Annotated in this window: 52 protein-coding genes and 2 pseudogenes; 27 read left to right on the top strand and 27 right to left on the bottom strand. The window is 59.5% G+C overall.

Annotated features, from left to right (window positions below; all coding sequences use genetic code 11):
• The first annotated feature begins 660 nt into the window (after positions 1-660).
• Positions 661-2772, top strand: coding sequence for a hypothetical protein (locus tag EOD29_RS28190; RefSeq protein ID WP_245475461.1), 2112 nt, complete (start codon positions 661-663; stop codon positions 2770-2772).
• 542 nt (positions 2773-3314) lie between these two features.
• Here the strand turns inward: EOD29_RS28190 and EOD29_RS28185 are convergent.
• The 12 genes from EOD29_RS28185 to EOD29_RS28130 form a co-directional block, all read right to left on the bottom strand.
• Positions 3315-4118, bottom strand: coding sequence for a hypothetical protein (locus tag EOD29_RS28185; RefSeq protein ID WP_024505378.1), 804 nt, complete (start codon positions 4116-4118; stop codon positions 3315-3317).
• A gap of 355 nt (positions 4119-4473) precedes the next feature.
• Positions 4474-5511: an EscU/YscU/HrcU family type III secretion system export apparatus switch protein gene (locus tag EOD29_RS28180; protein WP_024505377.1), complete on the bottom strand. Its 1038-nt coding sequence runs from the start codon at positions 5509-5511 to the stop codon at positions 4474-4476.
• Positions 5508-6326, bottom strand: coding sequence for a type III secretion system export apparatus subunit SctT (sctT, locus tag EOD29_RS28175; protein WP_024505376.1), 819 nt, complete (start codon positions 6324-6326; stop codon positions 5508-5510). The genes EOD29_RS28180 and sctT overlap by 4 nt, the downstream gene beginning before the upstream one ends.
• An 8-nt stretch (positions 6327-6334) precedes the next feature.
• Positions 6335-6610, bottom strand: a complete 276-nt coding sequence (locus EOD29_RS28170; protein WP_024505375.1) for an EscS/YscS/HrcS family type III secretion system export apparatus protein — start codon at positions 6608-6610, stop codon at positions 6335-6337.
• A 2-nt stretch (positions 6611-6612) separates the two neighbouring features.
• Complete coding sequence (gene sctR / locus EOD29_RS28165) at positions 6613-7278, bottom strand: type III secretion system export apparatus subunit SctR (RefSeq protein WP_029354851.1); 666 nt, start codon at positions 7276-7278, stop codon at positions 6613-6615.
• Positions 7271-8299, bottom strand: a complete 1029-nt coding sequence (sctQ, locus tag EOD29_RS28160; RefSeq protein ID WP_127248570.1) for a type III secretion system cytoplasmic ring protein SctQ — start codon at positions 8297-8299, stop codon at positions 7271-7273. Before sctQ ends, sctR begins: the two co-directional genes overlap by 8 nt.
• Before the next feature lie 89 nt (positions 8300-8388).
• The gene (locus tag EOD29_RS28155) at positions 8389-8901 is read right to left on the bottom strand and encodes a hypothetical protein (protein WP_032899688.1); all 513 of its coding nucleotides are present in this window, start codon (positions 8899-8901) and stop codon (positions 8389-8391) included.
• A complete protein-coding gene (sctN, locus tag EOD29_RS28150) occupies positions 8877-10235 on the bottom strand; it encodes a type III secretion system ATPase SctN (RefSeq protein ID WP_024505372.1) in 1359 nt (452 codons plus the stop codon). The genes EOD29_RS28155 and sctN overlap by 25 nt, the downstream gene beginning before the upstream one ends.
• Entirely contained in the window at positions 10232-10855 is a 624-nt protein-coding gene (gene sctL / locus EOD29_RS28145; protein ID WP_024505371.1) for a type III secretion system stator protein SctL, read from the bottom strand. The genes sctN and sctL overlap by 4 nt, the downstream gene beginning before the upstream one ends.
• Positions 10852-11490: a nodulation protein NolU gene (locus EOD29_RS28140; protein WP_348630461.1), complete on the bottom strand. Its 639-nt coding sequence runs from the start codon at positions 11488-11490 to the stop codon at positions 10852-10854. Before EOD29_RS28140 ends, sctL begins: the two co-directional genes overlap by 4 nt.
• Complete coding sequence (sctJ, locus tag EOD29_RS28135; protein ID WP_127248569.1) at positions 11483-12346, bottom strand: type III secretion inner membrane ring lipoprotein SctJ; 864 nt, start codon at positions 12344-12346, stop codon at positions 11483-11485. The genes EOD29_RS28140 and sctJ overlap by 8 nt, the downstream gene beginning before the upstream one ends.
• Before the next feature lie 9 nt (positions 12347-12355).
• Positions 12356-12865 (bottom strand): nodulation protein NolB, encoded by a 510-nt coding sequence (locus tag EOD29_RS28130; RefSeq protein WP_024505368.1) that lies wholly within the window; start codon positions 12863-12865, stop codon positions 12356-12358.
• Between the two features lie 187 nt (positions 12866-13052).
• On the opposite strand from EOD29_RS28130, the gene EOD29_RS28125 reads away from it, so the two are divergent.
• The 14 genes and pseudogenes from EOD29_RS28125 to EOD29_RS37395 all read left to right on the top strand — a co-directional run bounded on the left by EOD29_RS28125 (position 13053) and on the right by EOD29_RS37395 (position 28613).
• Positions 13053-13751 (top strand): secretin N-terminal domain-containing protein, encoded by a 699-nt coding sequence (locus EOD29_RS28125; protein WP_024505367.1) that lies wholly within the window; start codon positions 13053-13055, stop codon positions 13749-13751.
• A 301-nt stretch (positions 13752-14052) separates the two neighbouring features.
• Positions 14053-15987, top strand: a complete 1935-nt coding sequence (locus EOD29_RS28120; RefSeq protein ID WP_024505366.1) for an HrpF/NolX family T3SS translocon protein — start codon at positions 14053-14055, stop codon at positions 15985-15987.
• A gap of 1057 nt (positions 15988-17044) precedes the next feature.
• Positions 17045-17389 (top strand): helix-turn-helix domain-containing protein, encoded by a 345-nt coding sequence (locus tag EOD29_RS38050; RefSeq protein ID WP_084831489.1) that lies wholly within the window; start codon positions 17045-17047, stop codon positions 17387-17389.
• A gap of 37 nt (positions 17390-17426) precedes the next feature.
• On the top strand, positions 17427-18764 hold the full coding sequence (glyA, locus tag EOD29_RS28105; protein ID WP_127248568.1) for a serine hydroxymethyltransferase: 1338 nt from the start codon (positions 17427-17429) through the stop codon (positions 18762-18764).
• A gap of 57 nt (positions 18765-18821) precedes the next feature.
• Positions 18822-19997, top strand: coding sequence for a methionine adenosyltransferase (gene metK, locus EOD29_RS28100; protein WP_063169265.1), 1176 nt, complete (start codon positions 18822-18824; stop codon positions 19995-19997).
• Positions 19998-20097: 100 nt separating this feature from the next.
• Positions 20098-21111, top strand: coding sequence for an adenosine kinase (locus EOD29_RS28095; RefSeq protein ID WP_126063919.1), 1014 nt, complete (start codon positions 20098-20100; stop codon positions 21109-21111).
• Between the two features lie 65 nt (positions 21112-21176).
• Positions 21177-22211 carry an L-threonine 3-dehydrogenase gene (tdh, locus tag EOD29_RS28090; RefSeq protein ID WP_063169264.1) on the top strand — a complete coding sequence of 345 codons (1035 nt, stop codon included), beginning with the start codon at positions 21177-21179 and terminating at the stop codon, positions 22209-22211.
• A 714-nt stretch (positions 22212-22925) separates the two neighbouring features.
• Positions 22926-23094, top strand: a pseudogene (locus EOD29_RS37410) (transposase); the annotation flags it as partial.
• Positions 23095-23223: 129 nt separating this feature from the next.
• On the top strand, positions 23224-23463 hold the full coding sequence (locus EOD29_RS37405; RefSeq protein WP_127248567.1) for a hypothetical protein: 240 nt from the start codon (positions 23224-23226) through the stop codon (positions 23461-23463).
• A gap of 443 nt (positions 23464-23906) precedes the next feature.
• Complete coding sequence (locus EOD29_RS28075) at positions 23907-24593, top strand: response regulator transcription factor (RefSeq protein ID WP_024505585.1); 687 nt, start codon at positions 23907-23909, stop codon at positions 24591-24593.
• A 71-nt stretch (positions 24594-24664) separates the two neighbouring features.
• Positions 24665-26086, top strand: a complete 1422-nt coding sequence (locus tag EOD29_RS28070; RefSeq protein ID WP_050580548.1) for a type II and III secretion system protein family protein — start codon at positions 24665-24667, stop codon at positions 26084-26086.
• Between the two features lie 12 nt (positions 26087-26098).
• A complete protein-coding gene (locus tag EOD29_RS28065) occupies positions 26099-26659 on the top strand; it encodes a CpaD family pilus assembly lipoprotein (RefSeq protein WP_127248566.1) in 561 nt (186 codons plus the stop codon).
• An 82-nt stretch (positions 26660-26741) separates the two neighbouring features.
• A complete protein-coding gene (locus EOD29_RS37400; RefSeq protein WP_245475460.1) occupies positions 26742-27953 on the top strand; it encodes an acyltransferase in 1212 nt (403 codons plus the stop codon).
• 3 nt (positions 27954-27956) lie between these two features.
• On the top strand, positions 27957-28613 hold the full coding sequence (locus EOD29_RS37395) for an SGNH hydrolase domain-containing protein (protein ID WP_245475459.1): 657 nt from the start codon (positions 27957-27959) through the stop codon (positions 28611-28613).
• 481 nt (positions 28614-29094) lie between these two features.
• Here the strand turns inward: EOD29_RS37395 and EOD29_RS28055 are convergent, their stop codons facing one another.
• Entirely contained in the window at positions 29095-30234 is a 1140-nt protein-coding gene (locus EOD29_RS28055; RefSeq protein WP_127248565.1) for a porin, read from the bottom strand.
• 681 nt (positions 30235-30915) lie between these two features.
• On the opposite strand from EOD29_RS28055, the gene EOD29_RS28050 reads away from it, so the two are divergent.
• Together EOD29_RS28050 and hemN are read left to right on the top strand one after the other, a co-directional pair.
• Entirely contained in the window at positions 30916-31272 is a 357-nt protein-coding gene (locus tag EOD29_RS28050) for a hypothetical protein (RefSeq protein WP_024505577.1), read from the top strand.
• A 467-nt stretch (positions 31273-31739) separates the two neighbouring features.
• A pseudogene (gene hemN, locus EOD29_RS28045) lies at positions 31740-33066 on the top strand (oxygen-independent coproporphyrinogen III oxidase).
• 234 nt (positions 33067-33300) lie between these two features.
• Here the strand turns inward: hemN and EOD29_RS28040 are convergent.
• The 10 genes from EOD29_RS28040 to EOD29_RS27995 form a co-directional block, all read right to left on the bottom strand.
• Complete coding sequence (locus EOD29_RS28040; RefSeq protein ID WP_024505576.1) at positions 33301-34944, bottom strand: MFS transporter; 1644 nt, start codon at positions 34942-34944, stop codon at positions 33301-33303.
• 173 nt (positions 34945-35117) lie between these two features.
• Positions 35118-36101: a beta-ketoacyl-ACP synthase III gene (locus EOD29_RS28035; protein WP_024505575.1), complete on the bottom strand. Its 984-nt coding sequence runs from the start codon at positions 36099-36101 to the stop codon at positions 35118-35120.
• On the bottom strand, positions 36098-37363 hold the full coding sequence (locus tag EOD29_RS28030; RefSeq protein ID WP_127248564.1) for an adenosylmethionine--8-amino-7-oxononanoate transaminase: 1266 nt from the start codon (positions 37361-37363) through the stop codon (positions 36098-36100). The genes EOD29_RS28035 and EOD29_RS28030 overlap by 4 nt, the downstream gene beginning before the upstream one ends.
• Entirely contained in the window at positions 37363-37998 is a 636-nt protein-coding gene (gene bioD / locus EOD29_RS28025; protein ID WP_063169254.1) for a dethiobiotin synthase, read from the bottom strand. Before bioD ends, EOD29_RS28030 begins: the two co-directional genes overlap by 1 nt.
• Entirely contained in the window at positions 37995-39134 is a 1140-nt protein-coding gene (locus tag EOD29_RS28020; RefSeq protein ID WP_024505572.1) for an 8-amino-7-oxononanoate synthase, read from the bottom strand. Before EOD29_RS28020 ends, bioD begins: the two co-directional genes overlap by 4 nt.
• A complete protein-coding gene (gene bioB, locus EOD29_RS28015) occupies positions 39131-40099 on the bottom strand; it encodes a biotin synthase BioB (RefSeq protein ID WP_224570943.1) in 969 nt (322 codons plus the stop codon). The genes EOD29_RS28020 and bioB overlap by 4 nt, the downstream gene beginning before the upstream one ends.
• 174 nt (positions 40100-40273) lie before the next feature.
• Positions 40274-41155: a carboxylating nicotinate-nucleotide diphosphorylase gene (gene nadC, locus EOD29_RS28010; protein ID WP_063169252.1), complete on the bottom strand. Its 882-nt coding sequence runs from the start codon at positions 41153-41155 to the stop codon at positions 40274-40276.
• 1 nt (position 41156) lies between these two features.
• Positions 41157-42698 (bottom strand): L-aspartate oxidase, encoded by a 1542-nt coding sequence (locus EOD29_RS28005; protein WP_063169251.1) that lies wholly within the window; start codon positions 42696-42698, stop codon positions 41157-41159.
• Positions 42695-43669: a quinolinate synthase NadA gene (gene nadA / locus EOD29_RS28000; RefSeq protein ID WP_063169250.1), complete on the bottom strand. Its 975-nt coding sequence runs from the start codon at positions 43667-43669 to the stop codon at positions 42695-42697. Before nadA ends, EOD29_RS28005 begins: the two co-directional genes overlap by 4 nt.
• Before the next feature lie 62 nt (positions 43670-43731).
• Positions 43732-44694: a membrane protein gene (locus EOD29_RS27995; protein ID WP_024505567.1), complete on the bottom strand. Its 963-nt coding sequence runs from the start codon at positions 44692-44694 to the stop codon at positions 43732-43734.
• A 171-nt stretch (positions 44695-44865) separates the two neighbouring features.
• On the opposite strand from EOD29_RS27995, the gene panB reads away from it, so the two are divergent.
• The 4 genes from panB to EOD29_RS27975 all read left to right on the top strand — a co-directional run bounded on the left by panB (position 44866) and on the right by EOD29_RS27975 (position 48150).
• A complete protein-coding gene (gene panB, locus EOD29_RS27990; RefSeq protein ID WP_063169249.1) occupies positions 44866-45702 on the top strand; it encodes a 3-methyl-2-oxobutanoate hydroxymethyltransferase in 837 nt (278 codons plus the stop codon).
• A complete protein-coding gene (gene panC / locus EOD29_RS27985; protein ID WP_063169248.1) occupies positions 45699-46607 on the top strand; it encodes a pantoate--beta-alanine ligase in 909 nt (302 codons plus the stop codon). Before panB ends, panC begins: the two co-directional genes overlap by 4 nt.
• A 98-nt stretch (positions 46608-46705) precedes the next feature.
• Entirely contained in the window at positions 46706-47425 is a 720-nt protein-coding gene (locus EOD29_RS27980; protein ID WP_063169247.1) for a LuxR family transcriptional regulator, read from the top strand.
• A 92-nt stretch (positions 47426-47517) separates the two neighbouring features.
• Entirely contained in the window at positions 47518-48150 is a 633-nt protein-coding gene (locus EOD29_RS27975) for an acyl-homoserine-lactone synthase (protein WP_063169246.1), read from the top strand.
• Between the two features lie 365 nt (positions 48151-48515).
• On the opposite strand, the gene EOD29_RS37390 is transcribed toward EOD29_RS27975, so the two are convergent.
• Positions 48516-48764, bottom strand: a complete 249-nt coding sequence (locus EOD29_RS37390; protein ID WP_063169245.1) for a DUF6074 family protein — start codon at positions 48762-48764, stop codon at positions 48516-48518.
• Positions 48765-49363: 599 nt separating this feature from the next.
• On the opposite strand from EOD29_RS37390, the gene EOD29_RS27965 reads away from it, so the two are divergent.
• From EOD29_RS27965 to EOD29_RS27960, 3 genes are all read left to right on the top strand, one after another.
• The gene (locus EOD29_RS27965; protein ID WP_224570941.1) at positions 49364-49834 is read left to right on the top strand and encodes a hypothetical protein; all 471 of its coding nucleotides are present in this window, start codon (positions 49364-49366) and stop codon (positions 49832-49834) included.
• A complete protein-coding gene (locus tag EOD29_RS37960) occupies positions 49827-49961 on the top strand; it encodes a hypothetical protein (RefSeq protein ID WP_256754986.1) in 135 nt (44 codons plus the stop codon). The genes EOD29_RS27965 and EOD29_RS37960 overlap by 8 nt, the downstream gene beginning before the upstream one ends.
• Before the next feature lie 174 nt (positions 49962-50135).
• Positions 50136-50381: a hypothetical protein gene (locus EOD29_RS27960; protein ID WP_063169243.1), complete on the top strand. Its 246-nt coding sequence runs from the start codon at positions 50136-50138 to the stop codon at positions 50379-50381.
• 189 nt (positions 50382-50570) lie between these two features.
• Here the strand turns inward: EOD29_RS27960 and EOD29_RS27955 are convergent, their stop codons facing one another.
• On the bottom strand, positions 50571-50960 hold the full coding sequence (locus EOD29_RS27955; protein ID WP_024505560.1) for a hypothetical protein: 390 nt from the start codon (positions 50958-50960) through the stop codon (positions 50571-50573).
• 706 nt (positions 50961-51666) lie between these two features.
• Between EOD29_RS27955 and EOD29_RS27950 the strand changes: the two genes are divergently transcribed.
• Both EOD29_RS27950 and EOD29_RS37385 read left to right on the top strand, forming a co-directional pair.
• Positions 51667-52881 carry a cation:dicarboxylase symporter family transporter gene (locus EOD29_RS27950; protein WP_210326676.1) on the top strand — a complete coding sequence of 405 codons (1215 nt, stop codon included), beginning with the start codon at positions 51667-51669 and terminating at the stop codon, positions 52879-52881.
• 150 nt (positions 52882-53031) lie between these two features.
• Positions 53032-53337, top strand: a complete 306-nt coding sequence (locus tag EOD29_RS37385; protein WP_126057771.1) for a thioredoxin domain-containing protein — start codon at positions 53032-53034, stop codon at positions 53335-53337.
• Between the two features lie 974 nt (positions 53338-54311).
• On the opposite strand, the gene EOD29_RS27940 is transcribed toward EOD29_RS37385, so the two are convergent.
• Positions 54312-55484 carry an IS110 family transposase gene (locus EOD29_RS27940; protein ID WP_164763857.1) on the bottom strand — a complete coding sequence of 391 codons (1173 nt, stop codon included), beginning with the start codon at positions 55482-55484 and terminating at the stop codon, positions 54312-54314.
• A gap of 356 nt (positions 55485-55840) precedes the next feature.
• Here EOD29_RS27940 and EOD29_RS27935 point away from each other — a divergent pair, with 356 nt between their 5' ends.
• Complete coding sequence (locus tag EOD29_RS27935) at positions 55841-56842, top strand: zincin-like metallopeptidase domain-containing protein (RefSeq protein WP_063169241.1); 1002 nt, start codon at positions 55841-55843, stop codon at positions 56840-56842.
• 157 nt (positions 56843-56999) lie between these two features.
• Here EOD29_RS27935 and EOD29_RS27930 read toward each other — a convergent pair.
• The coding region (locus EOD29_RS27930; RefSeq protein WP_281059234.1) for a TCP-1/cpn60 chaperonin family protein at positions 57000-57671 on the bottom strand (672 nt) is incomplete at its 5' end.

Genomic DNA, 57671 nt, shown 5'->3' with positions numbered 1-57671 from the left:
GTCGGTGGCGAACGAGAGGAGTGACGCATCAATAAAATCGTCAGGCACGTGTCTAGGAAGGGGAGCTGGCCGAGTTGGTCTGATTTCATTCGCTGTTCCTGGAAATCGGCGGACTGAAGCGCTGATAATCTCAGGACATCGATGGCAACGTTGCGAAAGTCCTGTGAGCTCGGGCCAATCTTGGCCTGCTACTGAGAAGCACTTTGGCGGGAACATTACGCCGTCGCGGGTCTGGCTGACCGTGACGTTAACCGAAAGATGCCGCTGGTCTCGTCAGCCGCCAGCACAATAGCAGCACATTCTCGCCTACTACGGAGACGCAATATGAAGGGCATTGGCCGACCACGGAAATCGCAGGCTGAAACTGGAGCCAGCCGCGCGGGGCGGGCGAGCAGTTCCCTTTCGCAATCAAGTCTTGCTGCGGGAGAAGGTGGACAGTCATTCGATTCCGTTGTGGAGCAGATGCGCTCTGGGGACGCCGATAGGAGGCCCTCCTCCCTTCCAGTTGCGCGCGGTCCAGGCGATGCCCGCGAAAGTCTGCCAGGCGCCTCGATTGGCGAAGATCAAATCCTGAACACACCGCCACGTGGAGCCGCTGCGCCACCACGCGGAACCGTAGCGCCACGTGGCGCAGCCGCAAGGCGGCGCGGTTCTCCCTCCATGTCTGAGGGCGAAGCCATGGCGCCGGTCGGTAGCCAACTATCAACCGCGCAGGTGGAAGGCACCAGCTCATCGTCAAATGAAGATATCAGTCCGACACAGCTCAGAATGAACAGTCTTGTTCAACAACTGACTGATTGCGAGGCTGCGGCCAGGAAAACCGACGTCCCCGAGGAGGCGGTGGAGCTGATCAGTCGGGTCGTCGGTGCAGCCTCAGCAATTCTGGAGTACCGCGCTAGCCTGCCTGCGGCTGAGGCGCAGACAATTATGCCAGACGACAAGGTGCGTAGATGTTGCCAGATCGTGTGCGACGCCGCGAATGAAGTAGACCAACTTGGCCTGTCGACGATCACGAAATTGGACGAAAAGACCAAGATAGCGGCAGGTATGGTCGATAGACTCTACTCCTACTCCCAGGCGGACCGGCAGGAGCTGTTGATTTTAAATGTGGAGAACCACCATACGGCGGCAATTAAGTGGTGGGAAAAAAAGGCATGGCGCTCCGAACGACAGCGATCCGCCTGCGCTGCCACCGCTAGCCTATCCAGTGGTACGCCCGTGATGCGGGAAGCCGAGCGGTGCGCACTGCGGCTGCGTGCCGGCTCGGTACTGAGTGTCAGGATCTGGCTGGTCCGTGAGCGGATCGGTCTTGCGCGGGCCAAGATTGAACTGCGGGCGAGCAGGTTCGAGCCAGATTTGAAGGAACTCCTCGTCGGTCGAAATGGAGTGGTGCAGCTGATGGCAAGCGCCGCTCAAGAAGCTCTTCGCGCCCTCTCTTTGGCGAAGGGCATAATGGATGGCAAAACACTCAACGCTCATGATTGCGCGGTTGTAGAAAAAATCATGGAGCGGCTTTCGGATTTTGGATTGGCGTTGCACGAGGTGCATACCAAGCTAAGCCATACCTACCCAGATGCCGGCCTCCCATTGAAACTGTTCGAACGGATCGTGGACGATGCATGGATCACTGCGCACGATGCCATGCACTTGTTGAACCTGCAGTCTCCGCCGTCAGCCATCATGGCGCCACAGGCCCAGGCGGGCGCTGCGATGCCGGCCAGGGCAGGCGCTGCGATACCGGCTGACACTGCTGGTACGGCTGCAGTGTCAGAAGGCACTACAGCGCGAAGGAAAGGGAAGTCAAAGCATAAGTCGGCAGCTCGCGCCGGGACTTCTGCCGCCGGGCAGCCATCAACACCAGTCGCTGCGAACGCCGGCACAGTGCCAGCAGCCAAGGTTCTCGCGCGCTCGGATCAAGTTGCGAGTACACAGGTGAGAGCGCAAGAGGTGGCTGCGAGTTCGTCGGGGGCAGGCTCGACAATCGGGGGCGCCGCGTTGTCAATGGAGGTATTGACGGAGCGGCTCAAACGATTGGACGAACTTTTGCAGTTCGATCTGGCCGGTCAGCAAAGCGTCGTCTCCCAAGTGCGCCAGATGAAGCCTGAGGAGGCCGGTAAGGTCGTGGACGATGTGGCCCAGTACCTGCGAGCCCAGGCCATTGAGATGCAAACCTGTCTCGCCGGGTTGCAGGGGCGTAATGTACGCCTGCTACTCACCTCCACCCAGCTACCCAAAGTGCACGAACGCACAGACCAGCTCAAAGGGTTGCTGAACATGGTGCTGGGACAGGCCAACGCATTGAATGAAGGAAAAGCCGGCATTACGACTGATTGCATGAAGACCTACGCATTTCCGGCGCAAAAATACCTGGAACATTTGTGCAATGCCGACGAATTGATGCCGCCGGAAGCACCGGTCGCGCTGCGTGGCGAGCCAGGAAAGCTGTTTGAGATGAAGCTGCAGCCCAAGATGCTGGTCAATGGTGCGATGCCGAGCCCGATGTGGGTGCACATCCACACGAGTCGCCCCGTCATGGCCAGAAACTTGGAAGGGCTGGCTGATTCCGAATTCACCGCTTGCCACGTTAAATCCAACGAACAGCGCGGCTACAATCGAGAGCGAGAGGAAGCCGATGCTAGGTCCGGTCGCGAGAAGGTCATAATTCATCGCGGCAAACTCACCCCCGCTTTCTGTAAGTCTTTGTTGACCTCGGGGCTTGGCCGCCAACCACGCAATTCGCGTGCCGAGCTCCCGTCGGCGCAGGCTGCATGACAGGGCACGTACTTTGGAGTCTAGGGCAGAATGCGGCCGGCCACGCTGTGAGTCAGCGAGCATTTCTCCTGGCCAAACCGCGAATGCCGCTGCGCGAGTTGCGGTCCGGCGATTGGAGTCGATCGGCTACCGTCAGGGCCGATTTGCGATGTCGCGTTACCTGCTGTTGACGTGGCGGCGTATCTTGCCTCCCATCCAACTTATCGCCGAGATCGCGCCGCCAAGATCGAGGCGGAAGGTCTTCCTGCGAGCGCGGAGCAGGCATAGCCGATCCGATCGGGATCGGCGCATCGCAACGACCCAACGGTGTGGTGGAGAAAATTGGATTCGGGAGAGCTCGTATCCAAGAGGCGGAGTTCCGGCCCGAATACAATCCGCTCGCAAGCACCCACGATGCGCATCCGCAGTTTATTGTCTGGGAGATGGGCTGGATTGCTCGGCGGCGCTGGCGCTAAGGCGGGGCTGTCGCCGGACAATTAGCATTCACTGCCAACAGCCTTGCAACCGTCACCAGTTGCAAGGCTCGGCGGCGGGTCGACAAATCACATGAAATCGTCGTCGGACCCGCTATCGCTGCTGTCGCTGTCCTCGGTTTTGTGGAGATAGAGTGGAGGTTTGCCTGCACGCTGCCACTCACCGGCACTGTTCTTCGTCCATTTGTCGGGATGCTGCGTAGGGTCAAGCACCAGGTCGCCATGATCCACTTCAACAAACCCCATCGTCTGCGCGCGCGCTTGTGCTTCCGGATTAGCCGCACGCCAATTCAGCAACGGTCGGTCGCCGTCTATCCGAAGTTGATGCTCCAGCAGAATATCGCCCGCATTTTCGACGAGCGGATGGGCGACTTGAAGATCCACTATGGAAGTGACCTCAGTTCGACCAGGAAATTGTTCCCGCCAACTTTCCGATTCGAACTCGTTCATGCTGAATCCGCCTTCCATTCTCAGCAGTCCGGCACTCCGGTCTCCCAATTGGTAACTGAAATATCGCGCGTGCTCCGTATCTCGACGGATGCCATATTGCTGAGCAACGTCCGCGGTGCGCCTGGCTCGTGACGATACGAACTCCGAATACTCTTGAGGATTGTCGGCGATGTGCGTGATTTCATCACCATGAAATTGCCTCACCTGTCTCCTGAAGGAAGTCCTGTTGATCTCCACCACAGGAGGTCGGGAATTGAGGGAGTATGCTTGGGGAGCCGCCGATGATGAGGCGCCGCTACCTTCCGATCCGGATAAGTGCATTCGGGCAAATGTGTCCGCGAACCCTTCGCTTCCTGCATCCGATTGCTCGCCGGCATTATGCGCGCGGTAACTATCGGATGAGCCACCAATTCGACCATACATGACGATTCGTACTCCTATGTTTCGCAACCGAGCTCAAGTTAGCACGGCTGTTCAACATAGGGCGCTTAGTTGACGACTAGCTGACGAGGGCATTCCAACGGCTGCACCAATCAAATCCGCACTGCCGGCCTCAAAACCTCGGACTGCGCCACGCACCGGCCAGCAGAGGCTGCAAGGTCATGCACGGAGGACTTGCCGTAGTTGCTGGGTGGCAGATCCGAGGGGAGTGATTGCCCCAGGCCCGCGGTTGCGCGGTTGGCCTGACAGAGACACTGGGGCACGGATGGCCAGCCGACATTTGCCACTAGCATGGAGCCAGGTCAGTTTTGAACTGGCAGTCGTGGACTTCCAATGACTAGGCCAAGCCTGCGGCAAAGAATGCTTTCGCGACAGGCTGGAAATATTGCATAGGAACCGCGTGGCCGAGTTTTGTAGTGCCTATCAGCTGACGCGCTAAGACATGGTCATGGACGATCGTCAGGCGTAGTGCCCGCGCCTCGCTCAACACATGTGAAACGCGCTCACCTTCGGCACGGCAAACTAAGAACGGCACCCCGGTTTCACCGCGAACGTAACGCAGACCGATCAGGACCGCCCTTCCTGTTAAGACCAGCGTGGCGCGATGCACGCCAAGCGCAGGCTCGTCGGCCGCCTCCTCGCGGATGCGACGCTGTTCACCTTTCAACTCTGGCGCTCCTTGCTGATCCTTCGACTCGCGCGTCACTTCGGTATTGGTCATGCGCATTTCGCGCAGATACAACGCGCGCTGGAGCAGGAGATCGATCAGTCCGCCGACCAGCAGTGCGCCGGCGCCAATTCCCATCAGCAATTTTGTCTCCATAAAGATGAGGCCAACACAGCCCATGCCGCAGATCGGCAGAGGGACCATTGTCTTCCACATCCCGAGAAGGACAATGGAAAAGGTTGCGCTGAGAACCAATACCTTGAACATGGTCTTGCAGACTTCGACCATGGAACGAGCAGACCCCAAGCGCTTCAGCCCTTCAAAGGGGTCAATTTTCTTAAAGCTGAGCTTCATCGGCTCCAGAGAGAAGACAAATCCACCATTGGCTAGCAGGCTGGCCAAAATCACCGCAGCGACGAGGGTTCCAAGCAGCGGGCCAACAGCCGCGACGGTGAGTTGGACGAGCACAACCAATGCCTGCGGCACCGCGGTATCGAAAGGTAGGCTCTGCAACTTGGTGGCTAATAGGAGCGCTTCCCGGCATTTGTCCTCGATCACGCTGCCTCTTAGCCAAAGGTAGCCGAGCCCAGCGCAAGTCCCGACCGCGCGGACGAAATCGGAGCTACGTGGCAGCTGTCCTTTTTTGCGCGCTTCACTTAACTTCTTCGGGCTGGCGGCGTGTGTCTTCTCTTCACTTGTGTCGCTCATGGCAGCAATTTGTCAAACCACTCCAGCACGCCGTTGGCACGTGTGACCTCCAGTTTCATGCTCTCCACCAGATAGGCAGCGTAGGTGACCATGAGAACTGGAAAGACAATGTTCTTGATTGCCGGAGACAGTTGGCTCGCCTTAAATTGCGGGGCAAAGCGACGCAGCAGCATCATCGATATATCAATCAGTATCAGGAAGAACACGACAGGCCCCGATACCAATAATGCCGTGCGCATTATGCTGTCGAGAAGCCCCAACAACTCCATTGCTCCTGGCCCGCTCAGTGTCGGGTGAAACTGATACACCGGCCAGATCAAGTAGCTGCGGTACAGGACACTGATCAAAGTTTCCAGGCCTCCTGATCCGACGAATATGGCAATCGCAGTGATCCCCAGAAAAACGCCCATCGCGGAAGCCTGACTGTTCGTCGCGGGATCGGCCGAAGCGGTCGGGCTGCTGATGCCGCGTTGGTTGTCGATAAGCTCCCCGGCAGCCTGAAGGCCCCAAAGCGGAATGCCAAGAAAAGTGCCAAGGAGTACACCGACAAAAACTTCCTTGAATCCGAGCAGGGTTAGCTGGATCAGGCGCGTATCAGGATCCAGCGCCGGCAATCCGCCGCTGACATGTGCCAGGCATGGTAGTGCGAAGCCAACAGCCAAACAGCCCCGGATCAGCCCACTGATCTGCGAGCGTGTGAATACGGGAAAGATCAGCATGATGCCCATCGCGCGGGCTGCCCCAAGACCTGCCGCAACGACGAGTTCGAGAGCCGTCTGGATCAGAATTTGAATATCGGCCGATGGCGCGTCCATGGGGCGGACTAGTAGCTAAGTGTCATTGCGGGAAACTCGGTGAAGATCTGATCGGCTAGCTCTATGAGCGGGGCGCTTAGCACAGGAGCAAACAGCCCAATCACCGCGACAACGACCAGAAGCTTCACGGTGAGCGGCAAGCTTTCATCCTGGATCTGCGTCGCCGCCTGGAGGATGCCGATGACGAGGCCGACAACCACTGATGCAATGAGCGGCGGTAGAATCCAGATCATGAAAACCACCAGTGATTGGCTCATAAGAGTAATGATGCTGGATTCAGTGATGATCAGCCTCCCGGTAACGTATAACTCAGCACAAGCCCATGCATCAATTTTGACCAACCATCAATGGCAACAAACAAGAAGATCTTGAACGGGACAGATATAACAGTTGGTGAGACCATCGACATGCCCATCGCCATCAAGATAGTTGTAACTATCAGATCTATAACAATAAAAGGCAGATAAAGTAGAAACCCTATCTCAAATCCACGCTTCAATTCCGATAGCAAGAAAGATGGTACAAGTATTGCAAAGTCATCAGGCGTGGCTGCAGCGTGCATTTCCTCTGGCCAGACCTTTTCTGTCGAAGATAGGAAAAATCGCCGCTGCTCTTCATTTGTGAATTTCTTGAGATGCTCGCGCAAGGGCTCACTTCCGGCTTTAGCGGCGCTTACCCAGTCGTCGAATGTCTGATAGTGGAGCTTGGGATCCGACATGCGGTCATAGGTCTGCTCAGCAACGGGCGCACTAACGAACATAGTGAGGATCATCGCCGCGGCGTACAGCACCACATTGGGTGGTATGGTCTGGGTCCCGAGCGCATTGCGGACGAGGAAAAGAACAATTGATACCTTTACAAAGGCCGTTGTCGTGGCAACTGCTAAAACCAGCAGACCGAGTCCGGCGGTAACCGCAAGAAGCGCCAGGATTGTCGGCTGAGCTTCACTCATTGCATGCAAACCCGCCACGCAGCCTGATGCCCAGCTCTTCTCCGATGCGGACAATGTCGCCACGCCCGATACGCTGACCATTGGCCACTATGTCGACCGGGCCGTCGATCGGCCATCCAAGTTCAAAAATATGCCCTTCGCCGGCACTTCTTAATTCCCCAAGAGAAATAGGCCAGCGGCCGCATTCAAAGACAAGCATGATCTCGACATCGTCGAGATCCTTAGTAAGCTCCAGTTGCGATCCGGGTTGTGTCATATGCGCACTCTCCAAAGGACACGGTCGCGGGCGGAAAGGCCCCCGCAAGATTAATTCATCGCCGTCAAGATCCGCCTCGGCGCACAACTGGCCGACAGCTAGGGTGATCTGGCCGCGGCCGAACGGCGCAATATCGGGCAACAATGCATCACCGACACATGCGCTTCGAAGAAGCGCCGCAGGAAGGCGAAGCGTGCCGACCTCTCCTGCAACAATGAGCGGGAGCTCTGGAGGCAGCCCGCCCAGCTGCCGCGGCAACTGGGCAAGCAGTTCGCCTAGCGCGCGAAACGCAGGCGGTACTAAGCCGTCAAGTGGCGTGAACAGGAATAGACGGCCCTTGCCCTTGACCGCGCCGAAAATGATGTCGAGTTCAAGATGAGGAGCCAGCATCGTGGCTTCGCATACCCGCACGAGTTGCACGTTCAGACGCGTCGTCTCCTCCAGTCGAGTGACAAGCGGCTCCAGAGCGAGTTCGAGAATTAGCGAAGCAGTTGGCTCGGAAGGGAAGGCCAAGCCGTTCTGCACTGTCGTGATGAACTCCTCTACGAGCGGGCGCGACAGTGACAAGATGACCGTTTCGGCTCCCACTCTCCAGACGCAGTCAAGCATCGGAATGGCAGCAGGTTCCTGCTGCCAGACAAGCCCTGCCGTTCGCACCGATAGCGGCACCTCGTTGATCCGGCTTTGAAACGGCGTGCGCGGCGCTGCTGTATCATTGAGCCACGAGACAACCGTGTGGGACAGTTTCAGAACTGGTTCGAACATGGCGGGTGTGACCGCAGCGCCTATCAAAGACTGCACGGTCGTGTCATTCGGACGACCTCTTGCGACCGTCGGATCCGGTTGCGCGGCATTTAGGCAAGCGACCCCCTCGCATATTTCAGCAGTATCTCATCGTCGGCCTCGATCTCGGCTGCGGCCTCCGAATGAGTCTCGACGGCGCGCCGCACGTCGTCCTCGATTTGTTGCCATTTGTCCCTTGCCGCCGAACATATGACCCATAGCTCCCTCGTCCTGGACGCCGCCATCTCAGCCTCCTCTTGAGCGATTTGGGTATCATCAAGCATCTGCCGTCTGGAATTGATCTCAGCGGCAAGTTGTTCAGTGTGAAGGCGGTGACGGTCGAGCGCTGCGCTAGACAAGTTGTCGAGTGACATCAGATGCTGATAGAGCGCTGCTTCTTTTCTTGAACAATGTTGCTGTATCATTGCAAGCTCCCTAGAGGCATTTTGTACGGCTGAGGCGGCCACATCGCGCTGGGCTTCCTTCTTGGACAGCTCGCCAAGGGCACGACGCTCTTGCATTTCCTTCAGAAGCCGTAACCTCGAAGATTGAATCCAGTTTACGCGGTCAGACGCGACATCCATGCGACCGTCTCCTCGAAATCTGACGCGTCATCTTCGCTCTGGCGCAGAAACTCCCTCAGTTCGTCGATTGACGCGACAGCCCGGTCAGTCAGGGGATCTCCACCTGGCTTGTATTCGCCAACATTGATCAAGAACTCGGTCTCGGCATAGCGCGACAGGAGCTCGCGGAAAATGGATGCTGCCTTGCGATGTGTCCCCGAAACGACTGCATCCATGACGCGGCTGCGACTCTGCAGCACATCAATAGCGGGGAAATGCGATCGCGCCGCAATAGCGCGTGAGAGGATGACATGGCCATCGAGAATACCACGCGATTCCTCGGCGATTGGATCACCCGTGCCATCACCCTCTACAAGCACCGTATAGAAGGCCGTGATTGAGCCCCGCTCACCCATGCCGGCGCGCTCGAGCAGGCCTGGCAGCATGCCAAAAACGGAAGGAGGAAAGCCCCGTCGCGTCGGCGGCTCACCCGCAGCAAGGCCTATTTCGCGCATAGCGCGGCAGAAGCGCGTCAGCGAATCCAGCATGAGAGCAACGCGTAGGCCTTGATCTCGGAAATATTCCGCGAGCGCAGTCGCCATTGGAGCGCATTGCGCACGCTCTACCGCCGAGCGGTCGGATGTTTCAACCACGACGACTGTACGGAGAAGGCCCTCTTCACCAAGATTCCTTTCGATGAATTCACGAACTTCCCGTCCACGTTCGCCTATGAGCGCCACTATGACGACGTCAGCGGCGGCACCCTTTACGATCTGTGACAACAGCGTCGACTTGCCACCACCTGGCTCGCCATAAATCCCGATCCGCTGGCCCTCGCCGCACGTCAGCAGACCATCGAGGACACGGACCCCAAGCGGGAATGGCCGCTCAATCATGCGCCTCGTCATCGGATTGGGGGCTCTGCCATGCAGGGGCCGAGTTTCGACGGTCTTGATTTCGCCTTTGCCGTCCAATGGGCGGCAACGACTGTCGATCACGCGACCGAGCAAATCGCCGCCGACGGGCACCTCACGCATTCGGCCAGTGGCCACGACCTCTGCGCGGCTGGATAGGCCCACCAAGTCCCCGATCGGTGTCAGCAATACACCATCACCCGACAGGCCGATCACCTCGGCCTCGAGCGACAGCCCGGTTCGCGGGTCCTCTAGGAGGCAAAGTTCCCCAATACGAGTGTCTGGCAAGACGGCATGAACCAGTGTGCCGATAGCCCGCGTGATCCGACCGCGCACCGCACGCGTGTCAATTCGCTTGGCCGCAGCCCTCAAAGACGAGATTGCTGGAACGAGAGCTCGAGTGTCGGCGTCAGCGTTATGTTCTGGGACGGGCTTTCTCATAGCTCGCCTTTCTCACAGAGCGTCCCGAAACCAAGGCGCAGCGCGCGCATCTGGGCGTCAAGTCCAAGGTCAACATTGCCGTACTCGCTCCACAGCACGCAGCGTTGCGGCGACAATGTCGGGTCGGGCTCGATCCGCACCCTTGGTCGACCATCCTGGCCGTCGCATCGAGCAAACTCTCGTGCAAGCATGTCGACTTGCATGGGAGAAACATGAAGGCAAACGTCGGCGCCGCTGTATTGACACTCTATGGCGTGACGAACAGCCCTCACCAATAGCTCGCCCGGATCGAAAGCGCCGATAAGATCGCTCAATATTTCCATCACGAGCTGCGGCAATTCCTGCTCCAGAGCCGCCTTTCGTCGCGCGATTTCGGAGATTGTCTCCGCAATCAACCCTGCCATCTCCTCGGTGCCTGCATTCGAGCCCTCCATGTGGCCGCGCGCCCACGCCCGCTGGTAAACCGCGCGTGCCCAGTTTCGAACGCGCTGCCGATGCCGTTCTGCCGCGGCAAGGGCTTGCGCGGCGCTGTGCCAGGTTTCGAGCTCGCTCGCGGGTATCAGTGGTCCGACTGGACGCATCTGCGGCGCTATTGGCCCCTCGGAAAGTTCGACTGTCATTTCACCGGGGTCTCTGTCTCAAAATGAGCTACTACAAGTGAAAGCAATTGGCCGGCGTCGGTCCAATGCTCAGGTGCTGGAGTCTCCGCGGCAGTCCCCTCGGGCAATCGAAGAAGCACGCGGTTACGCTCGGTAGCTGAACTGTCCTGGAGCCAAGCCCCAAGACATGCGTGTCCATCGTATTCGATTTGCTGAGCGAGTTTTTCTGGGTCCGAGATCAGTCTTTTGTCAACAGCATGCAGCAGGTGTCGGATTCCGAATGCGTGTGCCTCCACGCCGATGCGTTTAACAAGGATGGCAAGCTCAGGCTGAGAGACAAACGCGACCAGCGAACGGGCATGCCAGATACTACCAGCAAGAAGGGCCGCTCGATATGGATCATGCCCGCGTAGAAGGTCCGGCCTGCAGCCGATGTGGTTCAGATCCACGTCATCGTTGCCCAGCAATTCTGCCAGCCTTGGATGCAGTCTGGAACACTTCTGCAACTTCACTAACGTTTCGGCCGATAACGCTGGATCAAGACGCGCCGCAAGACGGGTTGGATGGGCCGAAGCCGCAAGCTCGCTCGCGCCCGGAAAGTGCGGACCATCAGGTCGGGCGGTCTGTATAGGCATTGGCAATGAGATGTCACCCACGTCCAATTGCAGGCATTCTTTTGCGAATGGCCTCGACAGCAGAAGCATCCCGGCGCCCCTCGACCTTGGAAACGCCGGTTGATTGCTTGCGCCGACGCGTAACAACGCCGATCAAGAGATAACAGGCCACGCCGAATACGGCTGCGGCAAAACCTGTTACGGTCGCCAGAAGTGGCGCAGGAAGAGGTAGTGATGCTTGTGGCAAAACAGCAGTCGGATCGGGCCGTTGCTCGTGTGCGGACCGTTCTACCGGCACCAAAACCACTTCCACCTTATCGTAGGACAGGCCTTCGATGCTGTCGGCTACAAGCATCTTTATCTTTGGCAGCAGAGCCGCGACATTTGTTTTTGCGTCGTGCCTGATAAACACCGAGGCCGAGGATGGCGTGGCACCGGCTCGCACAAGGTCGTTATGCGGCAGCACGACGTGAACACGTACAGAAAAAACGCCATCGATATCGCTGATCGTCCGCGACAACTCTTCGCTCAGGGCATACACGTAACGGGCACGCTCTTCGGTCGGCGAGGCAATCAGGCCTGATCCTTGGAATATCTCACCGAGGTTCTTGAAGGATTGGCGCGGCAGCCCCTTGGCGTTCAGAAGGTTGATTGAGAAGGCGAGCAGCTTTTCGTCAACCTGGATCGTGCTGGTTCCATCCTTGGCGACCACCCGGATCGCGGCGACCCCGTTGTCTTCAAGAAGTGCGAGCATTTCATTTGCCTCACGCTCTTGCAATTGCGTGTAGAGGTCGGCTTTGCAAGCAGTGAGGGCGACGAGAACTGGCAGCATGACAAGTCTAACCGACCGCCACCCTGACAGGCCACGCATGATTTCGCCCTCGGCCAAGCCAATCATGCGCGCGGTTCAGCCTTCCTTCAAAAGTTTATTCACGGATGATGTGACGCCGCTGACGCCTTTGGAGATAAGCGCCACCTGGGTGACGCCGTTGTAAACATCCCGAAGACCAGCCATCATCGTTTCGAAGTCTTGCCCTTGTTGGGGAATGCCCGAGATTCCGGTTCCCGCCTCACCTGGAACGGGAAGCTTCTGCGCCGGTCCCGGTAGAGCGCCCTTCGAAAGGGCTATGTCATGGTCGAGCGCGGGGAAGGAAACAGTGTTGTGTGGATATAGGGAGGAAATCGTCTGCAACACGCGATCGCCCATGCCGCTCGTCGGCGCAGCCGCGCGCTGAACATCCATCGCCGCAGCAACTGGCGCCGCACTCGCTGGCCCCGCGGCGGCATCGTTTTTCAGCGAGTCGGCTGCATGCCCTAAGGCGCGCTCAAACTGGGCCTGCTCGACAATCGACGGTGATCCGACCCTGGGGAGGCCAGCCGTTAGAGTGGCAGAGATCGACGTGACAGGCATCATCATGTAAGGACTCGGTTGCTCTCTCTGACCGGGCGAGCCCCGCCCATTCATCACCCGGTGTCGGCGCAACACTCCTAGGGGGGCAAGCTGACAACAAGCTGACTAACGGCGGCGTCATTTCGACAATCTAAAATCTCTTCGGCAATTTAGTCACTTGTGATGATTTCAGCGTTTGGTTTATCAGTGCGACATGCCGAGAACGCTTATCCAACCCGTCACCCTGCATGTTTTGAGACTTCTTTGTGCCGGGTTTTTTCTGTCCACCGGGATTCACCCGGCGCATGCAGTCCCGCTGTCCCTTCCGGCGACACCCTATAGATACACGGTTCTGGATCAGGAGCTCGCTGCAGCGTTGCAGGAATTCGGCAACAACCTGAATATCAGGGTCAACATCAGTCCTGCGGTGAAGGGGCGAATTCGCGGACGTATGCCTGATTTGCCACCGCGCGCGTTCCTCGACCGCTTGACGAACCTTTACGGTCTACAATGGTACTATGACGGCCTTGTGCTCTATGTGTCTGCTGCACAAGAATCGCAAACTCGAATGCTTTTGATGACGTCGATTCGCTTCGATGCGTTCAAGGGGGCTCTCGACAAGCTTGATATCTCCGACGAGCGCTATGTGGTCAAACCCGTGCCAGGCAATGGCCTCGTCTTCGTTTCCGGTCCACCGCGCTTCGTCGCACTCGTGGAGCAGACCTTTAACGGCTTGGTGGCGCAGGCGCAGGCGCAGACTCACATAGCGGCAACGCCAAAGGAATCAGTGCTGATCTTGTTTCGCGGCTCCTCCACTACGGTCGTTCGCGACGGACGACCGGATGCTTCTTATTCTTCTGACATCCCACAACAGGATAGCGTTGGCGGGAAGCCTGAGCTGGGCAAGAAATGAACATTGAGGATTTCCCGCAGCTCTGAAGAACATGACTGCGGCTACCCCTTTGTGAACTCTTCGCAAACTCGTCAGTTTCTCGAAAGCTAATCCGCTCATGATGAGTCCCGGCAGCTCTCGCGGTGACTCCGGCCATTGTGTTGGACCGAACCTTGGAGCCGGCCCGGAACACAGCAATTGAAGGCAGGGCAGGCGCATTCGTGACCTGCCGACGCTTGGAATTGTCGAATTTTGTGAAACGCAAGGGATCTTCTGTCGGGGTCTCTTGTGGGGATTTCAACGTCACGTCTGAGGATGCATAATGTCGGCCAGTAATCTTTCAACTTTCTACCGCTCAAATTCGCTACAGTCCGCAAGGGGTTGGCCGGGCCTGAAAGTTTCCCATTTTGCGACCCAGCATCAGCAAAGTGCATCGTGCTTCGAAGCGATGCTGTCCACTTGTGTGCTGGCAGACAAGCCCGGCTCTTTCGCGCAAGGGGATCTGCCAGCGTCGAATCTTGATTCGACAATGGATAAATTGCGGCAGGACCCTTTGGGCCATCTGGCACCGGATGTCTTGACATTGAATGGCTTGGAGCAACACCCACTGGATCTGCTGCCGCCAAATATGAGGGCGGCTCTCAAGGAGGACCAATCGCAACGCTCCAAGGCGACTGAAGCCCAACATCTGCTCGGCGTCACTCCGAAGATCGAGCCGGCTCCCAGGCCGAGCCCCGGAATCACGTGGAACGGTGGGTCGCTGACCACGGCTGAGTTGCAGATTGTTGCGGTACTCAACCGTCACAAGGACCAATGCCCGCTTACTTGGAAGTCGTTGACCGACAAAGCCAATGATCCCTCTACGCCACCGGATCTGAAAGCGGCGATCCAGGGACTGCAGCAGGATTCGGGACTTTTTTATGCGATTGGCTCGCAGGGCGACGGCCGCTGTGGAGGCAAGATCAACGCCAAGGACTTGGCCGGATTTTCAAACCACCACCCACAAGTTGCTGCATTTCAGGAAGCCCAAGCGCGAAGCTACGAGCAGAACTACATACCATCCGACGGCAGCGGAGGTTTGCAGCCTTCGGTCATGACCTTGAGCGATGCCTTGCGGGAGTTTTACCGGTACTCCGAAAATCTGTCCAAGGACCTGAGTCTGGATGAGTTCAAGAAAATGGTCGGCGGCGAATCGAAAAACGGCAAATTTCCGCCCCAGGTCATTGCGGCGGCGCAATATTTCCTCGATCACCCCGATGCTTGGAACCAGTTGTGCGGTGGCTCGAAAGGGAAGATGCACAAAGAGGATTTCCTGCAAGTCGCCTCATCGTCGATGAGCCTCACGCAAACTGAGCTGAATACGGTCGAGATGATCAAGGACCATCAGGACACGTTCTTTGGAAGCGGTGTTCTGACTCGCGACAAACTGGCGAAAATGAAAGACGACAAGAGCCTTGATCCGAAAGTGCGGGAAGCAGCCTCTCAGCTCCTTTCAGATCCGCTTTTGTTTGGCCTCCTGAACAATTCGATCACGGGCTATAAGACCCATCATAAATTCTTCGACTTTGGCGGCGGGCATACGGTTGATTCCGGCAATATCAGCAAAAAAGACTTTGCCCATTTTTGCACAAACATGTCGTCTGCGAACCGCAACGTTCAGCAGCCAATCACCCACGGCGCCCAAACCGCAGAAGAGCAGAATGCCGTCGCGGACATGAAGATGGGCCTGATGGACCAGCCTGACATTAAGTCAGCCAAAAAGAACGGCGGGGCCGTCATGCACGTCGTCGACTCCGTGCTCAAAATCGAGACGAAAGTGCTCGACTTGGCGGCAACGGCGGTGGGACTGCTCAGCTTCATTCCGGGCCTCGGACAAGTAGCCGATCTTGCCTCGATGGTTCTCGAGGCTGAGTCGCAAGCAGCCAATCTCCTGCGTACGGCCATTAACGGAGGCGATATGAAGCGAGCGCTGGAGGAAGCTGGCCTCAATATGGCCGCGCAGGCGATCGGCCTTATCGCAGGCCCCGAGGTCAAGCTGGCCATTCGAAATGGGCTCGTAAAGCACCTGATGGAAGAGGCCTTGGCGGCAGGCATTGATCTTTCGGTCTCGACGGCGCAGGACTACGCAGAAGGCTATGTGAATAACCTCAAAGCGCGCCTTGCAGGCGGCCCTGAGCAAAGCCTAGGCCTTCCGAGCATGCCATCATTCCAGAGTGTGGCAAGCAATGTGCCCTTCGTCGGCATTGCCTTATCCTAGCCGTCGCCTTGCGCGGAAGCTTTGGCTCGCGCGCTGACATAAGGGTCATTGTGGCACAAGCAGGGGTTCATCCGCATCAACGCAAGCGGTGTTCCTGACGCCATCTGGATCGGACTGTGAGGGGGATGTCCGAAGTCTGTGAAGGCTTCGGTATATGACGACTTCAGAGTTACGCTGAGCCCAGCCATCTCGAGCCGGTGCGCCGGGTCGAGGTTTTCACGGGCGCCGGCCGGCAGCGGGAATGGTCTCCGGAAGGCACGGCGCGGATGGTGGCGGAGCGGCGCAGCCGAAGGAACGGCTGTCGCGCGCCCAGGGCGGCCTCCCGAACAGCCAGACGATGATCTCCTGCCTTGGGCCTATATCCTTGTGCCCACGCTCAAGGCAGTCGGCTGAAAACAGCGCTGATTTAAAACAGCATTATCCTGCACTGCACCCTCGATCCTTGCGCTCACCGATCGCTCGTCGACACGCACGCGGTCAAGTCGTTATCGGCGCTATGCCGATGGGCTTCGAGAGCAAGGTGGACGCTGAGCGGTGCGTCAGCCTAGGGCGGGGCTGGCCAGCTTTGGGTCTCACGCTCTATGACGGCAACACCCGGCTGATCCACTTGGCCTGTTCGCGGGCTCCCGGCAGCGGCGCGGAAGCCACGGTCCGCCTTTCTCGGCTTCAGGCCAAAGACACCGCAGCATGCTCCAGAGCTATGTCTGCCGCCTTCGCCCCATCGTCGCTGGTCATGTGGAAAGGACAAGCAGGCTACGCACCCCATAATCCCGTCGGGCAGGATTCGACAGTCGACGGCGAGACATTCGCCAAACCTCACCCTTGATTCTCAGCAACGTTAAAAAAAATTCACATAATGTTCGTGAGTGTAGTCTCCTGTCAGGTGGTACATTAGCCCCAATATCTGGCGTCTTAGTCGTAGAAAGGACTGTGATCCATCTTCCATTAGCATCCATACCAGCGGATTTACAGCAAATGACGAGAGAGGTCTCATGCGGATTGATGGGGATAGAAGGGCTAGCGGCTTGCTGCATCCCGTCCGGGTTGATGCCAACCAATGTTGACACTGGTAAATCGCCTAAGGACGGCAGCGCATCTTGATCGCCTTCGCATCCTGGGCCTTTGCGCGCATGCGGATCTAACCGTCGGCGAGCTGGCCGATATTACCAGTCTGCCTCGCGAGCAGGTTCGACGCCACGTTCGGCGGCTGGTCAGAGCCAACTTTCTTTGCTGCAACGAACAACGTCCGCAGTCTTCGTACCATATGCAAGCAGGAGGCAAGGATGGCGGGCTGGCTCAATTGGTGGTCGATCTCCTGCCCCACGATGATGGCCATCATAAAAGAGACCTACAACGCCTGGAAGCAATACAAGACGCGCGGTTGAAGGGACCGCCTGCTTGATCGTGAAATAGATCAGTCCAAATGGAGCGCGACTACCATGGATAACTCCGCCGGCGGCGCCATCGCGCAGCCCGATACTTACGGGCGGCCTCACTTAGCCGCCGTCGACTCCCGCGTTCACGAACTGCTTCTAAGACAGGAGCGTCAGGAGCGGACAACTCTCAAACTGATCGCCTCCGAGAACTTTGCCTCCTCGGCGGTGTTGGAAGCGACCGGGTCGATTTTCACCAACAAGTATGCCGAGGGATACCCCGGTGCGCGCTACTACGCCGGAAACGAGATCGTCGATGAGCTTGAGACCCTCGCGATCGAGCGCCTGAAAGCGCTATTTGGCAGTGAACACGCCAACGTCCAGCCTTATTCAGGCTCGCCAGCCAACCAGGCTGTCTATCGCGCGCTTTTGAGCCCCCGTGACAAAGTCATGGGCTTGCCTTTACCCGAAGGCGGCCATCTGACCCACGGTTGGTCCGTCAATTTTTCCGGCAGCGATTATCAGCGCGTCCCGTACAGGCTGCACGAAAAGACACAGCAAATTGACTATGACCACTTGCGCGAGACCGCCAAGCGGGAACGCCCGAAGCTAATTTGGGTCGGCGGAACTGCTTATCCGCGTATTTTTGACTACGCGGCAATGGCCGAAATTGCTTCGGAGGTGAACTCGTATCTGGTGGCTGACATCGCCCACATCTGCGGCCTGGTTGTCGCAGGAGTGCATCCGAACCCCGTGTCCCATTGCGATGTGGTCACCAGCACCTCTCACAAGTCGATCCGCGGTCCCCGGGGTGGCTTCATTTTATCAAGGAATGAAGACCGTTATCAGCCCCTCCATCATCCGAAGAGCAAACACAATCTGGCCAAACGTATAGACCGCGCCGTGTTCCCTCTTCTGCAAGGCGGACCGCATATGAATACTATCGCCGCGCTTGCCGTCGCTTTGCAGGAAGCAGCGAACTCGTCCTTTCGTGTCTACGGTCAGCAGATCGTCCACAGAGCCAAGGCTCTGGCCCAGGCACTTCTGGAGCGAGGTTATGAACTCGTCACCGGGGGCACTGACAATCACATGCTGATCCTTGATCTTCGGGACCGGTCGCTGTCAGGCAAAGCCTATGCGGAGCGCTTATCGCGTGCAGGCATCATTGCGAATTTCAATATGGTCCCGGGCGACCGGCGGCATCCGGCGCTGACAAGCGGCATCCGCTTAGGGACACCAGCGGTGACGTCCATGGGCATGCGCGAAACGGAGATGGTGCAGATCGCCGCTTTCATCGACTCGGTCTGCCGCCAGCCCGATGACCAGGAAGTTCATGCGAGCGTACGAAGAGACGTTGCCGACTTCTGCACTGCGTTCGATGTTCCCGGCATCCCCGACCGATAAGCCACCCCAATCCAGAAACTCCTCACTAACTCCAGCACTTGAAGCGAGGGCATTTTTATGACCAGGCAGTTCGTGTTCTCTTCCGAATCCGTCGGCGCGGGACACCCCGATAAGATGGCAGACAACATCTCCGATGCCATTCTCGATGCGGTCCTGCGCACCGATCCGAAGGCGCGCGTCGCCTGTGAAGTGTTGGTGAAGACGGGGATGGTCGTTGTGGCTGGCGAGATCACCAGCCATGCCCACATCGATTACAGCCAAGTCGCCCGCGATACGATACTCGATATTGGCTACGACGATGATGCGATTGGCTTTGATGGTCGACGTTGCGCCGTCGTTCTGGCCCTCACCGAGCAGTCGCCCGACATAAGCCAGGGCGTTGATGAAGGACGAGGGCAGGATCTCGGGCAAGGGGCAGGGGATCAGGGCATCATGTTTGGATTCGCATGCAACGAGACGGATACATTGATGCCCCTGCCGATCCAACTCGCTCACCATTTGACGAAAAGACAGGCCGAGGTCCGGAAAGCGGGACAGCTTGGCTGGCTGCGTCCGGACGTGAAATCTCAAGTGTCGGTACGCTACGAAGGGCTCCGCCCGGTGGCGCTGGATACCATAGTCCTGTCAACGCAGCATGACGAAGCGGTCTCACAAGCCACGGTCCGCGAAGGCGTCATTGAGGAGATCATAAAACCGGTCCTGCCGGCCCACCTGGATACTTCGGGGATCAGATTTCTGGTCAACCCAACAGGGCGGTTCGTGGTCGGTGGGCCTGCCGGCGACTGCGGCCTCACAGGACGGAAGATCATCGTCGATTCCTACGGTGGGACCGGGCGTCACGGCGGCGGTGCCTTTTCGGGCAAGGACCCATCCAAGGTTGACCGCTCGGCGGCCTATGCCGCCCGGTATGTCGCGAAGAACATCGTTGCCAGCGGCCTTGCGGAGGTCTGCGAGGTTCAGCTTGCCTACGCGATCGGCGTGGCCAGTCCGGTTTCTGTCATGGTCAATACCTTCGGAACCGCAAGGATCGAGGAAAAAAGGATCGAGCGCCTTGTTCTCGAGGTTTTCAATCTCCGACCGAAAGGCATCATCAAGATGCTTGATCTCTTACGGCCGATATACCGCAAGACGGCGACATACGGACACTTCGGGCGTGAAGAGCCTGAGTTCACTTGGGAGAAGACGGACAAAGCTGACGATTTGCTGCGTGAAGCCGGACCGGCAGCTGCGTGAGGGCGGCTGGATCAAGCGCATGCGGCAACCCATTTCAACTCGCGAGACCACGCCCGGCCGGCGTGGCAAGAAGCCGGCTCGGGTTTTGGCGGAGATTTTGATGCCGGATTATGACGTGCTTTGCATCGGCAATGCCATTGTCGACATCATCGCCCAGTGCGACGAGGAATTCCTCGAGACCAACGGCATCATCAAGGGCGCGATGAACCTCATCGACACACAACGCGCCGAACTGCTCTACAGCCGCATGGGTCCGGCGATCGAAGCGTCCGGCGGCAGCGCCGGCAACACGGCGGCCGGCGTCGCCAGCTTTGGCGGCCGCGCGGCCTTCTTCGGCAAGGTCTCCAACGATGCGCTGGGCGAAATCTACGCCCACGACATCCATGCGCAGGGCGTCGCCTTCGGCACCACGCCGCTCAAGGGTGAGCCGCCGACGGCGCGCTCGATGATCTTCGTCACGCCCGACGGCGAGCGCTCGATGAACACCTATCTCGGCGCCTGCGTCGAGCTTGGCCCTGAGGATGTCGAAGCCGACAAGGCGTCCGGCGCCAAGGTCACCTATTTCGAAGGCTATCTGTGGGACCCGCCGCGCGCCAAGGAGGCAATCCGCCAGACGGCGAAGCTGGCGCACGCGGCAGGCCGAGAAGTGTCGATGACGCTGTCGGATTCGTTCTGCGTCGACCGCTACCGCGACGAATTCCTCGACCTGATGCGCTCGGGCACGGTCGACATCGTCTTTGCCAACAGCCACGAGATCAAGTCGCTCTACCAGACATCGTCGTTCGACGAGGCGCTGGCCCAGATCCGCAAGGATTGCCGGATCGCCGCCGTCACCCGCTCGGAAAAAGGCTCGGTGATCGTGCGCGGCGACGAGACCGTGGTGATCAAGGCGACCGCCATCAAGGAACTGGTCGACACGACGGGCGCCGGCGATCTCTATGCCGCCGGCTTCCTGCATGGCTACACGCAAGGCCGCGACCTGCAGACTTGCGGCGACCTTGGCTCACTGGCAGCCGGATTGGTGATCCAGCAGATCGGCCCCAGGCCCCGTCAGAATTTGCGCCGCGAGGCCGAGCAGGCGGGGCTGACCATTCCGGACGTTCAAACGAGTTAGTGGCCTACCTTCCCGTTGTGCAGGCTATCTCGCCAGAAGCGCAATCACGGAATAGGGAAATCCTGATGTCGAACATGATGAAGGCGCTTGTGAAGGCCAAGGCCGAACCGGGCATCTGGATGGAAGAGGTGCCGGTGCCGGAAATCGGCCCCAACGACGTGCTGATCAAGATCAAGAAGACGGCGATCTGCGGCACCGACGTGCACATCTACAATTGGGATCAGTGGGCGCAGAAGACGGTGCCGGTGCCGATGGTGACGGGCCATGAATTCGTCGGCACCGTTGCCGATTTCGGCGCAGCGGTCACCGAATACAAGGTCGGCCAGCGTGTATCGGGCGAAGGCCACATCGTCTGCGGCCATTGCCGCAACTGTCGCGCCGGGCGAGGGCATCTGTGCCGCAACACACTCGGCGTCGGCGTCAACCGTCCAGGCGCCTTCGGCGAGTATCTGGCGATCCCGCAGCACAATGTCGTGCCGATCCCCGACGATGTGCCCGATGAGATTGCCGCGATCTTCGATCCCTTGGGCAATGCCGTCCACACCGCATTGTCCTTCGATCTGGTCGGCGAGGATGTGCTGGTGACCGGCGCCGGGCCGATCGGCATCATGGGCGCGCTCGTCGCCCAATGCGTCGGCGCGCGCAAAGTGGTCATCACCGACATCAACCCGGTGCGGCTGGCGCTAGCCAAGAAACTCGGCGTCCAGCATGTCGTCGACGCCTCGAAGGAGAAGCTGCGCGACGTCATGCCGGTGCTCGGCATGACCGAGGGGTTTGACGTCGGGCTCGAAATGTCAGGCGCCGCCCCCGCTTTCCGCGACATGATCGACACCATGAACAATGGCGGCAAGATCGCCATTCTGGGCATCGCGCCGACCGGCTTCGAGATCGACTGGAACAAGGTCATCTTCAAGATGCTGCATCTCAAAGGCATCTACGGCCGCGAGATGTTCGAAACCTGGTACAAGATGATCGCGCTTGTGCAGGGTCCGCTGGATGTCTCCGGCCTGATCACCCACCGCATCGGCATCGACGATTTTCAGATCGGTTTCGATGCGATGAAGAGCGGCAGTTCCGGCAAGGTGGTGATGGACTGGTAGGGATTGCCTTGGCCGCTATTCAGGAAAAGCTGACGACAGCACCTCTGGTCCGCCGGACATTTTCCAACTAGGGGAACATGGCTGGGTGGAGAGCTATGGCTCCGCTACGTGCGCTCGCTAATCATATACGGCGACGTATCGCGGCCCACCCGGTGACGGTCGATGGGGCAATTCGCTTCAGTCGATGACGGAAACCCGGTGAACCGATGCTGAGGCCCCGACGCGATCGTCTATTTCCTATGATCTGCGATTGAGGTCGAGGTGTTGCCGCTTTCAGCGGGTAAGATGCGATAGACGACTTCCGGTACCCTTCCGGTCAGCGAAAAGGAAGGCAACGAGCCGCATTGCCTCAAGCAAAATGTTACCAATAGTGTCCTGTTCCAAAGGGGATGGACAGGTCGTGCCATTCCGGTTCGGGGGAAGGATGGCGCGGCTAAGCATGGCGACACGGTGAAGCGGCGATCGTGGAGCTTTATTGCGGCGTTGACAAGCGGCGCATTCTGGATGAGTTCGAGGCGGTAACCGGCTATTATTCGCAAGCGCGCGATCCGTCTTATGAACCGTCGTGAGCAGAGGCCGTCTGCGGGCAAGAGCCGCAGCCGCTGTTACGGCAGCGATGTCCGCGACGGGCTCATCGTGTTGTGGGAGGATTCGGAGCGGCTGGGTCCGCATCGACGCTCGCGGCGGCCAGCGCCGCCGGGCAGGAATGAGTTCGCAGTTCGCCGCTCGGTGCCAGCCCGCACCTTCGGCGATTGGAAAGATCCGCCGCCCGGCTTTGTTGAGCGCATTCGGGCACGTCTTCGTCAGGGAGCTTCGTGCAGACGATAGTGCTGACCGGATTGCCGCCGGCTGGACCGATTGCATTCCGCTCCGCACGCGCGACAGCGGCAATGTGATCATGGCGATCAAGCAGGCCCGCTCCCGGTTTCGCTGACCCTGTGCTGCTGTTTGCCGGCATCCGCCCGCACAGGAAGAGCTTGTAAAAGCGGTCGGTGCGGAAATCGAGGAGCCGTTGGTCGTCGATCTTCAGCCTGAACGCGGTCGTTTGCTGGTGCTGCAAATCGGCTGTTGCATGTACATCCCTGTCAGACGTCAGTTTTCCTCGCCTATTTTGGTGTCGAGCGCGAAGTGCTCCAACCAGATTGCAAGGCTTTTTGGAAATGAGAGCGGCTTTGCGCAGGGCGCTCCGTTGTTGAGCATTCAAGCTACCAAGCCAATGACGCGCAGGTTCCACCAGGCTCGCCAGCCTTGAAGGACAGCGAAAAAAGCAGAGCACGACAGACACAACAGTGCATCAGGACGCCGCAGTCGTTGAAGATGGTGCGCTGCATCCATACCGTGGATGGATTCGATCCAAATAATCGATTTGTTCAATCAGTTTCTCGAAAGCTAACCCTACCCTCTGTGGGAATCGGGCTCTGAGCCGCGACGCTGCCTTGCGAGCGCAGGGGCTGCACGTAGGAGAGATGATGCAACGAGAAATCGCACGCGGGTTGCTGGCCTCGTGGGTTCGCCGACCGGCGTATTTGAGCCCGTCAGTTGGTCCTCACCCGCGCCTATTGCCACCGAGCGACTTGCATGTCCCTCCGACTCGGACCAGTTCCGAGAGCTGCGACGAGTTGCGCGCCGTGTGCTCCGATCAGATGGCCGCCGGTGACGCGTTCGATGGGCCGTCCCTCTTCGAGAGGAGATGAAATGCGAACGCTGCTCGTGGATCATCATGCGGATCTTGCGCGCGCCATGCGACTTGCGCTCGGGGATGGCGGCTTCGTCGTTGATGTCGTTGGTACTCTGGAACTGGCTTCGAGTGCATTTTCTTGCGCCAGCTATGAAATTCTCCTGCTGGAATTGGCTCTGCCAGATGGCGATGGCTTGGGTTGGCTGAGGCAGTTGAGGACCCACGGGCATTCAGTTCCTGCCGTCATTATGAGCAGCCTTAACGATCTCGATAAGCGAATTGCGATCTTCAACGGTGGTGCGGACGACTTTCTGCTCAAACCCATCTCTACCGATGAGCTTATTGCCAGAATGAGAGCCATTCTGCGCCGGGCGACACAGATGACCGACCTGAGGCTCGTATTTGGCAATCTCGACTTTGATCCGGTCGCCCGCCAGGTTTTCGTTGATGGGCACCCAATGATGATCGCACGTCGCGAACTCTGTATTCTAGAGCACCTGCTTAACCGGGCAGGCCGCATCGTGCCCCGTGCGCAATTGGAAGATCACCTCTATTCATTCAACGACGACGTGTCTGCCAACGCGCTTGAAGTCGGAATTTATCGTTTACGGGGACATCTGACCAGATCAGGTGCAACGCCACGGATCAAGACCATCCGAGGCATTGGTTACATCCTAGAATTGACTGACGCCTCGTCCGCATAGTTTGTCGAATCGAAAGAAGATCTATTTTGCTGATCCTTCAACATCCTTGCCCTGCGCTCAATTGGCGGGCGATCGCCAACAAGGTTACAAGACCTGCAGTGCCCCGTTACCTGGGCCATCTCCTCTGCGCGCTTATTGTGACTTTCCCACTTGGTGTCGCGGCGCAAAACAAGCAGGACAAAGGCCCGCCGCATGCGGCTTCGAATAGCATCAACGCCACGCTGACCCTTTCCTCTTCGCTCGGGGAGACCGTTCATCTGCCCGCGCCAGCCACGACCATCTTTGTTGCTGACCCCACGATCGCGGATTTTCAGGCGCCATCGAGCAAAACAATCTTCGTCTTTGGCAAGAAATCGGGGCGGACCAGCCTATTCGCCTTGGATGGCAATGGCGAGCCTCTCGCCGAATTGCGTATCGTTGTCACGCAACCGATCGGGGATTTACGCGCCATGTTGCGGGAGCAGGTCGGCGACTATCCCATCCGCGTCAACTATACGCCGCGCGGCGCAATCCTTAGCGGGACGGCGCCCGACGCAGAGGTCGCCGACACCGCAAAAAGAGTCACTGAGCAATATCTGGGCGACGGAGCGCAAGTCGTCAACAACATCAAGGTCGCTGGATCCCTGCAAGTTAACCTCAGCGTGCGCGTAGCCGAAGTCTCACGCAGCGCCATGAAGTCACTCGGCGTCAACTTGTCCGCCTTCGGTCAAATCGGCAATTTCAAAGTGGGCGTTCTAAGCGGAAGCGCTGCAAGCGCTGGGTCTGGTTCAACCCAGGGTGGCGGTACAGCAGAAATCGGATTCGACAACGGTGCCGTCAACGTCAGCGCGGTTCTCGACGCGCTCGCCAAGGAGCACATAGCTTCCGTCCTGGCTGAGCCGAACCTCACCGCTATGTCGGGTGAAAAGGCCAGCTTTCTCGCGGGCGGCGAATTTCCCATTCCTGTCCTGCAGGAAAACAGGCAGGTATCGGTTGAATTCCGTCACTTCGGCGTCAGTCTGGAATTTGTGCCGACAGTTCTCAGCAACAATCAAATCAACATTCACGTAACGCCCGAAGTCAGTGAACTGTCGACGCAAGGTGCCGTGCAAATCAACGGAATTTCCGTGCCGGCAGTTTCCACGCGCCGAGCCGATACGGTCGTCGAACTCGCCAGCGGCCAGAGCTTCGCAATCGGCGGTCTAATCAGGCGGAACGTCAACAATGATGTCAGGGCCTTTCCCTGGCTCGGAGAACTGCCGATCCTGGGACCGCTTTTTCGCTCGACCTCGTTTCAAAAAGAGGAGTCAGAACTGGTCATTCTAGTTACGCCTTACATTGTAAGACCAGGCTCCAACCCAAACCAGATGAGCGCACCGACCGAGCGGGCGGCACCGGCTTTGAACGGAGGGGGCGCTCCGACGAATTCCGTGACAAGTCCCCCGCGAGACCGCGCTGCTATCCGTGCGGGCGCGCCAAGCGCCCAGGGCGGTCTCGGCTTCATCATCGAATAGTGTCATCCAAAGATGTTGCGTTTTATAATCCTCTTTGTCGCTCTGGCACCAAGCGTAAGTGGCTGCACAAGCACTACGCCAGTTGATGTCGAACCATCGGCACCAATGCTTGTCCGAGAGGAGACCACCGTCCTGACGTTGCAAAGCCTGCGCGCTTCCGAACGGCAGCGTTTGCGTGTTTTCCTAGACAAGGCCAGTCGCGGCCGGTTCGATGCCATCCACCTCCTCATCAGCGGTTCGCCCCAGCTCAGCACAGGGGTAGCCCATCAGGCCAGGCAGTTGGCAATCGAAGAAGACAACATTCAATTGCGCGATCAACACGACGCCGGCTCAGTGCGAATTGAGGCGATTGTCTATCACGCCCGTCCGCCGGTCTGTCCCTCATATGGTGCCTTACCCAATGAAGAATCCTTCAAACAGCCGCTTGGTTGTTCGACAGGACATAACCTGGCCGTGATGGTCAACGATCCGCGCGATCTGCTCGACAATCAGGCCGTCAAGGCCGGCGATGGCGATCGTGCTTCTGTACCAGTTGCAACTTACAGAGCATTCGGGACGGATAAAGGTGGCTGATACCGCCCTTATCTCGGCAGCACTCCTACCGGAGATTGAAAGCTTCCAATCGCGTCCTGATTAAAATAAAAGGAACCGCTGGATGCAATATAGGCGCTATATCGAGGGCCTTAGGGCCGTTGCTGTACTTCCGGTCGTACTCTTTCATTTCGGAATTTCGGCGATCCCGGGTGGCTTTAGCGGGGTCGATATCTTCTTCGTCATCTCCGGCTACCTAACCAGCGGAAGCCTCCTGGATGACCTTGAACGCGGCCAATTTTCCATCGTCAACTTCTACTGGCGCCGTGCCCGGCGCATTCTGCCGGCGCTCGTCTTTGTGATGCTTCTCACCTGCATTGCGGCATTGTTCATTCTTCTGCCACCGGATCTGCGCGGATTCAGTCTTAGCATCATAGCTACCTCGACCTTCTGGTCGAACGTTTTCTTCTGGAAAACGTCAAGTTACTTCTCTATCGATGCCGCGCTTCTACCACTGTTGCACACTTGGCCGCTTTCCGTGGCGGAGCAGTACTACATCTTCGCACCAATCCTGATGTTCCTAATCTATCGCTACATCGGGAAGCGCTGGCTGACGACACTTCTTCCGATAATTCTCTGCAGCTTCGTAGTGGCGGTGATGGCGACATCGCTGGCACCCACCGCCGGATTCTATCTGCTGCCGACCCGAATCTGGGAACTCATGTTGGGCGCCCTGCTCATGCTCAAATGCCCCTCGCCGCTGGGCAACCGATTCCTGATGGAGTCGGTGGGGGTGGCCGGATTTGGCCTTCTCGCCATCGGGTTCTTCGCGATTTCGGCGAGTGATCCGTTCCCAGGCTACAACGCCTTGTATCCATGCATCGGAACGGCCCTTCTGATCTATGTTGGCCAAAATACCCCCTCGACGGTCGCCACCCGCATGCTCGAAGTCCGGCCGCTGGTCTGGATTGGGCTCATCTCGTATTCGTTGTATCTTGTTCACTGGCCTCTCAATGCGTTCGCGCACTATCTTTCGTTCCAAAAACTCGATCCGTTGATGACCGGTGCGATGTTGGTGGCAAGCCTCGCATTGGCTGCATTCTCCTGGAAGTTTGTAGAGCAGCCGTTTCGACAGAAGAGGGCCTTCACCTCCCCGGGGCCTATCTTCGCCTTTTCAGCGCTCGCGATCGTTGTCCTTTGTGCCGGCGGAGCGGCGGGGGCGCTCGGCAACGGCTTTCCGCAACGGTTTCCGGACTATGTCCAGCGGCGCATTTCCGTCGGGGACTGGAGGAATGGCATCTGTTTCAACGAGGGCACCAGCCGGATCGAAAGCTGAAATATGGAGGATTGCACGCGCACCAGCGGTTTTCCAACAACGGTTTTTTTGTGGGGCGACTCCTTCGCCGCGCACTATGTTTCCGGCTTGGGTGCTAACATAAATCGATTGCAGGCGAACATCGTTGAATATACGTACGCCAGCTGCGCGCCGATACTCTATTACTACCCTTACGATCGTCTTGATTGTGTCCGGTTCAATCGCAAGGCCTTGGACGTCATCTTGGAAGCGGACATCAAGACGGTTATCCTCAGCGGTAGATGGAGTGACTATGAGGTCAGAGGTTTCGACGGTCTTCAGCAAACAATCGCTACGCTTCGTGCCCTGGGCGTGCGCGTGTTTGTCATCGGCCAGTCTCCGCAGTTCCCAACTGACGTCCGGAAAATTGCGTTCTTCGCCAAGCGCCAAAATCTGGACGATACGTCCTGGCCGATCGCGATGGACCCCGACATCAACGAACGTGTGCGCTCATTTACCAAAGGCGCCACATTCATCGATCCGCTGAAATTCCTGTGCAGCGCAGGACGCTGCGCCTATTCCGATAGAGGAGAGTTTTTATATTTCGACTATGGTCATTTCTCTTCAGCCGGCGCCACACTGGCAATCTCGAAATACTGGCCGGCTTTTGGCAAGGACAATGCTCTTCCTAAGACGAAGTAGCGGCTCAGCGGCTGACAAGCACCAGTACGGGTCCCAGTGATAGCTCCTGCTTCCGCAGCAGCCGCGACGATGGAGCTGTTCAGGTTTAAGGCCCCCCGATAGTGACCTAGGATGGGTGCTGCCACGCGGCTCGGACTCAGCGTGCATTATCACGTAAATGTTGAGAGAATGAATGGCGCCGCGAAGGGCAATTCCAGCCGTCCAAAGCGACAGGCGTGTCGCGGCCTCGACATTGCAGTGGCGCTTACCTAACACGGCCTCACACTGCCCTCTAAGCGGCCCCGAATTTGAACTGACGGCCCCTGGCCGGTTCATCGGGCAGGTCAAGGGCTAGGTGTAGTACACAGGGCTCATAACTTTCAGTTTCTAGTTGGTACGATGGGCCGTGGACGTCGATGCAGACTTCAAGATGGCGAACGAAGCTCTCCATGCGTGCGTTGTCGAGGCAAGTGCCTTTGCCATGCTCGCGACTGGAGAGATTTCAAAATGAGCCTTGTAAGCGGAGAATGCCGCCGACGCTGTTCGGCTTGCTCGTGCCCTTGACGGCGGTAGGCTCGGCAGGGCCGAGGCCAGAGTTGCCGTAGTGGTCGTAATCGACCTCGGCTGTGACCGTGAAGCCGGGAACGACCATGTAGGCGACGTTTGCAGCCACACCAGCATCCTTGAGCTGATCACCCGAGACCTGAAGGTTGAACGAAGTTTTCTCGTCAAACTCGTAGGTGGCGCCCGCCCAGAAAGCCCACTGGCCGTTCCAGATTTTGTACGAGCCGCGCCCATGATTGGCAATTGCGCCGTTTGAGTCCTCGTTGAGACTGGCATTGGAACCGTAGCCGAAGAGTCCAAACAGCGACAGCTGGTTTGTGACAGCGACGTCGACGCGGATCTTGCCGGCAAAAGCTTCGTAATTGCTGTCATAAGCCGCGACGCCGGTGATCGAGCCCCAGCCTTGCGTGTATTTCAAGCCGGCGACAACGTGCGGAATATAGCTGTCGATAGTACCGGCTGAGCCCGATCCTTGTTCGAGCGAAATCACAGTCGAAATGCCGTTGCCGGCGTCGAAGTGGTACTGAGCCACGTTGGTGTCGAAGCCGGCCGACGGAACGAGCATACTATCGAGAACGTTGCCAGCGTAGCTTGCAAACGTATCGAAGGCCGACCCCTCCTTGCCAACTCGCAGGCCTCCCAGCTCGACCCAGGCAGAAGCCAGTGCGAGGCCGCTGTTGAAATCATAGTTCTGAGGACTGTCATGCGAGTTAGCGCTGTTGCCAAAATTCACCTGGGTTTCGGTATAGGTCGTCAACGCGCCGAGCTCGGTCTGCTGGCCGGTCCAAGTTTTGAACGTGAAGCGTGTGCTGTTTCGCCAAGTGCCTTGGTCCTCGCCAGTTCTCATGTCCGAGGTTCTTGCGCTGTCATACGATCGGACGTCACCCAGGCCGATATCGTAACGGACATAGCCGCCGATGCGCAGGCAGGTCTCGGTGTTGGGAATATAGGAATATCCCGAGCCGAGGACGTCGCAGATCTTGATGTACTCGGCCGGTTCCCGCTCGGCGCCAGCTGCTCGACCGACGGAAATGGTCATCAGAGCAGTTAAGCCGAGAAGAGGACTCTTGATGTACATGTCTAGATCTCCATGAAGGAATAAAAAGGATAGAGGCGAAAGAGCAAGCTTTTCCTCTAAATTTTGTGCGTATTGTCTCCAATATGTGGACGCCAAAGCGCTTGACACGAGAGGTGAGCCAGCGTAAAAGCCGCATGTACTTATAATAGTGTTTTCTGCTAGGAGATTCATTATCGTTTACATGTGAAACACTCCGGTCGGACCGCTGCAGCTCTCCGAATAGAGCAGCAAGCGACATGCCAACCTGAAGCGTAGATGCGGCCGACACCAAAATCGGGCCGACGCGCCTTCGTCTCGCTGGAATCACTTTTTTTGAGGGTCACTGCGAAAAGAAATGTGCGACACGGTTCGCCATGTTCGATATGTGACAGTCTCGTTTAACAGCGACGGCTTCCCGTCTGACCGCAACGCAGGCCGCGCCATGCGCTACCGAGAAGGATCACTGCGCGTACGCTCCGCAAGGGCTGCGCCAGGAACAGAGGGCGTGCACGTCCGAGGCGTCGCATGGTGGCCGCAGCACCTTTTCGCCGCTGTAAGTTCGCCGTGCAGGTACATTGCGCGGCCGGAAGCGAGAGGGAGCGCACCCTGAAACGGCTGCCTACGGCTCGCCTCGAGTAATTGGCGATGAACAGCATTCTCGAGAACTTAGTCTCGACGGAAAGAGCAACGAAAGGAAGCCGCTTGGACGAGCACGATCCGAAGGAAGAACCGATCGAGACCATTTTCCGCAACGGCACAATCACTGCCGTGGGTATCCTGCTTGCCTTTTCGCTCGGCTTCCTCACTCATTGGGCCGCGAACCCCTTGCCATGGCAACTCTACGATCTGTTCGCTGTAGTGCCGATCCTGCTCGGCATCGCACTGCAGATGAGAGCGCTGTCCATGCTGCTCGACATGAGTTCCTTGCGGCGCCCCATCTACGAACGCGCCAATCGCATTTTCATGGTCGGCCTCATCCAGACCGCGTGTGGCGTCGGCATGGCCATCTTGGTCGATCTTTTCGGGATATCGGTAGGGGGCACGCTGCCCGGCGCTTGACGACAAGCCACACCGCCGCTCTTCGCTCGAAGCGACGTCAAGCCGGGGAACCTTGTGCACCCCCTAGCGGCGTCCTCCTTTCATCAAATGAGCCGACGTCAGCTTTAGAGCGTCTCGGTGGCTAAAGCCGGTATGGTTTTTCGGCCGGCAGGGAAGGCCGCTGGCTGGACCTGGATGGCGTCTGAACGAGGCTTGACAGGTCCGTTGCGTCGGACATGAATTTCGCATTGCAAAGTTCTTCCGCAGACGCCTCAAGCACACTGCACTGGCGTCACGTACTCAGACGTTGAATGCGGCACCGCACCATCACCTCAGGCGCAACCATGGCACGCGCGCTCCCCGGCGTGGTTGACCCCATCCTGTCCAAACGAGACTGCGACATAAGCGGGACGCACTGACTTAGGTCAGAGACCAGGACGAGCGCGCAACGAAAGAATGATGGATCAGCGACGTGGGATGACAGCTCCTTGCACACCTCAATCCTGACAAAGTACCGGGACCCCCGGCCGCCTTGGTATACCATCTATCCGACTGTGCCAGACTTCTCTGCGGCAGTTGGTGCTGACGATTATGAGGAATGGCTGGGGGGCCTCCCGGCCGACGAATCGGTGTCGCTCTATTTCCACATTCCGTTTTGCCGATCCATGTGCTGGTATTGCGGCTTCCCTACCGCGGTCATCCGTCGCAACGGCCCGATCCTTAATTATTTAGCGGTGCTGCGTCAGGAGATCAGTTTGGTGTCGGAGCAAGTGCGGCAAGGGCTGCCGGTGAGCGATGTGCATTTCGGCGCGGAACGCCTCACCTTATCGGGCCAGCCGAGCACTTGGCGCTGATGGAATTTCTACGCCGCCACTTCGCTTTCAGCAAAACTGCTGCGATCGCCGTGGAGATCGATCCCCGAACGTTCACACCGGAAATGGCCGAAGCCCTGGCAGCTAACGGTGTCAACCGCGCGAGCATCGGCGTGCAGAGCTTTGATCCCGATGTGCAAAGGCGATCAATCGGATCCAGAGTAAGGTGCAGACGGCCGCTGCAGTCGAAAATCTCCGCCGGCATGGCGTTGGCCATATCAACTCCGACCTCATCTTCGGTCTATCGAAACAGACTGTGCAGTCCTGCATCCAGACCGCGATGGCTGCGGTCGCCATGCGCCCCAACCGGCTTGCGGTGTTCGGATACGCGCATATTCCTTCCGTGATAAAGAATCAGCGCCTAATCGAGCAGGCAGGTCTACCGGACGGTGATCTTCGCGCCGAACAGGCTGCAGCTGTCGCCGAGACACTGGTTGGCGCTGGCTACCGGGAGATCGGGCTCGATCATTTCGCTCCGCCGGACGACGAACTTGCGCTAGCGCAGAAGACCGGGCGCCTACGGCGTAATTCGCTGGGATACTCGGCCGATACTTGCAAAACCGTGATCGGCTTCGGCGCGTCGGCTATTGGCCGAGTCCGCGAGGGGTATGTTCAGAACGAAGTAACACGGGATTCTTACGCTCGGCACATCGCAAGTGGACGTCTGGCGACATCAAAGGGCCACCGTCTGACCGACGATGACCGGGTGCGCGCAGCGATCATCGAGCGACTGATGTGCGATTTGGAGGCCGACGTGCCGACCATCTGTGCCGCCCACGAAATCGAACCAGCTCGTTTTCTCGATTCAGTTGAGAGTTTGGTGACGCTGGCTGAGGAGGGGATCCTGGACGTCGAAAACGGCTTCATCCGCGTGCGGCCGGAGCACCGCTTTGTTGTTCGCGCCGTTGCTGCTGCATTCGATGCTTTTCTCGCGAATCGATGAGTTGAGGCCACGACGCCGAAAGGCATCAGACCTTGTTTGGCGCTCGTCGGCATGGGCTCTCGCAGAAGACTCCGCAAGCGTATGCAGGGGACTTCCACTTGACGCCGCGTTCACCATCATCTCGCCTGGGTGCGCGCGAAAGCGCACAACCCGGAGCACGCTGCTCTCGGTGTGAGGCTGTGCTCTGCAAAGCACCGGTGATCCACCCTGTCCCTGGACAGCAGCTTGATGGCGTCATCTTGGAGGACGAGAAAAGATTGTCGAGGTACGGGTACGAATTGCCTCGGTCGTCCGTTCAATCGAAAGCACTGTCTGCGGAGGCACCTCTCCTTCATGCAGTGACAGGAGATGCTGGGCGACTTCCTTATCTGCTGCGGTGAGTCGATGATTTAGGCGGAGAAAGTCCATCCAGGTGGGGGTGCGGAATGTCTCCGTCCAAAGTGACGGTGTTTGCAGATTTCGCTGGAGCGTCCAGTTTCGTGCACCGGCACGGCTCTGGACGTGTCGCCGCGTGCGCATGGAGCCCAGAAAGGCCTCGATATTTTCCTCCGATATCAAATACTCGACCTTGGCCACGATAGGGCCACTTCTGGGTTTCAGATCGAGAGCCACGTCCGGCGGATGAAAAACTGAACTTTCTTGGTCGGTTTCTTCCCAGGGACGGACCGGCAACACGATCCCCGCTGCTGCAACCAGCAACAGAGCGCCTGCGGCGCCCTCCAATGCTGAGGTCAAGGAATAGTTTTGCGCGACAGAACCCCAGATCCAGCTGCCAGCAGCCATACCGCCTGCGCTCAAGGCGTAGTAAATGGAGAGCGTGCGGCCTACAACCCACCTTGGGCTTGCCAACTGCACCGACACGTCAATGCCCGTCCAGGTGATAAGCCAACCCGCTCCGCCGAGCGCCAGCGAAATGGCCGCCACAGGAACCGACGATGTAAGGGCAAGGGAGAGGCAACAGACTGCACAAGCCACAGAGGCGAAGGCCACCAGCCTGTTTTGAGACGTGACCTTCCTCAAGAAGCCGTTGCCCATGCCCGCGATGAAAGCACCCATGCCGAAGCCGGCCAATAAGATACCGTAGACAATTGGCCCACTCTTCAACTGATCCCGGACCACGAGGGGGAGCAACGCCAGAATGGAGATGCTTGCCAATCCGAAAAGAGCGGCTCGGGCGGTCGCTGCCCTGATCTCCAAAGACATCGCCGTAAAGCGCACTCCGTCATGAATTGCCGTCGTCATTCTCTCACGAGGGAGAGGCGAAGAGCGGACCTCCCATTTGGTGCGCCATATCGCGCTTATGGGCGCCAGATCACTCACCGCAGCCAAGGCGAAAGCGGCCAGCGGCCCAAAGACGGCCAGGATCACGCCCCCCAAGGCCGGACCAACGCTGCGCACAATGTTGTATCCGACGGACATAAGCGTCACTGCGGCCGGAATGTCGCGTTTGTGAAGGATATCGCCGACCGAAGCGTGCCAAGCCGGATCATTCAAGGCAAAGCCGCAGCCGGCCAGGAAACCTAACCCGAGAATCAGCCAAGGACTGACAAATCCCAGACCCACAGAAATCATCAGCGTCGTCGACGCCGATGCTATCAGGCAGTGTCCCGCAAACATCACCCACCGGCGGCTGAAGTTGTCGGCAATGGCTCCGGCGAAAACTGAGAGGAAGAACACCGGCAATGTGGATGCGGCCTGGACGAGTGCCACCATGAGGTCGGACGCTGAAATCGTTGCCATAAGCCAACTGATGGCGACCGTTTGCACTAGCCAACCGAGGCTCGAAATCTGGGTGGCCGCCCAAATTGAGCGAAACACCTTGTTTCGAAATGGGGCGAGCGTCTTTGAAACGGGCGGTTGAGGATTTTCGCTCTGCATGAGGTATTGCTGGCCTTCGATGAGCGCTGCGATTTGAGCAAGCGGGTCGATACTTAGACATCGCGGAGCACCGCACGGAACCCAGCTCTATGGAGCTTGCCGGCGACTATTTACGTATTGAGCCATTCTCATAGTCTCATTCATGAGCAGTCCTGTGCGCAAGCATTGCTTTGCTAAATTCCCACCACAAGCGCGCCGCCGCTGAGACCCGCACCCGCTGCCGCCAAGAGGACTTTCTCGCCAGGCCGAAACGGCTGCGCCCGATGGGCCAGCGACAATGAGAGCGGGATCGTCGCGGCGGAAGAGTTGCCATATTCGGCGATCGTCTTGACGATCGAGTGATCAGCGATGCCGAGGTTCCTGCCGACCGCGTCGAAAATGCGCGCATTGGCCTGATGCGGCACGAAACGATTGAGGTCTTGCGGCCTCAGTCGGGCAGCAGTGAGCGCATCTCTCGAGCAGGCGGTCATCATCTCCACGGCCTTGCTGAATACTTCACGGCCGTCAGTGATCGTCATCCGTGTCTGCGCGAGGTCGAGGTCGGCATGGAACGGAGTGTTGCTTCCCCCGGCGGGAATCTGGATTAGCCCGTAGCGCGAGCCGTCGGAATCCACCGAAGCGCCGAGAATGCCTCGATCCGGGTCATCGCAAGGACTGATCACCATGGCGCCGGCGGCATCGGCAAACAGCACGGCGCTGGCGCGCTCGGCCAAATTGATGCGGTGGCTGAGGATGTTGGCGGCGATGACAAGGCTCGCTTTGCCGTGCAGGCGGGTGAACCCGTCGGCGAACATCAGCGCATAGATGAAGCCGGCGCAGGCGCCGGTCAGGTCGATCGCTCCGGCGCGGCCTAGCCCCAGCCGATGTGCGACCAGCGGCGCGCTTGGCGGCAGAAGGTGATCGGGCGTCGACGTGGCGAGCAAGAGTAGACCGACGTCGCCGCGGTCGATACCGGCATTGGTCAGCGCCATGTCGCCGGCAGAGGCGGCAAGGCCCGACAGCGTGTCTTCGTCTGTTGCCCAGAAGCGCGAGCGAATTCCGGTGCGCCGCTCGATCCAGCCGGGCTCAAGCCCGAGCCGGTCTTCGATTTCCGGGTTCTCGACCTTGCGCGCCGGCGCATGATGGCCGAAGCCGAGAACGCGCGACGATAGGTTCATGGCCGCGAGCCGAAGCGTTCGCCGGCCTCCTCTATCGCGTCATAGAGCCCGTCCAATTCGTCGCTGGTGATGCAATAGGGCGGCAGAAGATAGAGGACATTGCCGAGCGGGCGCACCAACAGGCCGCGCTCAAGGAAAAAAGCGCGCAGTTTTGGCCCGATCTCGGCCAGATAACCGGCTGAGCCGGTGCGTAGGTCGAGTGCCGCGATGGTGCCGGTTGTCCGGCAGTCGGTGAAATATGGATTGTCCCGGAAGCGTTGCAGCCCCGCGGCCTGCCTCGCGCTCAAGACCGCGATCCGCTCGGCCACCGGCTCGTCACGCCAGATCTCGACATTGGCAAGTGCTGCCGCGCAGGCGATCGGATTGGCGGTGTAGGAGCTCGAATGGAAAAACGTCTTCTTGCGATCCTCCGAAAAGTGAGCGTGGAAGATGGCATCGGTGGCGATCGTGGCGGCCAGCGGGATGGTACCACCGGTCAGACCTTTCGACGTGCACAAGATGTCCGGCGAGACGGACGCCTGTTCGCAGGCAAACATGGTTCCGGTGCGCCCCCAGCCGGTCATCACTTCATCGGCGATCAGCAGCGTGCCGGAGGCTTCGGCGATCCTCTTCAATTCGGCAAGAACCCAGGCCGGATACATCAGCATGCCGCCGGCGCCAAGCACCAGCGGCTCGACGATCAGCGCGGCTGCGCGCCGGTCGCTGCTAACGGCCTCGAACCGATCCAGCGTTTCCTGCTCGCGCCCGGCGGCCGGGAAGGGGATGGCGTCGACCTCGAACAGCAAAGGATCATAGGCGGCGTTGAAGACGCCGCGGGCGCCGACGCTCATCGCCCCGATCGTGTCGCCATGATAGCTGTGCTCCATGACGGCGATGCGCGAACGCGGCGCGCCGATGTTGCGGAAATAGCCGAGCGCCATCTTCAGCGCGACTTCGACTGAGGTCGAGCCACTGTCGGAATAGAACACCCGGTCGAGGCCGGCGGGTGCGATGCCGACAAGCGCCTCGGCCAGCCGTTCGGCCGGCTCGTGGGTGAAGCCCGCGAAGATGATCTGGTCGAGGCTCGACGCGGTCGTCTCGATGGCCTTCATGATGCGGGGGTGGCGATGGCCATGGGTGACGACCCACCAGGAAGAAATCGCATCGAGGATGCGGAAGCCGTCGGCCTTGTGGAGATAGGCGCCTTCAGTCAGCACGATTTCAGGGACCGAGGGCTCTAGCGCGTGCTGCGTGAACGGATGCCAGACTCGAGACTCCGCCATCAGTCGCCTCCGGCAATCATGGCCAGGTCGAAGCCGGAAATCATTGCATCTCTCAACGTTTCACCCGTCAGCGGACCGAGGTGCGGCAGCCTACCCAGCTGCGGCACGCCGCCGAATTCCACGATTGTCCTTTGTGTATCGGCCACCTCTTCGCCAATGAAGGCAATGCCGATGAGCGGGATGGAGCGGGCTCTCAGGGCCTCGATCGACAACAGCGTATGATTGATGGTGCCAAGCGCGGTGCGGGCGCACAGTATGACCGGCAGCCGCCATTGTTCAAATATGTCAATGAACCTTGTCTGTCGATTGAGCGGCACCATCAGCCCGCCGGCGCCTTCGATGACGAGCGGTGTCGGCAGGACCGGAAATGAAAGATCGTCGGCCTCGATCGCGACGCCGTCGATTTCGGCTGATCGATGCGGCGACAGCGGCATCGTCAGTCGATAGACTTCGGGCAGCACGCGTCCGTCGGGCAAGCCGGAAAGCCGGGCGACGACCTCGCTGTCGGTCTCCTCGTTGAGGCCCGATTGCACCGGCTTCCAGTAGAAGCCGTCGAGCAGCCCGGCAAGTCCGGCCGAAAACACTGTCTTGCCAATTCCAGTGTCTGTTCCGGTGACGACGATGCGTTTGGTCATGCTGTGGCCAACACTCCGACGAGAGCCTCGACCATGGCGGAAATGTCGGCTTCGTCGACGTTGAGAGTCAGCGAAATGCGCAGGCGCGACGTACCCTCAGGCACTGTCGGCGGGCGAATGCCGCGTATGTCGAAGCCGCGTGCCTGCAGTCCTGCCGCCACCGCCATGGTGCGGCTGTTATCGCCGATCACAAGCGGCTGGATCTGCGAGCCGCTGGGCATCACGCCGCAGCGTTCGGCCAATTGCCGGCTCGCGAAAGCGACACGCTCGTGCAACTGAGCACGACGCATAGGCTCGTCAGACAGAATAGTCAGCGCCTCACGTGCCGCGACTGCCATCAGCGGCGATGGTGCGGTCGCATAGATGAATGGCCGGCACCGGTTGATAAGATAGTCGCACAGTGTTCGCGGTCCGGTAACGAGCGCGCCGGATGCGCCAAGCGCCTTGCCGCATGTGTGGAGCGTGACGATGTTGTCGCGGCCTTCATACGCGGCGGCCAGTCCCCGGCCGTCCGGTCCCCAGACGCCGGTGGCATGCGCTTCATCGACGACGATGAATGCCTGGTACCGATCAGCCAGCGCGACCAGGCTCTCCATCGGCGCACGGTCGCCATCCATGCTGTAAAGGCTTTCGAAGGCGATCCACACCCGCCCCATGCCGCCTTCGGCGCGCCAGCGGGTGATTGCGTCCTCGACAGCGTCGACGTCGTTGTGCGCGGCCAGCTTGAACTCAGCGCGCCCGGCCTGGGCACCCTCATGCATGCTGGCATGAGCGAGCTCGTCGAGGACCAGCAGGTCGCCTTTCTGCGGCAGGGCCGTCAGCAGAGCGAAGTTGGCGATATAGCCGCTGCCGAAGAACAGTGCACGCTCGGCTCCGAAAAATGCCGCTGCGTCCGCCTCCAGTTGCTCATGTTCCGGTGCATTGCCGCGCAACAGCCGCGATCCGGTGGCGCCCACTGGCGTGCCCCGCGCAATCGCCGTCGAAACCGCATCGCCCAGTCTTTTGGAGGCGGCAAGTCCGATATAGTCGTTCGACGAGAAGTCGAGCCCGGCGCGCGGTGCGAGCGTCCGCAACCGGTCCTTGCGCCCCAGTCCCCGCAAGGTTGCGTCATAGCGGGCAAGAATTGCCTCCTTCATTGCGTGGCGAGTTCCATAGGCTCAATGCCGAGGCGCCGGAACAGAAGGGTATCCTTGTCCTCGCCGGGATTTCCCGCCGTCAGCAGCGTGTCGCCGACAAAGATCGAATTGGCGCCGGCAAAGAAGCACAGCGCCTGCGTTTCGTCGCTCATCGCCGTCCTGCCGGCGGACAGCCTTACATAGGATTTCGGCATCATCACCCGCGCGAGCGCAACGATGCGGACGAAATCGATCGGATCGATGGCGTCGGCCGCGGCAAGCGGCGTGCCTTCGATGGGAATAAGCATGTTGATCGGCACGCTTTCCGGCGGCTCGGGCAGGTTCGCGAGCGTGACCAGCATGTCGATGCGATCGGTCTTTTCTTCTCCCATCCCGACAATGCCGCCGCAGCAGACTTTCATCCCAACCGCGCGCACGTGCCCAAGCGTTTTCAGCCGGTCGGCAAAAGTCCTGGTTGAAATAACCTCGCCATAGTAGCGCTCAGAGGTATCGATGTTGTGGTTATAGTAGTCGAGACCGGCCTGCTTCAGGCGAGCAGCTTGCTCAAGATCGAGCATGCCGAGCGTCATGCAGGTCTCCATGCCGAGGGCCTTGACGCCCTCAATCATGGCGACCACAACGTCCATGTCGCGCTCCTTGGGACTTCGCCACGCCGCGCCCATGCAATAGCGCGTTGCGCCGCCATCACGCGCCTTGGCCGCTTCGTCGATGACATGCTTGACGTCCACCAGCTTCGACGCCTTCACACCGGTTTCGTAATGCGCAGACTGGCTGCAATAGCCGCAATCTTCGGGGCACCCGCCGGTCTTGATGCTAAGGAGCCGCGACAGCTGCACTCGGTTTCGATCGAAGTTCTGGCGGTGGATCGTCTGAGCCAGGAACAGCAGATCGTTGAATGGCATGCCGTAGATGGCCTCGGCCTCTTTGCGGTTCCATCGCGGAGGCGTTCCGTCGACCGATTGCATGGTCTGGTTCACGTCGAACTCCGAGTTCATTCCAATCGTCATCGTCAAACCTTTGTTTGCTAGTCCGGTACGCCTTCTTGGCTTTGGGGCGCACTCGCTAAAGGCGAGCTGCGGCACGTCTTTCCAGCACCTCCTACGCCTGCCGAGCTGATGTTGCTCCTCACGCCGTAATCCTCAGTTCAAGTGCTTGCAGATGTTCTGGTGGTCCGGCATGTCCAGGCCGATGTCGAGGATCGGGGCGCTGTGCGTCAGCCAACCCATGGAGATGAGATCGACACCGGTCGCCGCAATCGCCGCCGCCGTTTTCGGCATCACCCGACCGGACGCCTCGGTGATCGTACGGCCATCCACTATAGAAACCGCGCGGGCAAGATCCTCGACCGACATATTGTCGAGCAGCACCGCGTCAACACCAATCGCGAGCGCTGCATCGAGCTGCTTCAGCGTGTCGACCTCGACCTCGACCTTCACCATATGCCCTGCTGCGGCGCGCGCCCGCTCTATTGCTGTGCGCATATCGCCGGCGATCGCGATGTGGTTGTCCTTTATGAGCACGCCGTCATCGAGGCCGAACCGGTGATTGGCACCGCCGCCGACGCGCACGGCGTATTTCTCCAATGCCCGCAGCCCGGGCGTCGTCTTTCGCGTCGATACAATCCTCGCCTTGTGACCGCGCACGGCCTCAACCATGGCCGCTGTGGCAGTGGCAATGCCGCTCAGCCGGCATAAGAAATTGAGGGCCGTGCGTTCGGCCGTGAGCAGGCCTCGTGCGGGTCCGGACAATCTTGCAATGGTTTCCCCGGCCCCAACCTCGCTGCCATCAGGGCGCCAGATCTGGATGTTGATCGCCGGTTCCACGAGAAGGAAGGCATACGAGACCAGATCGAGCCCGGCAACGACGCCCGCCTGCCTCGCTTTGAGCACCAACGTGGCAGTGCAATCATACGGGATAACCGCATCGGTGGTCAGGTCGCCGGATCTGCCCAGGTCTTCGAGGAGCGCAACGCGCACAATCGGTTCGATCAGGGTCGCGGGGAGGGGGGAGAATGAAGTCATATCAAGTGCTCCGTATGGTAGCCCGGCAATCGAGTGCGGCCGCGGCCCGCATTGCGCTGTGCAGTGTCAGCCGTGATGGGCGCACGTTGGCATCGTGGAGCGGGAAATCGGACCGACAGTGCGCGCCTCGACTCTCTTCCCGCCTCAGGGCCGCCGCGGCGATCATCAGTGAGACCAAAGCCGGACCAGAGGCAGCGACACTATTGGCTGCGATCGGCAGCAGGGTCGCCACCGCTTCGCGCATTGCCTCGCCGTCGCGGATGATACCCAGGGCGGCGGAGACAATCGGGCGGACCACGGAAGCGTCTGGTCGTGGAGGGACGAATGTGGAGCATCTGCGCGGTCGCCGGGTATACGACGTGCCGGCAACGCTTTCGGCAACCCAGCTCGCGGTGACCGCCGCTTCGGTGAGCGAGTTGCTGGCCAGGCGGTTGGCGCCGTGCAGGCCGGTACAGGCCACCTCACCGCAGGCCCACAATCCCTCGATGGAGCTGCGGCCGGCGCTGTCTACGGCGACGCCGCCCATGTGATAATGTGCCGCCGGGCGCACCGGGATCAGGTCGGTCGCTGGGTCGATTCCTGCGCTCCGGCACAATTCGGCGATGCCTGGAAAACGCTTGCCAAATCTCGGGCCGAGACTTTGCCGTGCGTCCAGGAATACGCGGCGTCCAACGGCAAGCTGGTGCCAAATGGCGCGCGCTACGACGTCGCGAGGCGCAAGTTCACCGCCAGGTGTGTCGGCGAGGAAGCGCTCTCCTCGCTCATCGATGAGCACCGCGCCTTCGCCACGCACGGCTTCGCTCACCAGCGGCATCGGCCGGCGCGGACCGTCGAGCGCAGTTGGATGGAACTGTATGAATTCCAAGTCGGCGAGTTCCGCCCCCGCCCATGCGGCGAGCGCCAGCCCGTGACCCCATGAGCCAGCGGGGTTTGTCGTGTCGCAAAACAGCCCGCCGACGCCGCCGGTCGCCAGCACCGCGCGACGCGTGGGCAGAGCGAGCGCGCCGGCTCGTCCTGCTGCGACCACGGCGATGACCGACCCGTCCTGCACGACCAGCCGGCGGACCTCCACATTTTCGATAATGGTGATCGAGGCTGTACGCCGAACCGCGGCGACGAGCGCGCGCACCAACTCGCGACCGGTGGCGTCGCCGGCTGCATGCACAATCCGCCGTCGCGAGTGTGCCGCCTCGAGCCCAAGTCGCAACGCGCGGTCAGGGTGCTGGTCGAAGTCGACGCCGAACCTTTGGATCGTCCTAATCGCTTCGGGTGCAGCTCGTACCACTCGCCGCACCGTGGCCTCATCGCAGAGTCCGTCGCCGGCAGCTATCGTGTCGCAAAGGTGAAAATCTGGGCCGTCGTCGCCCCCGAGACTTGCCGCAAGACCGCCCTGGGCAAGTTCACTGCAGGCTCCGGTTCCAAGCGGCGCGTTGGTCAAAAGCACGACCGGTTCCGGCGCCAGATGAAGCGCCGTCATCAGGCCGGCAATGCCGCCGCCGATGACGACCGGCGCCCCCGCGATTTCGCGAACCTCCAGACTCATAGGGAAAGCATGCGCTCGACCGCGCGGCGGGCGGGGCCGGCAATTTCGGGATCAATCCGGACCTCATGCCGGTTCTGCTCGAGTGCGGCGCGAATGTTGGCCAGGTTGATGCGCTTCATGTGCGGGCACAGATTGCATGGGCGAACGAACTCGACGTCGGGATGCGCGACCGCGACGTTGTCGCTCATCGAACATTCGGTCAGAAGGACGACACGCTTCGGTTTCTCACGCTCGACATAATCCGACATCGCCGCGGTCGAGCCGGAGAACTCCGCCTCCGCGACAACGTCTGGTGGGCATTCTGGATGGGCCAGCACGATGACGCCTGGATGGGCATCGCGCAGTTCCCGGATGTCTGCTGCGGTGAAGCGCTCATGCACCTCGCAATGGCCTTTCCAGGCGATGATCTCGACGTCTGTATCGGCTGCCACGTTCCTCGCCAGATATTCGTCCGGGAGCATCAGCACACGCGCCACGCCAAGCGATTCCACCACCGCCTTGGCGTTGCCGGACGTGCAGCAGATGTCGGACTCCGCTTTTACGGCGGCGGAAGTGTTGACGTAAGTAACAACGGGGACCCCCGGATACCGCAGCCGCATTAGCCGCACGTCGTTTGCCGTGATCGATTCGGCCAGCGAGCAGCCGGCGCGGAGATCCGGGATGAGCACGGTCTTGTTCGGATTGAGCAGTTTTGCCGTCTCGGCCATGAAATGAACGCCGGCAACCACGATGATGTCGGCGTCGACCGTCACCGCCTTGTGGGCCAACGCCAGGCTGTCGCCGACGATGTCTGCCACGCAATGAAAAATTTCGGGCGTCTGGTAATTGTGCGCCAGCACCACCGCATTGCGCTCACGCTTCAGCGCTAAGATGGCTTCAATATCGCCGGCGAACGCGGGCCATTCAACGGGTGGGATCACCCGCCGGACACGCTCATACAAGGACGCAGCCATAGGTAACGCCCCAGTCATTGGCGCCTCGATTATATTCGGTTTGACAATAAGGGAATATATCTACCTTGACTATAAGTATGTCAAGCCCGCGCCAGCGGTAATTTTGTCCCGGCGATAGCCCTGTCGTCGAGGACGGCATGCCGGAAGCGATAAAGCTTCGCCGGTCGGCCGCCCGTGTCGAGGGAGGTCTCCCCGGTCTCCTCAACAAGTTCCTGCTGCTCGACCAATCTCCGGAAGTTCGGCTTGTTGATCAGCCTGCCAGCCAAAGCTTCCACGGTTCGCTGCAGTTGCAGCAGCGTGAAGGAAGGCCGCATAAGCTCGAACACGACCGGCCGGTATTTGATCTTCGAACGCAGCCGCGCGATCCCGGTTGCCAGAATACGACGGTGGTCAGCGACCATTGGTTTGCCAGCCGCGGCCGCAATCGCGTCCCTGCCGCCACCGGCCTCCTCAATCAGAGCAGCTTCATAGAGCAACTCGTAGCGTTGGAGCGTGAGTTCCTCGTTCCAATGGCGGTCGTCGAAGCCGAAGGCTATCGCAGCGCGCTGCCGGCGCTCGCGTTGAGTGGTCGGCTCGCTGGCGCCGCCGGCCCACTCAATCAGGCGGGGCCGCAATCTATCGAGCAGCACAGGCGGCGTGCCGAAGCGGTGGTCCTCCCAGGGAAAATATTCGTACCAACTTTGCCAGCCGCACGCGGCCGAGTTCGTTGCCTGTTCCTTCCTGGTCAATGCGAGATAGCTGATTGAGATGACGCGCTGGTGGCGCTCAGTGCCGATGCGATCGCGATCGGCGAAGGTGTAGAGTTGCTCGATGTATCCAAGTGCATGGCCGGTCTGCTGCTCCACCCACCCCCTCAAACCCGACTGCAGTGATCGATGCTCAAGGGCAAAAGGTCCAGAAGGGAGGGTGTCCGCATGACCGACTGTGAGGACACAGGGCTCACTGTCGTTTACGGCGACCACGACGGCAGTCAGGTCCACTTTGGCTTCGTCAGCTTTGACGGCGGCTTTGCCTTTCTTGGTTCTTCTTGTCTGAGGATCCATGTTTGCGAAAGCGGGTTGGCCCAACGGAGCGCCTTAATCGATTGAATGTAACCTTGGAAGCCAGCACGTCAACACCGGAGTACTCAAGCGCTGTTTTTAGCTCTTCGCAGTCGCACAAAAATATGCCAAACGCGACACCCGCTGTTGGTAACGTAAGGGAAGGGGCCTCGGTTGAGCGCGGCTGGTGAGATAAAAGGGATGACTCCTCCAGATATTCGATCGCGAAAAGGCCAGACGCCACTTGTATGCTTGACGGCCTACACCACGCCGGTCGCGAGGCTGCTCGATCGCCACTGCGACATCGTTCTTGTCGGCGACAGCGTCGGCATGGTGCTGCACGGCCTGTCGTCGACGCTGGGGGTCACGCTCGACATGATGATCATGCACGGACAGGCCGTTCGCCGCGGCCTTGAACACGCGCTGATGGTCGTCGACCTGCCCTTCGGTTCCTACGAGGAAAGCCCAGAGCACGCTTTCGGCAACGCTGCGCGCGTGATGGGTGAGACCGGTTGTTCAGCGGTAAAGATCGAGGGCGGCGAGACCATCGCGGAAACCATCCGCTTCCTTACCGCGCGCGGCGTACCTGTCATGGCCCATGTGGGCCTGACGCCGCAGGCGGTAAACACGTTTGGAGGCTATCGTGTGCAGGGCCGGGGAGCCGATGCAGAGCGGATCAGGCGCGACGCCAGGGCGGTAACTGAAGCTGGCGCCTTCTCCTTGGTGCTGGAAAAGATACCGGAGCAGCTTGCACGGCAGATAACCGCCGATATCGACATACCCACCATCGGCATCGGTGCCTCGCCAGCTTGCGACGGCCAGATTCTGGTGAGCCACGATATGCTCGGGCTCTTCACCTCATTTCGGCCGAAGTTCGTCAAACGCTATGCCGAGCTCGGTGAGCAGGCTGAGGCGGCAATCGCCGCTTACGCCACCGATATGCGGAACCGGCACTTTCCGGCGGTCGAACATCTCTATGTCAACGCCTTGAAGGCCGGTGACTTCACATGAGCGTGCCGATCGCTCGAACCGTGAGCGAGCTGCGCGGCGTCGTTGCGCAATGGCGTCGCTCGGGTGCCACGATCGGTATTGTGCCGACCATGGGAGCCTTGCACGACGGGCATCTGAGCCTCGTGCGGAAGGCGCTCGAAAGGGCCGAGCGGGTGATCGTGACGCTGTTCGTAAACCCCAAGCAGTTCAACAGCCCCGCCGACCTGATTGCCTACCCTCGGACGGAAAGCGACGATGCTGCCAAGCTCGCTCTGCTGGGCACGCATCTGCTCTATGTGCCGGACACAGAGGAAATGTACCAGGTGGGCTTCGCCACGGCCGTTTCAGTGTCCGGCATCAGCGAATGCCTTTGCGGCGCATTCCGGCTCGGCCATTTCAATGGCGTGGCGACGGTCGTGGCCAAGCTCTTCCTGCAGGCCGGCGCTGACTTCGCCTTTTTTGGCGAAAAGGATTTTCAGCAACTTCAGCTTGTCAGGCGCTTGGTCCGGGATCTCGACATTCCGATCACTATTGTGCCCTGTCCGACAGTCCGCGAAGCCGATGGTCTTGCGCTATCGTCGCGTAACGTGCGGCTCTCCCCAGCCCAACGCGCCATTGCCCCAAAACTAGCATCGGTCCTGCTCGATACGGCCGAGCGGCTTGCACGCGGCTCCCCCATCCTGCCTACGCTTGATGAAGCGCGTGCAGCAATTCTGGCTGCCGGCTATCGCGAGCTCGAATACCTGGAGCTTCGCGGAGAAACAGACCTGCAATCGTTAGCAAGCCTTGACCGACCGGCACGCTTGCTTGCTGCGGCTTGGCTTGGCGACACGCGGCTCATCGATAACGTCGCAATATCACCCATCGGTAGTTGGTCAGGTGGGCGGAGCTCTCTCCAATCGGAAGCAGCACAGCAATTGCGGTGATGACGGCGGCGCGTCGTATGCCCTGCAGGGACAGGCCATCATTTAGAACCACGTCTCCGTCGGCTTCCAGCAACCTCCGCGAGGTACGCTAAGCGCAGATGCATCGCGTATTTGAAACCTTGGTCGAGCAACTCTCTGCAAGCGTCGATGCCGTCGATCTCCATGAGGCAATGGCGTCCGCCGCAGCCGGGTTCGACTTTCCGCTCTTCGCTTATTTCACCTACCCATCCGCTTCCGGCGACAGGCCGCGATTGATCTCGAATTATCCATCATCATGGACATCACATTACCTGCAACAGCGCTACCACAGCGTGGATCCCGTGATCCTGCGGGGACTGCGGGGCTGGGATACCTTCGACTGGGGTGTGGACCGCGATCACCGTTATTTGCCGACCTCTCAGCAGGAAGTCCTGGAAAAAGCAGCTGAGTTCGGCATTCGCGGCGGACTGACCATGTCGATGCATGATCATCGCGGCCGGTTCGCCGCACTGACCTTCGCCTCCAACGAGGCGCATCCGCCATTTCTGAGGTCGCTGACGCGCTACGAAAAAGCAATGCAACTGGTTGCGATCAACGTTCATATCCATGCCCGGCGCAGGCTCGCCGAAGATTGCGTGGTAGATGGCATAATGCTCACCCGGCGGGAGTTCGAGTGCCTGAAATGGGCGGCGTGCGGCAAGTCGGCCTGGGATATCAGCCAGATTCTCGGTGTCTCGAAACGCACCGTGACCTTCCATCAGGAAAACGCCAAGGCGAAGCTTGGCGTGCGAACCATCAACCAGGCCGTAGTGCGGATGGCTGCTCGGGCGAGATCCTGATCCTCTCCAAGTCTAGCTGTAAAGGTCTACAGGCTGCATTCATGACGGCTTTGCCCTTCGATTGCGTGGACACATCCCGCACGGAGACGACAATGATGCAGCTGATAACACCCGACTGCTACGCCGAGTTTGCGAGCGAACTCAAGGAAATGCACGGACTTAGGTATCGGGTTTTCAAGAAGCGGCTCGATTGGGAAGTGCAGACCGAAGGCGAAATGGAAACGGACTCGTTTGACAGCCTGAACCCCGTCTACCTGCTTCTCAAGGGGTCCGATTGGCGAACTTGCGGCTGCGTCCGCCTTTTGCCGACCACCGGACCGACAATGTTGCGCGATACGTTTCCGACGCTGCTGGATGAGATGGTGGTCCCTGCGAGTGCCGATATCTGGGAGAGTAGTCGTTTCGCGCTCGATCTCCCTGCGACAGCGCCGAAGGCAGCTGGCGGCCTGGCCCAAGCAACCTACGAGCTCTTCGCGGGGATCATCGAATTCGGCTTGGCCAACAATCTCTCCGGGATCGTAACGGTGACAGATACGCGCATCGAAAGGATCCTTCGTCTCGCGACCTGGCCGTTGTCACGTATCGGACAGCCCAAGCAGGTCGGCAACACCGAGGCAGTCGCCGGCTTCCTCGATATTTCCTACGCCAGTCTCTTGCGCATCCGCTGGAGGGGACGCCTCAACGGGCCGGTGTTGTGGCAACCAGTTCTCATCCAATCGGCATAGCGCCTGCGGATGCTCAGCCGTGACTTGAGTTAAGTCTGCTCACGGCCGCCACCGCCGCCGTGAGGGTGAGCGGACCCGCCCCACGAGCTTTCGACTGTTCCGGTCGATTGGCTCGCGCGGCCGGACTTTGGATTTCCGTAGGCGCAACCCGCAGTCCAGCGTGAGCACGCCAAAATGGCGCCCCTCCGCTTCGTCCAAAGAAGCCAACGTGGCTTCTGAGGTCGTCTTAGAATATTGGACCGGCCGCCGTGAGCGATCGCAACCTCAAAGCTTTGCCGGTATGCCGGTTTGGCCGGACCGTCGGCCAGTCGGAGCAGTCCCCCGATAAGGACCCGAGCTGACGCGCGGTCCAACAGCGCCCGAGCCTATGCTTTGTGCATTACCGTTCGGTTGGCCATGTCGTCCAAGACCGCATGAAGAAGGCTTCCAACCTCCTGCGCAGCGAGCTCTGGCGCAATTCCTACATCGGACAATTGAATGAGCATTTTCTTGGCGGCACAGCGCCAGAACGCGCTCGCCGCCTCGCCGTTCTTGGTCTCGAGGGCCTGGGCGATACTTTCGACCAATATACGTCGCCGATGCAGCGGAAATACGCAAATGTTTGATTCATGCATCAATCACCTCACAGATTCAGTTCCACAAAGAAAAACACCGGCGTCTTCAAAAGAGCCCCGCTAGCGCGGTGACGGTTCGCGGCGACATGACGAGTTCCACTTCCCCATCGACAAGCCATTGGGAGATGAGCCGCCGGACCGCATATCCGGGACCGCACATAAGGTGAACCACCATTGCTCATCCGGCTGCATTTTCCTGGGCCGTTCGACGAGGCGTTCCAGCCGAATTGACGTCCAATGACTTGATCTCTGAAAGGGCAGGGCGGTACGAATCACCCGACTGTTCCGCTGCTTACATTCCTGCGAGCTTGTGTATGAACGATTAAAGCGTGCCCGAGCCGTTCTTGGTGGCCGCCGCAGAAGGGAATCATGTCATCCGCTGCCTATCGTAGGCGGCGCGACTTCTAGCATGACTGCACTGCCCCGACAGGGCTTTGCAATCGCGCGTTTCGAAGCCTATGCTTTGGCATCGGCCGGCATTTACTTCGGTGCAGCCGACAGTAAGACGTACGCGCTCTTGCCCCGTTGGAAGAGAGCCTTGCCCGATCCCTCTTTCGCGACCAGGTGCTGAAGCCCTCACCCCGCAGGACTTCGCGCTTTTGCGACCATCGCTGCATCACGTCGAACCGGGCATCAAGGACAAGTTGGAGGTCGCGCATCAGCCGATCAAGAACGTATATTTTCCCGAGAGGGGCATCGCGTCGGTGGTCGCCACCATGACCGGCGGGCGGCAAGGTGAAGTCGGCATTGTCGGCTATGACGGGATGAAAGGAATTGCCGTCATTCTCGGAAAGGAAAGCACTACCTGGCGCCTGCCGGTTGAAAACCTTCGCCCTGCGATTAGCCCGTCGCTTCGCACCTCAGTGCTGGACTATGCCCACGCGTTCCTCGTCCAATCATGCCGGACGGCACTGGTCAATGGCCACTCCAAGGTCGAAGAACGGCTGGCCCGCTGGCAGCTGATGGTCCACGACCGTGCGGAAGGAGATAAGATCCTCCCGACGCATGAATTTCTGGCGACCATGCTCGCGCCCACCGCCCGGGGTCACCACGGCCCTGCAAATGCTTGAGTATCGAGGACTGGTGCACGCCAAGCGCGGCGAGATCACGATCATCGACCGTGCCGGATTGATAAAGCTCACACATGGCGCTTATGACAAGGAGGAGCAGCGTTATTTCGGCCTGGCCGCTGCCTGAAGCATGTCGGTTGAAACGGGTTCAGCCGACGTCTCCTTGCCCCTCACCAGGTCGCCCAAAAGCATCAGCGGTTTTGAACGAATCGCAGCGATTGTCCGCAATCGGACATAGGCTTGAAGGCGGTCGAATTCGTGCCATAAGTCGGGTTGGTCAGGGTTCAGGGAGGAATTCGTCATGACCAATTCGTTTCACACCGTCACCGTCGAAAAAGCCGCAGAAGCCTATGTCCTTTCCAGGGGAAGGGTCCGCTTTCTCTCCATGGCGCAGGCGATCCGCGCCATCCGAACACTAATGCCGGCATGCAAGGCCACCGACCGCGAGTTGGAGGAACTGTTGGCGGCCGCTTCCTTCGTTCATGGCGTGCCCGTCGCCTTCGACACAAAAACAGCCGATGGTGTAGAACCACGGCTGCATTCCTAAGAGGGCATGCCGCGCCATGCAGACTGTCAGAGGGCATTCGTCAGATGGTAGTCCGCTAACTTAACTGCAGAGTCTAAAGGACGTGTTCCAGCATTGCGAACTCACCGATCGCTTTGTTGCCAAAGCTGCCAGCAAGCGATCGCCTCATCCAGCCGTTTGCACCATCTCATCACAGACATCATCGCGATGCTACCTGTCCAGCATATGTCCAGCATTTCGCAAGGCGGCCAGAAGGAGCCTCGCATAGCCTGTGACATCGATCTGGGCCTGCATCGAAAGGGGCATGCTGGTCCAGTTCTCCAACGGTGCAATGAAAGGTGAGAAGGTGCCATTGACAAGGCAACAACAGCTAACAAGGCCCTCTCGGTCCAATGCCACCACACCGATCTTGTCGCCTGGATATCCAATGGCTGCGACTCGCTGGACCTCCAGGTCACCGTCCACCCGCACGTCAAAAAGAAGGCTACCACGGCTCCTCGTGGCTATCTCAGCCGCCTTCTCATCAAAGCTTGAAGAGAGCAAGCGGACGCTTTCCACCGCCATCTGGAAAATCACCAAATCCAGTTCATTCACGGCCATATGGGCATTTCCGCGCAACGGGTGGTGATTGCAATGACACATACTGCTTGTTCACAGATGTCGGTCACGAACGATCATTCGTCGGGTTCCGGTTCCGACCAACGGTGTCGCCACCTGATCGTGCTGCGGTTCGAACCTTCCGAACGCGAGCCGAGCGCGCTATGAGGTTGGAGTCTAGGTCTCGGACCCTGCCTCGCGGCCTGCTCATCTTTGGCAGACCCGTTGCAACGCCGCCGCGATGGCGCAAACGCCAGATGACGCTGATCCATCGCTTGATCGTGAACTGAGCTTCTGAACACCATTGGGACAGCAGGGTGGAAGGGCTTGACCAACGCTGCCCCCGTTTTCCAAGAGGACCCGTCCTCGATTGAATCTTTCGAGCCCCGTGCAGCGCGCAGCCAAATGATGACCATCTGGACCCAGCTCGCAGACCGCAAGGCAAAGAGGGAACCTTCCAGGCAGCCAAGCTGCGTCGACGCAAAGAGCGGCCTTTGGAGTTCCCAGAATCGACCCTTCCATAGTTGCGACAGGCAACCACTGCACGAGTGTGGGAGAGCGAATCGCAAGCATTGCGTGAGGTCCTGCGCGTTTTCCCCTCTTGCTATTTGGCACATCGTTTGCGCCGAAGTGGGCGCAGCGTTCGACCGGAGCACTGCATGGGAGAGGGAGGAGCCCCACCCCGATCCGGTCAAGGAGAGAGACGGTGTTGGTTCCAAGAGTTCCCCGCGCGATCTTAGCGCCCCGCAAGCGCCATTTTGCCCGGACCTACGTGCAGGTACTTGCCGCCATAATCCTGGGTGCCGCAATCGGCTATTTCCATTTGGAGACCGGCCACAGCCTGAAGCCGCTCTGCGATGCCTTCGTCGATGTCGTCAAGATAATCACCGTACCTGTCATCTTCCTGACAATGGCGACCGGCATTGCCGGCATGAGCGATCTGCAGAAGGTCGGCCGAGTTGCCGCCAAGGCGATGGTTTATTTCCTTACCTTCTCGACGCTAGCACTCCTTGTCGGGCTGATTGTCGCGAATATCGTTCAGCCTGGCGCCGGCCTCAACATCGATCCGGCCTCGCTCGATGTCGAAGCCGTTAAGGGCTATGTGGCCACGGCTCACGAGCAGTCCGTGACCAGCTTCCTGATGAACATCATCCCGTCAACGATTGCCAGTGCCTTCGCGGAAGGCGACATCCTGCAAGTCTTGTTCCTCTCGGTCCTGTTCCTCTCGATCCTGTTCGGCGCGGTCTGCCGCTACAACGGCCGCTCGCTCTTCTCTCTCGTCCGATACATCAAGGACGAGCTGCTGCTCGCAATGTCCTCCTCAGAGGCCGCGCTGGCCTCGCTCATGGAGAAGATGGAAAAGGCCGGCGCCACGCATTCGGTCGTGGGTCTCATTCCATTCAATCTGGACGGCACGAATATGATGCTCGCCGCCCTTTTCATCGCCCAAGCGACGAAAACTGATCTCCCGATCGGCTGCCGGATCCTCATGCTGTTTGTCGCATTGTTCCCTTCGAACGGAACAACCCGCATTACCGGTGCAGGCCTCGTCACAATGGCTGCAACGCTCTTTCTTGTTCCGGCCGCACCGGTCACCTCCGTGGGGCTTATTCTTGGCGTCGATCAGCTTATGTCCGAATGCCACGCGCTGACGGTTTTTCTCCGCAGCGTAGCGGCAACGCTGGCTGTCACCCGGTCCGGGGCGAGCGGGATAAACGACGATTCGGGGAGCGCCTCACTAGCGGACCGTTCAGCGCTCTGGCGGTGGACGGTCAAGTCGCCCGGCGTGGTGAACACAATTCCCCGTGCGAACGACGCTCAGCTATTGGGGTGGACCCGATGGCGCAAAGCCGTATTTGAGAAACCGCCAGATCGCACCGGCACCTGTGCGCCTGTAGCAACTGCGGGGCACGATCAAAACTGACCCATTTTACACCAAAAAGGCGGCCGTTGCTGCCACGCCGTCCATGGATTGGAGACTCATGTCTAAGCCGACTGCCATCACTGTCGCAGCTCTTCTTTTACTCCTCGCCTTGCTGGCGAGCCAATATAGCGCGAACCTGCACCGGCAGGCGTGGTCGACCGACAGGCAAAAGTGGAGCGGCGCATTCGACAACGATCTCCTTCGCCAATCGCCGGCAACCCGCAAGGCGATGCCGTTCTGGTCATATTCAATGACTACCACAACTGTCCGCATTGCAGACTGGCTGATATCAACTACCAAAAAGCCTTCAAGCATGAGCCCAATCTGAAGCTTGTGATCAAACAGTTCCCGGTCCTGGGACCGGATTCCCAATTCCCAGCCTTCGCCGCACTCGCCTCGAGAAAACAGGGAAAGTTCGACGAATTCCACCGCGCCCTTATGATTTCCCCCAGTTGAAGGGTCACTCTCAAGATCGCAGCGCGTGTAGGCCTTGACGTTGAGCAGCTCAAGCGGGAATGCAAGATCCGGCCATCGCAGATGAAATGCGCGCGTCCGCGCACTCGCGAAAGGTCTGCACTTAGACGGTACGCCCGCGTTGGTGGTCGGCGATATAGTGGTCGCCGACCTTGTGGACATGGCCAGCTTGCAACGCTTGCATCGCCGATGCGCGCTCAAAGCGTGCTGGCTCTCGTGCGGGGCAGCATCTGTAGACCGGCCACGCTGTTGTTGCCGGAGCGTGCCGTTTGTGGCAGCTGGCTTTGCTGTCGCTCCTCGTAATCTTGTTGCGGTCATCCAGCTGCCGTGGGCGCCAACAACAATCCTGAGCGCCCGCGCCTGAAGTCGCTGGCCGGGTGCTCGTGAACCGAGCCCGCTTTTCTTCGGCAAGCTCAGGCGGTCTTGGCCCTGCGGCATCGCCCCCTGGCGCGGGGCAGCCTTCGGCTGCTGACGGTCGCCGGCCTGTCGGCCGGCGTCTTTCTATTGTGGCCTTCCCCCTGGCGCAGGGTGGGCAGCACTCCCTTCTAGGCCCGCCGCGGCGTCCCGCAACCCTTCGCTTGTCGCTTTCGGGTCCTCCACTCCGTTCCGGTCCTGCTGATGCAGTCCGCCTCCGACGGCGGGCCTTTCCGGTCGCTTTTGCCGCCCACCCCGCTCACATGGGGACTTTGTCGTCAAGGCTGTCTTCGCATATCAACCTCAATGCGTTTTGATCCAAGGTCTGAGCCTGTCGTCTTGGCGCGGTGACAACACCGGTCCAAACTCACATACGGTCGCTGCGCTGTGGCAGCTGCACCAACATCCCGCTTTCGTCGGTAAGGCTCAGGGGAACGCGACCAGTCTTCCGGACGGCATTTATGCCAAGTGGGGTGGGAGGTTCGTTCGCCCTAGATCAGCCGGGAGCGATCAATCCCGGCGGATGGAGAAGAGTACGTTGATCATGCTGGCTTCATGACCGCGCCCTCAATGACAGCACCATGATGAACATACTTCCACAGCGCGATCAGAAGTTTTCTCGCGAGTGCAATGATGGCCGGCTTGCGGCGCCTGCCACCGTCGAGCGCGACCCGCTCCTGGAACCATTGGGCCAAAGCCGATCGAGGTTGATGCAAAAGCCAGAACCACGACAACTGCACCATTACGGTCCTCAGCCTCGGATTACCTGCCTTCGATACGCCTTGTTCCCGGCTGATTGATCCGCTTTGCCACGGTGTCGGTGTCAGACCGGCATAGGAGGCAAGCTGCCTTCGATTCGCAAATTCGCGATACAGACCCTCGGACCAAAGCACCTCGGCAAAGTCGGCTCCCACGCCGCGAAGTTGCTTGAGCATCGACATTCCACTGGCGACTTTTGATAGGTCGCATTCGTTGCGAGCCACTTCGTCACGTGCTGCCTCCACCTCCTTGATTTGCCGAAGCACGAGCTCGATCCGGTCCAGTGCACGGACAATTTCCGCTTTGAGATGCGACGGCAGTTCACGACCGTCTCCAGTCCTGACTTCTTCCAGTCGAATGCGCCGGTCCCGCTTCAGCGGCTCAAATCCCACGACGCCCTGCGAGAACAAGAGCCCTTTGACGCGGTTCACGATCTTGATCCGCTCAGCGATGAGAGCGCGTCGCTCACGGCTGTTGCGCTTTCGGTCCTCTTCGTCGGGCGATGGCGGAACGACCATGGCGCATACCCGCGGCTCGCCGCGCTTGTAGGCAAGTAGGGCGCGAAGGAGGGTCTCGCCGTCCAGCTTGTCTGTTTTCGCCCGGCGTTTCCTGCGTGACGTGGCGATGGATGCTGCATCAACCACATGGCTTTCAATGTCTTCAAGCTCAAGGATCCGATGTATCCAGAAGCCGTCCAGGCCAGCCTCCTGGATTGCGATCACCGGCACGTCACGGCCTGTTCTGCGGCGAACCGTCGCCTTCAACTGGCGGACAAGGTCCAACAGTCCGGCCGTATCGCCGGCCTTGACGGCGCGCTTTGACATCTTCGCTCCGTTGCACGGCAACAAGCTCGTCACCAACCAGGTCGAGCGACTGAGTTCCAGGGACAGGAAGATAGCGCCGAGCGTCGTATGGACCGCACCGGTTTCATTCTCAGTCGCGTTTTCAGTCTTCATGTGTCCTTTCCCTCCAAGTTCTTCATGAGCAATATGCCGGTCAAGGCGAGCTGATCGCAGCTGCGGTCATCGCTTCGCGATGTGGTTTTGATTGTTGCCCGCCTCCGCTCGCGGGGTGGGCGACGCTCCTTTCTAGGCCCGCTGCGGCAGGCCGCAACGTTCGCTCCGCTCACGTCCTCCACTTCGTTTCGGCCCTGCGGGTGCGGCCTGCCTCGTTCAGCGGGCCAAGCCAGTCGCTTTCTGCCGCCCACCCCACTCACGGGGGCAGGCACGCGAGATTGGGATCGAGCGCTGCCTTCACCGCCCCATGGGATCTTCCGGGGAGGGCGCGCGATTGTAGAGCGGAGGACATCACGATGCGTGCAAACAACAAACGTTGCGGCAGCCGACAGGCTGGCGCAGACAGTGGCGGGCGCACCGGCGCCAGCCTTTATCAGGAAATCACCGACCGCATCATTGCCGAACTGGAGCGCGGCACCGTGCCATGGGTCAAGCCGTGGGGCAGGGCAAGGACAGGCCTCGGCCTGCCGCGGAATGCGGCCACCCAGCGCCGATATTCCGGCATCAATATCCTGATCCTGTGGGGCGCGGTCATCGAGCGCGGTTTCCCCAGCCAGAACTGGCTCACCTTCCGGCAGGCGCTTTCGCTTGGCGGCAATGTCAGGAAGGGCGAGCACGGCACCACCATCGTTCACGCTGACCGCTTTGTTCCCAAGAACGAAAAGCAACGCGCCGACACCGATGGCGACGAACCGCAGGCGGTGCCCTTCCTGAAGCGCTTCACCGTCTTCAATGTCGCGCAGTGCGATAATCTGCCCGAACATCTTTACGCCGCCGGCGAGCCTCTGCCTGAGCGCGAGATGGTCCCGCAGGCCGAGGCGCTCATTCATGCAACCGGCGCTGATTTTCGCGTCGGCGGCGAGCGCGCCTTCTACATGCCCGGCAGCGACACCATACAGGTGCCGCCGCAGCCGGCTTTCTTCCACCAGATCGACTATTACCGGACCTGCTTTCACGAGCTTGGCCACTGGACCGGCCACCCGAGGCGACTCGCGCGCGACCTGTCCGGCTCCTTCGGGTCCAACACCTATGCGCGCGAGGAACTGGTCGCCGAAATCGCATCAGCCTTCATCTGCAGCAGTCTCGGCATCGAGCCGACCGTGCGCCATGCCGACTACATCGGCTCATGGCTGACGGTTTTGCGCGAGGACAACCGCGCCATCTTCCGCGCCGCAAGCCATGCCTCGAAAGCCGCCGATTTCCTGCTTGGCCGCAATGTCGATGTCGAAGGCGAGGCACATGCCGAAACCGCCTATGGGAGCGCGCAATCCTCACACGCGACCGCCTTGCGCCTCTGATGACGCAAAGCCGCGCGCAACCAACTCGACAGTTCTTTTGAGGTTGCCCTAACGCCGATGGCCGGCGTTGGCGTCGATCGTTCATCGGACCGAGGTTCGCAAAAAAAGAGGGCGGCATTGATGCCGCCCTCTCGTTGCGAAAGCTGCCAGAGCTGGATTAGAAATCCATGCCGCCCATGCCGCCCATGCCGCCGCCGCCCATGCCGCCAGGCATGCCGCCGCCAGCCGACTCCTTCTTCGGAGCCTCCGCGATCATGGCTTCGGTGGTGACCAGCAGGCCGGCGACCGAGGCCGCGTCCTGAAGAGCCGTACGGACAACCTTGACCGGATCGACGATACCCATGGCGATCATGTCGCCATACTCGCCGGTCTGGGCGTTGTAGCCGAAGGTCGCGCCCTTGTTCTCAAGGATCTTGCCGGCAACGATCGATGCTTCCGCACCGGCGTTGGCCGCGATCTGGCGGGCCGGAGCCTGCAGCGCACGACGCACGATGTTGATGCCGGCGGCCTGGTCGGCATTGACGCCGGTGGCCTTGATGTTGGCCGAAGCGCGCAGCAGCGCGACGCCACCACCAGCAACGATGCCTTCTTCGACGGCCGCGCGGGTCGCGTTGAGGGCGTCATCGACGCGGTCCTTCTTTTCCTTGACTTCGACTTCCGTCGCACCGCCGACGCGGATCACCGCAACGCCGCCGGCGAGCTTCGCCAGACGTTCCTGCAGCTTCTCCTTGTCGTAGTCCGAAGTGGTCTCTTCGATCTGCTGCTTGATCTGGGCAACGCGGCCCTGGATCTCGGCCTTCTTGCCGGCGCCGTCGACGATGGTGGTGTT

The sequence above is a fragment of the Mesorhizobium sp. M1A.T.Ca.IN.004.03.1.1 genome (assembly GCF_003997555.1).
Taxonomy (GTDB): domain Bacteria; phylum Pseudomonadota; class Alphaproteobacteria; order Rhizobiales; family Rhizobiaceae; genus Mesorhizobium.
This window is presented reverse-complemented; position numbering and strand designations above follow the sequence as displayed.

Coding starts and splice junctions, on each gene's coding strand:
- EOD29_RS28190 (WP_245475461.1), top strand. CDS start 661: ATGTCTGAGGGCGAAGCCATGGCGCCGGTCGGTAGCCAACTATCAACC.
- EOD29_RS28185 (WP_024505378.1), bottom strand. CDS start 4,118: ATGTATGGTCGAATTGGTGGCTCATCCGATAGTTACCGCGCGCATAAT.
- EOD29_RS28180 (WP_024505377.1), bottom strand. CDS start 5,511: ATGAGCGACACAAGTGAAGAGAAGACACACGCCGCCAGCCCGAAGAAG.
- sctT (WP_024505376.1), bottom strand. CDS start 6,326: ATGGACGCGCCATCGGCCGATATTCAAATTCTGATCCAGACGGCTCTC.
- sctR (WP_029354851.1), bottom strand. CDS start 7,278: ATGAGTGAAGCTCAGCCGACAATCCTGGCGCTTCTTGCGGTTACCGCC.
- sctQ (WP_127248570.1), bottom strand. CDS start 8,299: ATGTTCGAACCAGTTCTGAAACTGTCCCACACGGTTGTCTCGTGGCTC.
- EOD29_RS28155 (WP_032899688.1), bottom strand. CDS start 8,901: ATGGATGTCGCGTCTGACCGCGTAAACTGGATTCAATCTTCGAGGTTA.
- sctN (WP_024505372.1), bottom strand. CDS start 10,235: ATGAGAAAGCCCGTCCCAGAACATAACGCTGACGCCGACACTCGAGCT.
- sctL (WP_024505371.1), bottom strand. CDS start 10,855: ATGACAGTCGAACTTTCCGAGGGGCCAATAGCGCCGCAGATGCGTCCA.
- sctJ (WP_127248569.1), bottom strand. CDS start 12,346: ATGATTGGCTTGGCCGAGGGCGAAATCATGCGTGGCCTGTCAGGGTGG.
- EOD29_RS28130 (WP_024505368.1), bottom strand. CDS start 12,865: ATGATGATGCCTGTCACGTCGATCTCTGCCACTCTAACGGCTGGCCTC.
- EOD29_RS28125 (WP_024505367.1), top strand. CDS start 13,053: ATGCCGAGAACGCTTATCCAACCCGTCACCCTGCATGTTTTGAGACTT.
- EOD29_RS28120 (WP_024505366.1), top strand. CDS start 14,053: ATGTCGGCCAGTAATCTTTCAACTTTCTACCGCTCAAATTCGCTACAG.
- EOD29_RS38050 (WP_084831489.1), top strand. CDS start 17,045: ATGTTGACACTGGTAAATCGCCTAAGGACGGCAGCGCATCTTGATCGC.
- glyA (WP_127248568.1), top strand. CDS start 17,427: ATGGATAACTCCGCCGGCGGCGCCATCGCGCAGCCCGATACTTACGGG.
- metK (WP_063169265.1), top strand. CDS start 18,822: ATGACCAGGCAGTTCGTGTTCTCTTCCGAATCCGTCGGCGCGGGACAC.
- EOD29_RS28095 (WP_126063919.1), top strand. CDS start 20,098: ATGCCGGATTATGACGTGCTTTGCATCGGCAATGCCATTGTCGACATC.
- tdh (WP_063169264.1), top strand. CDS start 21,177: ATGTCGAACATGATGAAGGCGCTTGTGAAGGCCAAGGCCGAACCGGGC.
- EOD29_RS28075 (WP_024505585.1), top strand. CDS start 23,907: ATGCGAACGCTGCTCGTGGATCATCATGCGGATCTTGCGCGCGCCATG.
- EOD29_RS28065 (WP_127248566.1), top strand. CDS start 26,099: ATGTTGCGTTTTATAATCCTCTTTGTCGCTCTGGCACCAAGCGTAAGT.
- EOD29_RS37400 (WP_245475460.1), top strand. CDS start 26,742: ATGCAATATAGGCGCTATATCGAGGGCCTTAGGGCCGTTGCTGTACTT.
- EOD29_RS37395 (WP_245475459.1), top strand. CDS start 27,957: ATGGAGGATTGCACGCGCACCAGCGGTTTTCCAACAACGGTTTTTTTG.
- EOD29_RS28055 (WP_127248565.1), bottom strand. CDS start 30,234: ATGTACATCAAGAGTCCTCTTCTCGGCTTAACTGCTCTGATGACCATT.
- EOD29_RS28040 (WP_024505576.1), bottom strand. CDS start 34,944: ATGCAGAGCGAAAATCCTCAACCGCCCGTTTCAAAGACGCTCGCCCCA.
- EOD29_RS28035 (WP_024505575.1), bottom strand. CDS start 36,101: ATGAACCTATCGTCGCGCGTTCTCGGCTTCGGCCATCATGCGCCGGCG.
- EOD29_RS28030 (WP_127248564.1), bottom strand. CDS start 37,363: ATGGCGGAGTCTCGAGTCTGGCATCCGTTCACGCAGCACGCGCTAGAG.
- bioD (WP_063169254.1), bottom strand. CDS start 37,998: ATGACCAAACGCATCGTCGTCACCGGAACAGACACTGGAATTGGCAAG.
- EOD29_RS28020 (WP_024505572.1), bottom strand. CDS start 39,134: ATGAAGGAGGCAATTCTTGCCCGCTATGACGCAACCTTGCGGGGACTG.
- bioB (WP_224570943.1), bottom strand. CDS start 40,099: ATGCAATCGGTCGACGGAACGCCTCCGCGATGGAACCGCAAAGAGGCC.
- nadC (WP_063169252.1), bottom strand. CDS start 41,155: ATGACTTCATTCTCCCCCCTCCCCGCGACCCTGATCGAACCGATTGTG.
- EOD29_RS28005 (WP_063169251.1), bottom strand. CDS start 42,698: ATGAGTCTGGAGGTTCGCGAAATCGCGGGGGCGCCGGTCGTCATCGGC.
- nadA (WP_063169250.1), bottom strand. CDS start 43,669: ATGACTGGGGCGTTACCTATGGCTGCGTCCTTGTATGAGCGTGTCCGG.
- EOD29_RS27995 (WP_024505567.1), bottom strand. CDS start 44,694: ATGGATCCTCAGACAAGAAGAACCAAGAAAGGCAAAGCCGCCGTCAAA.
- panC (WP_063169248.1), top strand. CDS start 45,699: ATGAGCGTGCCGATCGCTCGAACCGTGAGCGAGCTGCGCGGCGTCGTT.
- EOD29_RS27980 (WP_063169247.1), top strand. CDS start 46,706: ATGCATCGCGTATTTGAAACCTTGGTCGAGCAACTCTCTGCAAGCGTC.
- EOD29_RS27975 (WP_063169246.1), top strand. CDS start 47,518: ATGATGCAGCTGATAACACCCGACTGCTACGCCGAGTTTGCGAGCGAA.
- EOD29_RS37390 (WP_063169245.1), bottom strand. CDS start 48,764: ATGCATGAATCAAACATTTGCGTATTTCCGCTGCATCGGCGACGTATA.
- EOD29_RS37960 (WP_256754986.1), top strand. CDS start 49,827: ATGCTTGAGTATCGAGGACTGGTGCACGCCAAGCGCGGCGAGATCACG.
- EOD29_RS27960 (WP_063169243.1), top strand. CDS start 50,136: ATGACCAATTCGTTTCACACCGTCACCGTCGAAAAAGCCGCAGAAGCC.
- EOD29_RS27955 (WP_024505560.1), bottom strand. CDS start 50,960: ATGGCCGTGAATGAACTGGATTTGGTGATTTTCCAGATGGCGGTGGAA.
- EOD29_RS27940 (WP_164763857.1), bottom strand. CDS start 55,484: ATGAAGACTGAAAACGCGACTGAGAATGAAACCGGTGCGGTCCATACG.
- EOD29_RS27935 (WP_063169241.1), top strand. CDS start 55,841: ATGCGTGCAAACAACAAACGTTGCGGCAGCCGACAGGCTGGCGCAGAC.